This is a genomic window from Allobosea sp. P4_E12, from assembly GCF_056401655.1.
On the sequence record NZ_JBFUIY010000017.1, the window covers coordinates 1 to 50967 of the forward strand.

Sequence of the window (50967 nt, forward strand, 5' to 3'; positions counted from 1 at the left end):
GTGCAGACGCGAACGTATTCGACCGGAGCGGCCTTCCGCGAGGGAAGATCGGCGGCCTGAGCCCCGGCAACCGCGGCGAAGCCGGCGGCAGAACCGAGGAGGAGGCTCTTAACGAGCTTCATTGGTAACCTCCAAAAGAGTTTCGAGACCCTCGGGCTTCGGCGTGTTCTTGACGATCGGCCCCAGGAGACCAAACCGGCGAACCCGCCTATCCCGGTCTTTCGCCCACGTCCCTGAACCATTCAGAGGCGAAGACGAAAAACAGCGACCGGGAACGTCCCGACGCACCTTCACAATACGAAAGGCGGGTGGCCGATCAACCTCAATCACCGCGCCGGGGCCAATTGTCGACCCCCTGTGGCTATCAAGCCACATCTACGTTACCTGCGGGCCGAAGAATTATAGAGATAAACAGACACGGTACATGCCGCAGTCCGGCATCATCAGTGAATATAATTGGTATATAAAAGATTAATATTCCAATTAATGCTCGGATTTCGCCCAGTTAATTCAGTAATCAGCTAGAATCGAACCTCAAAGCCGGCAGGCCTAGGCGGCTCTAGAGCCACTATTTGAATCAAGTACTTATTTATTCGGGCGGCGTATCATTGGCGCCAGAACAATAATGTTTCTTGTCAAAATCCTGTTAAATCTGATGCTTTAACAAGCCTGCGGTTGGTTCACGCAATAGACAATAACGTTATCGCTGGCCGCACGTCCGAATCATGCAGTAAGCCGATCGGCAAACCTCGGTCGGCGAGTTGAAGAAGGCGCTGCGAACGGGGTTCTGTCAGCGGAGCTGGACACGGTGAGGCTGCTGCCGGGAAGCCTCCTCGCCGCAACGCTTCGAAGGAGACGGGTCGGGGCGGCAGCTCGAAGGTGGAGTTGCGGATACCGCGTGACCGGGAAGACACCTTTGATCCGAAGCTGATCGCGAAGTATCAGCGCCGCTTCCCACATCACATTCCCCCCGACGGCTCCTTCGGGATCGGAACATAGTTTGGATCGGATTGGAGAGCGTAGGCAGCGTGCTATCGCTGTCCGTTGTCGACGCGAAGATTGAGCCATGCTCTGCCCGTCAGCTCTGGGCTGAGCGCGGCGTCGAATCAACGGTCAAGAATGCGAGCTTAATGCGCGACCACATCGGGAGAGCCGTCGAACGCTTCAGAAGCGCCGGCTCGCCATTGTACCTGTCGAATCATTGACACTGGCGCTTTCGAGTTTTCCTCAGGAGGATAATCAACTTCCGGATGGTCGATGGGCTTGCGGTTCGCAGGTTTGAACCGAAATTCCGCGCCCGACACGATTCGAACGTGCGGCTTTAACTCGAGGACAGTCTACCCAAATGCAGAAGGCCTGAAGGTCGGCTAACGGCCTGGCTAACAACCGATTTTTCATGAACCAAGACGCCCGAATGCGGGACGCTGTCAAAGTCCCGAACGGGCCAGCCCAGTATCATCGCGGAGCCGATTTCTCCGCACAGGCCGCCAGGCCTCCGTCGGCCCAGCGCTTGCAGTAATCGCAGCGAAAGCGAAGCACGATCCACGGATCGTGCCGGAGATCCGTCTCCAGGGTCGGCGGAATGGTGGGCCTGATCGACATCGGAAGATGACATTTGACTCGCGCTCGAATGAGAACAAAATTAGAACATCCAAGCACCCCAAGGAGTCAAGCTATGCTGCCGTCGCCTACCCCCGCAGGAACTGCCCTGTCTGGCCGCGAGGCCGAGCAGATCATCGCCCGCGGCGGGAATTTCGAGTTGAGCCGGGTCCAATTGAACATCGGCGAGGTGCAGAAGCTGGTTGTTTTCGATCCGCCCTATCGCCTGGCGAATGGCGAGGACTACGCCTTCTTCCTGCCGGGCGACGGCAAGCCGCAGCTCTGGCTGGTCGAGCAATCCGCTGGCGACCCTTGGCACTGGCTCCGCGAGGCAAGGTGCGTCGGGGTCAATGACAACGAGGCGACCCGTCACTGATGAGGCGGGGCGCGATGATCATCACCGACACCCTGGAATGGTTGGCGGCCCGGCAGCGAATGGCCGAGATCGAGAACGCGCGCCCTGGCAGCCCCGAGGCCGACGAATGGGCGGAGCTCGACTATGCGGCCTACTGCTGGGAGGAGGACCACATGCCGCCGCTCATATTTGAACTCTGTCCCGTACTATCGCCGATCAACCGCCTCCACATCCCGTTCTGAAAATGCCCATGCCGCCCGACGAATGCTCGACCAAACTTGACGCTCCAGAGACTTAACGACTTTGCTGCGGGGGCTGGCCAACATCTCCATCTCGGGCGTTGCTGCGGGCAAGACGAGCGCGGGCGATCGAAACGTCAGCGAGTGCGCAACCGGAGTGGAGGGTCACTAGCCTTTGATCCGCAAGTTGTAGTTACCTCTACCTCGCGGTATAGCGAGCCACTACATCTCGGAGATTAATGATGCGCTTCCTGCCCGGCGTCGCCATCGCGGCGGCGCTTTTTTCTATGCCGGCTCTTGCCGGAACAGGCTGTCTCCCAGCGACCAACCCTGTCAGCCTGGCTGGGGCGCCGTACTTCGAGTTCACCGATAAGGACGCGGCCAATCGCTTCCTGAATGTACCGGCTGTGGCGCCGGTCTCGGGAACGAAGCTGCTGCTCGGGAACTTCGTCGACATCCTGCTCTTCGACACGGAAGCGAAGACGATCGGCCGCCTAGAGACGCGAGGACTGCCGGGGAAGATCCAGCCCGCCGGCGTGGCCTATGAGGCGAAGGAGAAGCTTGTCTTCTCCGCAGATTATCTGCTCAACAAGGTGTCGATCTTCCGCTTCGACGGGAGCTCGCTCGACTTCCTGTTCGAGATCCCCGGCATCGTCTCCCCCGAAGGCGTCGCCTTTGACGAGGAGGCCCGCATCCTATCTGTCGCCGAATACGACGGGCACGGAGCTTCCGCGTGGGTGATCGACATCGAGGCCAAGAGCTATCGCCGGCTCTGGCGCCATGAGGTGGGATACGCCCACGGCGTCACGACCATGGGTGGACGGGTCTATGTGACCGGGCTGCTTGACCGTCAGATTCACGTCTTCGACCAGGCCAGCGGCGCGAAGATCGAAACCTACGGGTCGCAGGGCTGGAATCCGAAGAAGCTTCAGTTCCTCTGGCCGACGTCAATCGCGCCGGACGGCCAAGGCAACCTGATCGTGGCGGATGCCGAGAGCGGTTATGTTTCAGTGATCGACCCCAAGACGAAGGAGGTCCGCGCCGTGATTGGTGGTGCCGGTCCCGGGAGGGGCGGGCTCTCGCAGCCGTACAATGCTGTCGTGGCAGACGGGAAGCTGACCATCGTCTCGACGAAGGATGAGCGCTTTGTGTCGATCGACTATCCGAGCTTATGCGTAACTGCGTCTTATGTTCGTCACGACAATGATTGGGCCCATTTCGACCGGGTAAATCCGCCAATGCAGGCGGATGAAGGCGACTATATGTGGTCGTCGGGCCCCGAGATCACGTTCTTCGGAAACACCTTTGTATTCTACAACGCGACGCTGAGGAATAAAGCCACTGGCAACATATTGCGTGTAGGCAGCTCGATCGGACCGAATGGTTACGTCCAGTATAAGCAGATGCAGTATATCTCTGAGAACGGGTATGAATATCTATTTTCGCCGTACGCATACAACGGGCCTTCGGTGATGGCTCGAAGAGGAGGACGTGTATTCGTCGCGAATTTTCGGGCAGACCTTGGCAGAGACGGGATGATCAAGAATTGTTGGGCGGCGAACGGCATCGTCTGTGCAGAAAGAGACGGCTACGATCTGCCTCGTATGCGCGAGATCCTTGGCGGGTGGATCGACGATATTGAAGTGGGCCGCTGCGCGAATGGCTTCGTGCCAGCTTCAGTGCTCGATGAATCGCTGCGCAAGCTCGCAAAAATTTCAGGGATGGAGGTCACGACAGCGAAGGACATCTTTATGACGGACCAAGGGAAAGCATTCTACGAAGCCTACGCTTCGGCACCGACATGTGACGTCGACCTCAAGCGTGTCACTGCGCTCGGCAAGCAAATCATGACAGACCCTCGCTGGGCGTCGATCTACGAGTTGTCGATCGTGTCGGCGATTTTGCCTTCCGAGAGTGGGACCGCCAGGCGCTCTAGCGACGGCGATCACGGGTTGCCGGGTAACGATCAACCGCGCGGTGCCGGCATGATTTCGGGCGCTCGCCGCGGCATCTTGCTCGCCGCGCTCTTGGGCGCCTTAGCGCTTTTCGGCGGCGCATACATGAAGGGCAGAGCAGACGGCGAACGGCGGGGAACTGCGAGCCAGAGTTCCAAGTGATGTTTATCGAGGAGAAGGGTCGGCCATCATGCGCGCTCACGGTTGAGATCGAGCGGCCGCGCCAGATCAAGGCGCAGGGCTAAAGCGCGAAAAGGCCCGCCACCCATTTCGGAGCGCCGGGCCAAGTTCAACAGGGAGGCGTCAAACAGAGCGGCAGGAGCCACTCGACGGCCGCTTACGAGGGCCAGGCGATGGCCAGGCGAGCGTGCCCGGCAATTGTCACGTTCTTCGGCGGCGTGGCGGTACCGTGCGCCCGACATCCTGCAGGCTTCGCTCGAGGTCGCGAATGCGATCGCGCAGTTCGTCCTCTTCGGCCGCGGCTTCGGCCTCTTGCCGATCGCGCATGATCCGGAGAACGCCCTCCAGAGCTTCCGCGATGCGCTTCAGATCCAGTTCGATTTCTCGCACCGGCCGCATGTCAGCGATCGTGCCGCCCGCCAGGATAACGTCTGATGTGCTCGCGGTCGGGCCCGACTTTCGCTCCTTCAGATACTTCGCGGCGGCGAGCCACGCGGCGACCAGCCCCACGCCAACCATTGCACCAATGTTCTCGATGGTGAGGGAGCTAGCATCCATCTTTCTGGGCCCTGTCCATCTGGCCGGCATCCGATGCGGCCGCGACCACGTTCATCAGGTCGAGCACCAGAAGGCCGGGATAGACAGCAAGGCCAGTCGTCGTCGCAGAGCCGGCCCATAAGCCGAAACTGATCTGAAGCCACAGGAAGCAGCTTAGGAACGAAGCCAGCGATCTGACGTGCGGCGACCAGCGGCCGTACCATGTTGAAGAGAATGTGCCGTTGACGATCAGAGCTGCGAGTCTGAATAGGCCAATCGCTATCGCCGTGACCGCCCAGGTGCGCTCGCTCGCCATCACCGCCATCTGAGCCCAGACCAGCGACTCCTCGAACGCCGGACTCGGCGGCAGCAGGATCAGCCCCCAAGCGACCAGAATGCCCGCCAGCACCCATTCCGAGCGCCTGGCGGGGAAGTGGTCGTGGATGCCGCGATAGATGCGCAGGATGATCATGACAGCCACGGCCTATCGCGCCGTCACCGACGGATCGTCGAGCTTTCGCGCAATCTCCGGAGTAGCGACGATACGCGTCACCTCGGGCAGTGCCGCCGCCGACGCGACAAGACCGGCCTTCCGGCGCACATAGAGCCCCCAGACGGTGGGGATTAGCCACATGACAAAGGCGATGACGACCTGCTCGCCGGATGCATCAAGCCACCCCTTGGCGGCAAGCATCGCGGCCACGGACTGGACCAGCGTGCGGATGAAGCTCAGGATCTGCTCGTTCATGGCGATTTCCTTTGTCAGGCGCCGTCGCGCACGGCGATCGCTGCCGCATAGGCGTCGGCTGCGAATTTCAAGGCTGAGGCGACGTCCGCAGGCGGAGCGTCACAGATCTTGTTCACCGCGACGGCTGCCTGCTGGGCGGCCAGGCGATTGCGCTCGGGGGCAAACAGCGTCGCGCTGAGCGCGACGGCTCGGAGCCCCGCGCAATATTGCTCGAGCTTTGCAGAGGCCTTGGCGACTTGACCGTCGGCCTTCGTGCTCCCGATCACCTGGCCTGCGCCGGCCGCGATCTGCCCCCAGCCCGCGGCGGAGGTGGAAGTCTGGCAGCCGGCAAGCGCCAGCGCGCACGCGACGGCGACCGCCGCGAGGATCCGGTTCATGACGATGCTCCGATGTTGGAATGCGGCGTGCCCCGCCGCTACGGGGTCAGTCTCAGACCAAGTGGCCGAGTTCATCCTTGCGGACGTCGAAGGACGGGCAAGCTTTGGCCGAATGAAGGTAGCCAGCGTGCCCGCAAACACTTATGTTCGTCAGATAGATGGAGGCGAACATGCTGCCTACAAAGTTTGAGCTTCAGTCGTATTTGCTGTACGAGCGGGAGACCGGCCGGAGTGACCGGCGTCTCTTATCGTTCCGACCGTGGGGTCTGGCGCGCTTACATCCATGTTGGCGGTCGCATCAGGTCGCTCGGTAATTTCCCGACGATTGAAGAGGCCAGCGCCGCGCGACGCCGGGCAGATGAAGACGCTGGCTATCATGCAAACCATGGCCGCTAGACCAGCTTTCCCAGGTCATCTTTCGTAACATCAAACGAAGGGCAGGCCTTGTTTGCATAGGCCCGGTGCCCGGTGACTTTCTTGACGGTGGGGTAGCGGGCAATCAGCGCTTTCACATGCGCGAGCAACGCCGCCTCCTGGGCGGGGGTGCGGGTATCCTTCGGCGTCTTTCCATCAGCCGCGAGGCCGCCGACATAGACGACGCCGAGCGTGCCGGTGTTGTGGCCGGCGACATGCGACCCGATCTCGGCTTCAGGCCGGCCCGGCGCAACGGTGCCGTCGAGCAGAACGACCCAGTGATATCCGATGTCTTTCCAGCCTTGGGCTTTATGCCAACCCCGGATCGTCTCGACCGAGACCGGCCTGCCCTCAGGCGTCGCCGTGCAGTGGATGATGATCTCGTTGATCACGCGCCTGGTCGGCGGCAGAGCAAAGACCGAACCGGCCGGCGGTGCGCGGGGGTCACCCTTGGCCGCGATCGCAGCCTGGAGAGCTCTGATGGTCTGCGGTCCGACAATTCCGTCCGCGGCCAAACCGCGACCGCGCTGGAACGCCTGGATCGCTGTTCTCGTCTTCGGCCCGGCGATGCCGTCGGCCGTCAGCGAATAGCCAAGCGAAAGCAGCGCGGCTTGCACCTCGCGAGCGTTCATATCGATGATCCAGAAATGAGGAAGCCGCCCGGAGATGGCGGCCGTTGCGGCGTGACGCCAAGTTTGGCTTGCTGTATAGGTTCGGCCGTTCCGCCGAAGTGAAGGGTTATGGCCCGCAGGATCGACGGTTATCAGATCGGAGCATTAATTTGACTGAACCCAGCCGCCCGGCTTTCCTAGACCAAAGGCGAAGGCTCGTTCTAGAAAGCCAATCGGAGCGAGTTTATGTTGTCGCGCGATCTAAGAAGACTTCCTTAGTTGAGATTTGGGACGGGCCATTCCTCACGGGAGTCTGTTGCCTGAGGCCCAGTGAATCCATTCTTTCAATGCTCCGTGCAGTCAAAATAACACGTCATAGGTGTCGAACGGCCAAGGGACGCTATAGAGAACCTTACCCCAAGCACGCGGCAGAAGCTTCTTTAGTCTACTTACGATCAGTTAGATAGTGATCGAACACGGAAGTTCAGCGCGCGGCCAGCATATCATACTTGAATTTTACTTGGGTAAACGCTCAAAAAAGAAATGGGCAATAAATGACAACTACCGTCGCTATTCATCAACCAAATTATTTGCCTTGGCTTGGTTATTTCGAGAAAGCTATGGCGGCGGATACTTTTATCCTCCTCGACCATGTGCAGCATATACGCCAAAGCCTTACGCGGCGCACCTATGTAAGAAAGCACGCTGGGTCCGCAGATCGCTCTTTAATAACGGTCCCGCTTCGCGATCACGATCGCTTTACTCCGATTAGCGAATTGAGAATTAAGGGCGCCGATTGGATCAAAGATCATCGCAACAAGCTGAACGAAGTGTACAGAAACGCACCATATTACGAATCCGTATGCCATAACGTATTGTCGAAACTCGACCTCTTCAAGGATGGAGACTTACTCTCGGAGTTCAACTTCGAACTGCTTCGTACTTGCTGCGTCTATATCGGAATCACTGCATATTTTCGAATTTCATCTAGGATGTCACACTCAACTTCGGGCTCCAAGCTGATGGCTGAGCTAACCGAAGCTGAAGGCGGCTCAGCATACTACAGTGGCGGCGGAGCAAGCGAATACACAGATGAGTGCGACTTTGGAGCGAAAGGCCTTGCTATCTCATATCAGCGGTTCTCCGAGTATACCCGCGAGAAACCTTACGAGCAGTTACAGGGGGAATGGCTTCCCGGCCTTTCGGTAATCGACGCACTTTTCAATATAGGCCCCCTCGCTACAAGAGAATATATTCTCGGATACTCTACTTGGCTTAGATCTAAACCATTAGAGCAGGACTACGATCCTCTTCTAACCTCTAATTCGGCACCGATCTATTAACCAAGGAGCAGAACAATGAGGAACGGCACTGATCTGCAGTTCGCCGAAATGGGGCTCATCGACGACACCGACACAGCGTCGGGCAGTTCGTCGGGCGCCAGCATCGTCCCGGTCGCGCCAGCCCCGCGCAGGCGGCTGGAAGCCACAGACGGCTGTCGAAACGTCAACCAATGCACAACTCTCATTGGGTTTGCCCCTAGCGGTGTCGAACACCGACCCAGCGCAGCCATTCTTGCCAGCCTGCCTCTGCCGCAGCGCGAGCCGACGTCAAATCGTCCGCAAATCCCAAGCGATTACGCTCCACTGGATGGTCGCCCACGCTCCAGCGATAGACATCCTGCTTGACCCCAGCTTGGCCAGCGCGAATGACGAGTATATCGCCAACCTGCCGGCCGTTCCTGGCGAGCCAGAAGTTATCTCCTACAATATGTTCGAGTTCCAGCTCCGCGCGAAGAGTCGGCTCTCCAGTCTCGAGACCGAGAGCGAGGAGCGCCTCATTCCAACTGTCGGCGAGCGCCCGCTCGGCACCGTGCTTACTATCGATCTCGCCAATCAGCGAGATAGGAAGCCCATCGGGATTAAGAAGCCAGCACCAGCCGCCGCGATACTCGTCACCCTCGGCAATCAATCCGACGCGATAGGTCCTAGATAGAACGGAGAACGCGTTTTTGCGAATTGGGTGGGGGACAATGTGCAGCATGCGCCCCACGAACATACTTTTGCGCAGATCGTCAACCTGGAGGGCTCGAAGAGCCCGGATTTTGGGTCGATCGGACGACCTGCCCGGCCATGCGGTGTATGCCACGTCATGCGCGCCCCGGCTACGTCCCGCACCTCAGCCCACTCGCCTCAAGAATCACGAAACATCTCAAATATCGAGGTACTTCGACCCTCCACCTTCCCGCCCTCCGGCAAATAGGATACTGGCAACCCTCTTACAAAAGGGGCCCCAACCTTGCCTTACAACAAGTTCGACGAGCTGTTTTTCTCCTTGCTGCGCTCACCCGCGGGCGATGTACTCTCAGCGAACGGCCAAACCCTGACTTGCGCCAAGTCGGGCGCCGCCTTCCCGATCGTGAATGGAATCCCGCGCTTCGTCGGCGCTTTGGAGGCCGGGCAAGAGCAGGTCCAGGGGACTTTCGCGTATAAGTGGAACAGAAACCCTAATTTCGGGATCGCCGGCGAAACCGCGAAGATCATGACCGAATGGATGATGCCCGTCCTCGGGTGGAAGGACGAGAGAGAGTACGCTTCCTATCTGCGCGGTCGAAAAGTGATCCTCGACGCTGGATGCGGTAATGGCCGCGAGACAATCCGGCTTGCTCGCCTCAACCCCGATGCGCTGGTCATTGGGCTCGACATTTCTGACGCCGTCGATCAAGCCATCAAGAATGCGGAGGGTATCCCGAACATCCGCTTCATCCAAGGCGATCTATGCCAGCCACCACTTGCCCGTGGCGCTTTCGATTACGTCCATTCGTTCGGCGTTCTTCATCACACCCCCGATACCAAAGCGGCCTTCAGTGCGCTGGCACCGCTCCTCTCCGCAGAGGGCGAGTTCGCTTTCTACGTGTATGCAAAGAAGGCTCCCATTCGCGAATTCTCTGACGATTATGTCCGGGAAGAAATCCGCAAAATGTCCCCAGCTGACGCGTGGGATGAGATGGAGCGGCTGACACTTGTCGGGAAGGCGCTTTCGGACCTGAAAGCAGAGATCGAAATCCCGGCCGTTCCTACGCTCGGCATCACTGCCGGAAAGCACGACGTACAGCGCTTACTCTACTACACGGTCATCAAATGCTACTGGCGCGACGGATGGTCCCTCGAGGAGAACACACACATCAATTTCGATTGGTTCTATCCGCAGTACGCTTTCCGTCACACCGCGGGAGAGGTTCGGGGGTGGCTCGATGAGGCAGGACTTGTCGAGCGCGACTATGTCTCAATCCCAGCGGGCATGACGTTTCGCGCCGGACGCGTTTCCTAAGGGTAGAATTGAGCGAGCCATTCGGCCTGCGATTTCACCCGATAGTTCGCCTGCAGACTCAGCACCCAAGCTGATCGTCCTTCCATTCCAGGCGGCAAATACCACCAGACCTCTCCGTTGGTCGGGTGGTCGATCCCTGGGATCTGAAGGACGCGGTCGAGCTCGGCGTTGAAGTCGGCCGGATCCTGCATCGTCATTTCCTGCCAGGCAGTGACATCGAACTGCCCGGCAGCAGATGGCTCGATCGAGTAGCCATCGAGCGCAAGCGCAGCGCGCGACATAGCGCCATTCAGAGGGACGACGTCCTTCAAAGCGGAGCCGGCGGCTGCCTGATATCGAAGGTTGTTGGCCAAGTCGAAAGTGACCCAGGCCCCCCCGACCTTGGCCTCCAGCAGTACATGACCATCATAGTAGCCATTCGGCGCCCCCGCCGTCAGCGTGCGAACCGTCCGACTCTGAATGCCAATGCTCGGGCTGTCACAGATTGCTTTCGCCCATTCGACTGTTTTCCCACACAGCATCCTAAGCTTCGAGGTCGTCGCCCTGGTGGTCTTGTCGCCGATGGTTAGACCCTCGTCGGCCCTTCCGTTGACGACGCACCAGGCCAGAGCCGACATCATCGCAGCCACGTCGGACTGAAACACGATCCTCTGCTGCGTGTTCTGCATTCCGGCGGCGAAGAGGTAACGCCCCTCGGCCGCGCAGTCGTAAGTTTCTCCGCCATAGACATAAAGACCGGGCGGTATCACGAGGCCCGCGGGGAGCGGCACGCTGGCCGGGATCTTTCCAACCGGGAACGACGAAGCCCCCAAAAACCGTTTCGCAAGAGCCATGTGCCGAAACCTATTTGCCGAGGAATGCGGCGGAGAAGTTGACTGGGAAGCTTAGGTTGACGCCAGCCGAATGCCCGGCAGTCACGCGGATCTTGTTTCCGGCCGCCAGCTTGATGCTGGCGCAGTTCGTATTCGGCTGCGGACCGAAGATCTGGGATGGCGCGCCAGCGCTGTCCTGATTGGAGGCGATCGAGGCCCAGGTCGTTCCGCCATCGGTCGAGATGTCAATCGTCAAGACCCAGGGGTATGGATTGGCAGTCCCCCCCGTCCCCGCCCTGGGCAGATTCGTATTCACGTAGGCCGCCAAGCTGAAGAATCCGTCTTCGCCGGCACCGATAGTCAGAACTCCGCCTGTGAAGGTCGAATTTGGTCCAAGCTGGTTGGTGACAGTCCCATAGCTGGAAATCAGCGTCGTCGGCACGCCGCCCGATGCGATGCTATTGCTTCCCGGCGCAGCATTGATGCCGTAGAACGGCGCTGAGTTGATCGTTGACCTGACTTGGCTAGGCGACAGAGGGGTCTGCAAGCGGAACCCTACACCATCGTACCTGACGATGATCATCACTGTGCTTTGGATGTCGTTGGCCACCATGGCCGAGCCGTCGGGCCAGGTGACGGCCTTGGTCCCCAGGGTGTCTACGTTGATGGTCACAGCCCCCGTGCTGGTCGCCTCCGCAATGAAGACAACCGGAACGCCGACCATCTGCGCATAATCGGTGAATGCCGGATCGAACGCGAGGGTGATCGCATTGGCGCTGCCCGCCACATTTGCCGCAGCGATGAAGTTCAACCCCTGAGATCGAACCGCCTTCGTCAGTCGCAGCAGGTCCGTGTCGTCGACCGTCTGACCTGATTTGGTGATGGCGCTCGCAATCTGTCCGGTCTCCCACCAAGCGAGCCAGTCGAACAGCGCACGATCGGCGTCACCGCACCCGAATCCGTTGGCGAGTTCGTCAGCGTCGGGCGCGCGTCGCGTCGCGCTCGCCGCAAACGGCAAGTTGATGGCGGCCATGGAGGCTCCTTAAGCGCAGGTGTAGGTGAGCGGATCGGTCGGGCAGATGAACTCGGCACTCTCGCAGAAGCCGCCCCATCCCTCTCCGAAGCCAAAGATCGGGCCGGTTCCGTAGTGGATCATGCCCTTGATGCCCGGCGCGATGGGGAGCGTCCTGAATACGACAGGAACGATCATCGTCTCGAAAGCGGTCAAGGCGCGACCTGGAGCGAGTGTGACCTGCCCCACGCTGCTCGACACCACTGACGCCGTAGAACCCCAGACGTGCCGCGCCGCGGCCTGCAGGGAGGCAATGTCGTAGAGGCCCAGCACTTGATAGCGACGAGCCTTCAGCATGCCACGATAGATCTCATCATCGGTGATGCAGACCTCGCCATTTCCCAGCGAAGGGCAATCGGACCAGGTCGTTCCGTGCTCGCAGAACCCCGCGATGCGGTCGGACGAGGAAAACGGGCCGCATTTGAAGCCGAAGACCTTCGGTGCCTCGCAGACGCAATGGCACCGCGGTAAACCCAGCCACTTGCCGACAATGGTGAGCTGATCACCGACGGCCGAATCGATATCGAAGAAGTCCGGAACCGCGCACAGCTTGATCGCTGCCGCCTCGCCTTCAGATAGGATGGCGCGGATCAGGCCGAGGAATTTCACCGCCTCGCGATACTGGGTCGCGATCTTATTGACTTCTTCCTCGACCAATTCGCCCGCGACCGGGCATGCACGCTCAGCCATCGGCTACACCGGAATGATGGTGATACGATCAGCCGAAACGGCCATGATCTGGAAGAAAGAGATTGCGATCGGGACGGCACCAACTGCGGCCGGCGTCACACTCGCACGGACCGCAACAACCCGAGCATTCGGATATCGACTCTCGATCGCCTGGCGGATCAGAAACTCCGTCACGTCCTGACCATTGCGTGGGCGATTGACCCCGGTCAGCGACTGCCCAAGCCCGGCTGCAATGGCGAGCGCTGAGGGCGGCGGACAACCGCTGCGATCAGGTTCTGCGTCGACATCGACCTCAATCGTGACGTTCACCTCAGTCGGACGGATGATCTTGATCGACCTGCAGAAGCCTTCGATTGTGGTTTCGAGTGTCGTATTCCCATAGGTGCCGATGCCGGGAACTACGTAAGCGCGGATAGTCCGCGCGATCTCATCATCATCGCCACCGAGGATTGCAACGGCGACGCTGTGAGCACTGATCCCGTCCGCATCCGCAATGTCGCCATCGTTCACATAGGTCTGAACCCATGCGACTCCGGAAAGAGCGGACAGAGCCTGCGACAGGTCCGACATGTCGATGCGGGCCCGCCCAGCATTTGTGATTGCCTGTCGGAAATCGATGTCGCTCTCGCCTGCAGAACGGGAGAGGAGCCGGAGCTTTCCGACCTGATCCAGCCGAGCCCCCTCCGCCTGATCTGGATCCATGCTCTGGTAGACCGAGAGAGCGAGCTCCCACAGCTTGGCGGCCAAGTCGGCATGCAGGCCGTTCAACTCTCCCAGCGGAGACGCCGCAGTCTGGATCACCCCCGGCCCGAAAGTCGGGACGTTGTCCGCCTCAATGTCGGCAAGGATCTCCGGCAGCCGCTTCAGCTCGAAGCCGCTTGGGATGACGCCATAGACCATCGGGACCTCAGAATTGAATGTCGATGACGTCGTCGAAGACGGTAGCGACCTGGCATCGCTCGATGCGCAGGCCACGCGATGCCCGGTCATAGACCGCGCTGAATTCGAGAATTTCGGAGACGCCGGGCGTGGCCGCGATCTCTGCCTTGATGATGCTCTCGGCGAGCGGGAGCTCAGAAGGCGGGCGCCCGAGCACGTAGCGGGTCCACTCGACGCCCGCGTCGAGGTTCAAGAACCATTCCGCCCGCCAAAGCATCAGGCGCTGGCGGATATGCTCGCCGATCGCCTCCGCATCGAATACGAGGATGGGCGAGCCGGTTTCGTCCAACCGCAGATCATTGTGCGGTTGGATCGACAGGCCAACAAAGTCTGCCATGGCTCAGGCCTTCATCCCGTCGATCTTGGCGATAAGAGCCGTTGCGGCGGCCTGCGACGGTGCGTCAGTCGCGGCGCCACCGTTCAGGTGATCTTTGATCAGCACCAGCGCGGCGCGGACAACGTCGAGGAGGCTGTCGCCGCTCTCACTCTTAAGGTCGATCCTGCCGGCGGCGTTGACGACAAGCTTGTCGGAGCCGTTGGGGCCTCCGACGATGGCCGATGATCCGTCCGAACGCGATTGCAGCCCGCTCTTGCCATCCGACTTGCCGAAATGGGCGCCGCCCGCCGGCATGTTGGTTTGGACCTGCGAATCTGAGCCGCCGCCGGGGAAGGCGACCGCATCGGACAAGTCATTCATTCGCCCCGGCGACCCGTCGGCGTCCCCGCCTTCGGTCTGGCTGGTATCGGTGTTGCGCTGGCGGAAGTGGATCGTAACAGGATCGCCGGCCGCCAGGTCGACGTGGACGCCGTGACCGCCGCCCTTCGCCTGGACGACCTTGATGTTCTGCAGCTGCGGCGCCGCCAATTCCTTGTCGCCGAACTTGCGCTTCAGCTTTGGCTGGATCGTCGCCTGCTGGGTCGCCCTGTCGTAGCTGACGATCGTGCCGTCCAGGACCGTGTTGATCTCCCGGCGCTCGGCTTCGATCACGGCCGCGAGCGCCTCATGGCCGCTGCGGCGGGTCGATGTCCCTTGGTAGCCGGCCATTCACTTCACCACCTTGCCGCCCTCGACCCGATTGCCCTCGGCATCGACATAAAATTCCTCGCCGCGGTTGGTCCCGCTGAAGATCACCTCTGAGACGCGGAAGATGCCGCCCCCGTCGTCGCTCTTGCGCTTGTCCTGGCCGCTGGCTTCGTCGAGAAAATCCGAACGGACATCGATCATGCGGCCCGGCGCAATGCTGGGGTTCAACAGAGCCTTGACCTTGCAGCCCTTGTCCGTGACCTCGGGAATCCCGACCATGCCGGTCTCCTTCGAGACGACAGTGGTGCCGTTCAACGTCCGGTCGTTCTTGACCGCCTGGAACTCACCGTTCTGGATCGACCAATAGAAGCCATGCTCGCGACCGAGCTTGTCGAGCTCGCGAAAGCCCCATCCGTAAATCGAGACGGGTCGCTTGTAGGCAGGAAGATCGTCGATCCCCTTCATCTCGCCTTTCGTCGTCCCGGGCATTTCGCCGATGATGTGCTCGATGATGGCCTTGGGCTTGGTGCCGGCAGGGAAGGTCTTGGACACCGCCCCCTTGCCGATTCCCTCGTCGCCGTCGCCGCACTCCATCTCCGACTTCACGTCGGCTGTTTCCTTCGTGTGAGTGACGTCGCGGATCGACCCCTTGAAGATCGTCGAAACCGGCCCCTCGGCATATCCGGCTTTGAGCTCGACCTTGTCGAATTCCTCGCCGAGCTGCCGGCGGTGGCTCTTGGTCAGGTTCCAGACAGAGATCGTCGCGGTGTTCTGCTTCGACCCGATGCTCTTGGAGACGCTGAAATCGATCTTGAGGTCGCGTACGGTGATCGAACCGGCCTTGCCGGAGATCGTCACCTCGACGACGCGCTTCCACTGGCGATAGCTCACGCGGCGGCCTCGGCAGGATCGTAATGGAAGAGCCGGACCCGGCCAGACGGCAGTTCGGTACGACCCGGCTCGACGTCGTCCTCGCCCCAAGGCGCCGCGACGATGCTGCCGATGCCGAGATTGAACGGTGCGAGGAGATCGACGCCCAACACAATGCGACGTCCTGACAAGGCGCGAGCGCCGTCAATATCGAGATCGAACGACCATCGGTTCGCCCAGGTCGAGTAATTCACCCGGAAATCGCAGCGCCGGCCGGCAAGGGTCGTCGTGAACGCCTGCGACGGGGCGTCGATGATGGGCAACTCGCGAAATGCCATGGCTCAGTCGACTGCGATCGCGTTGGAAAGGATCGAGTTAGTGTTCGAGGGGATGCTCTGGCTCGTTCGCGCAGAGACCTGACCGCGATTGGTCGTCTTCTTGGCCGCGTCACTGTCGGTCGTCCCATCATTACCGTTCGCGCCGCCGCTCTCGGTGTTGACGATGATGACTTCCTGACACTCTGCCTCGAACTTCAGGACGCGGCCGTGTTCCTTGTCCCGCGTCGCGCTGATCCGTTTGATCAGCATGTTCGGATAGACCCTCAGCCCAGTCACGAGGCTGAAAGGCTCGGCGGTCTCCTGGACCGCAAGGATCTGCTGGAACGCGGCAACGGCGCGGGTGCCGTCAACGACGGATTCCAACGTCACCCGATATGGAGTGCGCCAGGCGTGATCGCTGATCTTCGCTCCGCTCTCGACGGGATGCTCGGCGATTTCCATCTCCGCCTCGTGCTCTTCCCAGAGCACGACGTCGACGAACACGCCGCCTATCGCGCGGCCAACGAGAATGCAGCTCATGGCGCTGTCAGCGCTCCAGTCGAGGTGTTGGCGCCCTTGGTCGAGATCGCCCCAAGGACCGCGTTGCGCGCGGCCGCAGCGACGGCAGCCGCATCCTGCTGAAGCGTCTGGTTGACCGTGACGTTCTGCGTCCGGTGATCGTTTCCTATGTCGCTATAGGTGCGGCTGTCGGTCTTGGCCTCCGCAGACTTCTGCATCTTCGCCGCGTTGGTCTCGGGCGAGATTTGGCGGCTGATCCACTTGAGCCAGGACTCAGGCTGGGGGAGAGACGTGTCCTTGTCGCGCGCTGGAAGAGCGTTGCGGCGTTTGTATTCCTCGAACTGCTTGCGCTCAGCGTCTACGATTGTGCGGCGCCTGACCTCGCTGGCGGTCTCGTCACGCGTCCCGCCGAAGCCAGAAGCCCGCCGTGCTTCGCGCTCCGTCTCGGTGCGCGCGTCGTACTCGCCCTTGGTCTCCTTGATGAGACCAGTCGCCTTGCCGAATTTGAGGATGGAGTCGAGGAAGGAATTGAGCGGCGGCAGAACGTGCGTGGCGAGCGCGACTCCGAGATCGGTCAACCGGTCGGTCGTGCCCTTCAATAGAGCATCCACTTTGAGGCCCGCTTCGATGGCCTGCTTGGCGACCTCGCTTTGCTGCCCCTCCGACTTGTTCGACGTCGTCGGGAAGAGGCTCGCCGCCTTAGCGATGATGGCCGGAAGATCCTTCAGCGCGATGCTGTCGAGCAGCACCTTAAGCTTGCCGCTGATGCCGGCATCCTCGGCAAACTGTTCGTTCTTCCTGTCCTGCTCGATCGCCTTCTTACGCAGAGCGGCGGCCTTCTTCGGCGCCTTGCTACCAAGCGCGTCAGCTTGCTTGCGGAGGTTGGCAGCCTGCTCGGTCGCGCGCTTGTAAGCCTGAAACACATCCAGGGCGATGGCGGCGCTGTCTCGGCTCTGCCCGGTCTTCGGGTCGACGTTCAAGCTCTGGTCGATGCCAAAGCCCTGGAACTTCTTCTTGGCTTCGACCGCGTCGTCACCGCCCTTCCGGATGGTCCTGGCGACTTCATCCATCGCCCCGACGACCTTCTTGGCCTCATCCTCAAACCCATCACCGAAGCCGGCGACGCGGAGAACATTGCCAACGGTCTCGAGGTTTTGCGCGCTGGTGCCGATCTCCTTTGCGGCGAGCGAGAACTCACGGCGTGCCATGGCCGCTTTCGACCCTGCCCGGGCAAACGCAAGAGCGACTGCGGCTAGACCCGCGACAATACCCAAAACGGCAGGAGCGAGGCGGAGGGCAACCAAGAGGACGCCGCGAAGGATACTGACGGCAACTCGGCCGGCTCGGCGGAGGCCCGACATGGCCGTTGTCAGCAACAGCACACCGCGGCTCGACTTCTTCGACTCGGCGCCGAGCTTACCAACGCCAACAGCAGCGATCCCGGCGGACGCGCCGGCTTGCTTCAATGGGTTGGCGGACGCAATGACGCTGCTCTTCGTCGCGTCGAACTGCTTGGCGGCTGCCTTGAGTTTGGCGAGGCCCTCGACCTCAAAGCCCAGCTTGGAGACGAGTTCCTCGATTACGGCCATAGCTGTTCCTATTCAGGGATGAACTCGGCCTCCCTCACGGTGAAGCCGCCGCGGTATTCTTCGCGGATTGTGACCTTGAAGATCAGCGAGCCCCGACACTCTTTCGGGTGTCCTGAAGCAGGAGCGCGGCTACAGAACCGCTCCAAGTGGTAGATTGTGCGCGGCGTCATGCCCGCGTCGTCCAGTTTCGCACCGGACGTCCCGTCGCGAACGACGCCGCCGCTGTATTGGGCGAAGCCAAAAACCATGACGCCGTCAATGCGCACGGTGTCGCCGGCCCATGCTGGGCGGTTTCGCGCTAGCTCCGCGAATGTGACAACCCGAGGCGTCGCTTGTGCCCCCGCTTCCCCCGCGACCAGCATTATCCCGACCGCGACAAGCGCGCGCATGTGCAACCTCCATCGAAAGCGACGAATGATTGCGGGAGCCGGCGGCGGAGTCGACGGGATCACCGCCCAGGTCGTCCCGCCTCCTCAATCGCCTTCGCCGCCATGTGCTCCTCGATGTCGAGCAGCTCGTTCATGTCGAAGAGGTCGTCGAGAGTGTAGACCGTCCGAAGCTCATGTCGGGTTGCGAGCGGCGGGTCGCAGCGCGTCGGCCGCCAAAGGAAGAGGGCATCTGCAATATTGGGAGCGATGGCGCGGACCTGCGACGCGGACAGGCTTACGCCGCCGGTCGCATTCTCTGGAGGACCGAGCCCGCGCCGTCGGCGAAAAAACTGCCAAACTCCGTCTGCAGCGCAAACATCGCGACCGCGAGGAGCTCCTGAAGATCCATGATGCCGGGAACGGCCTGGTCGCCGTCAATGTGGCAGTGGCGGACCATATCCATGATCAGGGTGAACACCGCTTCGTTGTCCATCTGGCCGACGAATGATGCGATGGCGCTCATGGCAAGCAAGTCGCGCTGGCTGTCGTCCTCAGCGGCGATTGCCTCGATCAGACCGGAGGCCGGGCCGAGCACCTTAAGGACGCGCAAAAGCATCTTCAGCCCATCGTCAGCCGGCAGCCGGTCATAACGAACCGTCCGCCCGTTGATTTTCTTCTCGGCCATCCCTCACCTCTTGCGCGTGATCGCGCGAATGCGATCGCTTTCGGCGACCTTGGATTTGATTTCGTCGATGGCCTGGCGCGCGGCGCTGGCGGCTTCGTTCATCCTGCCAGCGGCCAAGGAGCGAACCGCGTGGGATGCCGCCTGGCGCGCGGCTGTGCAGCGGGAGCAGGTCATGGGATGAATCGGCATAAAGTCCCGTTGCGGAAGCCAATCTAATCCGCTTCGGTGAGGGAGGCCCTGGCTTATCGAAGGGCCTGGGGGGCTACGCATTGAAGACCGGCTTATTGATAGGACTCGCCACGCTCGTCGCATGGCTCGTCTGGGCATTCTTTGGATTCAAACTCGGCCTGTGGATTTCCAACTCGACAGCATTCGAAACGGCCGGCCAATGGGGCGATACATTCGGCGCATTCAATGCGCTTATCAGTGGCTTCGGTTTTGTGGCGGTCATCCTGACCCTGCGATCACAGGGACAAGCACTGAAACTTCAGCAAAAGGCGCTGCAGCAGCAGCAGGACGACCTCCACCGCCAAAGATTTGAAAGCACGTTCTTTGAACTGCTCCGTCTACTGCGGGATTGTAGGGCGCAAGTCTCTACAAAGAACATCGAAGGGAATTCCTTCAATGGGATTGAAGCATTCGGTAACGCCCTCAAAAGAATCCTAACTCACGAGAATCTAGGATTTCGCCTTCCCGCAGGGAATAATCCATATACACAGGTGTACAGTAAGGAAATACACGTCAACTATGAGGTAACGTTGAGCCCTTATTTTCGGGTGATCTACCGAATTTTGGATCGATTGCGTAAGGATAATGTTCTGTCGCGTCAAGAAAAACTTTCTTACGCCAAACTCCTTCGCGGTCAACTCAACAGCTCAGAGCTGGCTTTGATTGGCCTGAATGGGAAACTCCCGCTGGCCAAGGATTTTTCAACGCTGGTAACGGAGTATCGACTACTAAAATACCTGCCTGCGGGGGCGATTAGGAACGAACTGGAGCGGCTTTATCCTTCAGAGGCATTTTTGGGCCATGAGGACTGAGCGATGAGTGATGCACAAAACGAGAAATTCGACCGGCTTCAGGCCGAAGTTTCTCAACTCCGCGAGCTCGCGATGATGCAGACAGCCTTGCTGCAGATCATCGCGATCAAGCTCGGCATCGGTCCCAAGGAATTCCAAGGGCTATCACCGAAGCCGATTCCGACCCCGTTCGACCTCATGGACGAACTGAAGAAGCGGGATCAGGCCGCCGGGTTGTAGGTGATGTCGTTCTCCTGCCAGCAATTGCAGAAGATGACCCATTCCCGCTCGGTCGCGTTGGCGCCGTAACTCTTGCTTGGCTCCTTCGTGATGACGGCCGAGGAGCAGCCGCCGCCCTCCCCTGTGCTGGTGTCGCGGATGCCGATCGTGATCAGGCGCTGGCTGCCCATCCGCATCGCCTTCACGCGCTGCTCGAGATAGGCGTTCATCGCCGAGTTCGGCATCAGCTTGATGGTGACGGTCGCGGACTGGTCAGCCGAGATCGACACGACCGAAGCGCCGTCGGCGCCGGTTAGCGGCGTGCCGAGATCCGTCGGACGCTCGACGACGACCGCGTCATCGCCTTCCCAAAGCCCAATGACCTGCCGCCCGTCGAGCGTGACGGCGACATTTTGCATCGAGTAGAGCGTGAGCGGCGGGCAATTCACAGCCATGGAAGGTGCTCCTGGTCAGAAGGGCTGCCGGATCAGAACCGGAGCGTGATCGAGGTGCTGGCGTAGTGGATGGCGCCGGCGTAGCGGAAATCGACCTTGATATCGGGCGCGATGCGGTTGCGGCGCTGTGAGGCCGGGATGTTCTCCACCCGATCGACGCTGATCTTGTACTCGGGCGTGACCTCGGAAGCATCGTCAGTGAACTCGGCCGCGACCACGCCGGCGGCGACGCCGCGCCTCATCACCCCATCGACCGTGTTGGTCAGGATCGCGACCCCGGGGTTGGTGAAGGGGATGCGGTCATTGTTGGCGAGGGTCGAGAGAAGCGCCTCCCGCATCCGGGCGACGATCCAGTCGGACGCGTGGATCTCGTCGATGAAGGCTCCGGAGCCGACCGACCCCTCGACCACCATCGGCAGGCCGCCAATGTCGACGTAGGTGTTGGCCCGGTGACCCTGCGCGGCATCGATCCCGAGCCCCGGGACGAAGCCAGTGATCGCCTGGACGACGGCAGAGCCCTTGTTCAGGGTGGTGATGCCAGCGAGCTTCTTGAACTTCGCCGTGTATGCATTGCCGCTGTTGATATCGCCGCGCTGTGCCGCCAGCTGGTTACCGCGGTCGAGGTCGCGCGTGGCGCAATAGGCCAGCAGCGCCAACGCCGGATAGAGCGTCGCGTCGGTGTGGTAGAACACGAACGAGCGGTCGTAGCCCTTGCTCTCGATGTATTCCGCGATCGAACCGCCATACTGCGGGTTCGTCGCCGTATGCACGCCGGTCTGAGAACCGGTCGTGTTGATCGCGGAGCCGCCGGCCGTCGCAGCGAGCTGGAACGTGTTCGTCGCCTGGCTGACGACGTAATAGGTCGTGCCGGCGATCAGCCCAGTGGGCAGCGTGCCCGTGGTCGTGAGAACGACCGGATCGCCATTGACCAGCGTGTGGCCGGTCCAGGTGACGACGCCCGGCGTCGCGATCGTGATCGTAACGGTCGAGGTCTTGTCGGGAACGGCCGCGGCAGTCTCGGTGCTGACGTCGTTCGATTCCAGACCCTGCAGCACGGACTTCGACTGAGCCCAGTCGGCCGCAAGCTGCTGGTTGATGGTGTCGCGGATCTCGGCGGTGAAGCCAAGCCAGTAGAAGTCGGGGTCCGCCGCATAGATCGCGTCAAGTTCGTCGGTGATCGGGTTCGCGCTGTTGCGGTAGCCGATCTTGATCTGACGCGGACGCGGGTTCTGCGCGAACATCGCCGAGGCCGCCTTATAGGCCGCGTCTCCGCTGTCGAAATCGACCCCGACCTCGGTCATATCGCTGTAGAGCTTGGTGCGGTGGGTGGCGTCCAGGACGCCGGCGATCGTGTCAGGCTGCACGATCAGCGCGACAGAGAAGCCGGTCGCCGTGGCGAAGCGGTCCTGGCGCGTCAGGGGGACATCCACGACGCGGCTATAGGGAAGGCGGGCCATGCGCGGCTCCTCAGGGTTTTGCGTAGGAGAAGGACGTCGTGACGGTCGAACCGCCCGCGCCTTCGGTGATGACGGTGCCCCTCTCGATCACGTCGACGAGCAGCTGTTCGGAGACGACCGCGCCGAGCGAGACCTCGAACGCCGCCCTGCCCTCCCATTCCTGCTGGATGAGCTCGGGCGCACGCTTGATCTCGCGGACGTCTCGGACGACCAGAGGAGCCATCCAAACCGATGCTTCGCCAGCGCGCAGGCCAGCCCGGAAAAGCCTGGCCCAATCCATGGGGCGCTTGGCGAAGATATTGACCTGAAACAGCCACTCGACGCCGCGTGCCTTGCACATCACGACGCGGTCATCGCCGCCAATGTTGACGTCGCCGAAGCTCTCGCCGTCGACCTCATCGAGATCGCGGTCGGTGATGAAGTCGATCATCGCGTAAGCGCCAACGGGGCGCGGAGCCCCCTGGGCGTCTCGAATGACGTCGACCAGCACCTCTCGCGCCGGAGCGATCAGGACGGCGTCGGCGGCGACCTTAACTAGGTAGGCGCGCAGAAGATCAAACGCGTCGTCCTCGGTCATATTCGAGCCTCGCGATGGCGCGGTAGAAGCCGGCCTCGGTTCGGGCCGAAGCCCGCGTGATCTTGAATGTCTGGCCGTCTTCGCTGGTGACGCGATCGGCCTCTGTTTTGGCGGTCTCGTCTGATGTGCGAAGTTCGGAGCGCGACCAGATCACCATGAAGGCCTCGGTCCGCTCGCCTTCAGGCAATTGGCGGATGTCCGACTCCTTCGGGTCCTGGATGACGGCGCGAATGGCTGTGGAAGACGGAGCGCCAGGCGTCCACTTGCCATTCACGTAGGAACCGGCACCGGCACGAACGAGCGTGGCCGGCCGCGCCATTGCATCCACGGCGAGCCCGGCCAGTCCACCGAACAGCGTCATTTCTTGCTGCCTGCACTGGGAACGCTGGTTCCGGCGTCAAGTGCCCAGGTCACGCTCTGGCGCATCCGCCCGGTGTCGATCAGCGTCCCCGACGAACCCTTCTGCCGAATGGTCGACGGCGCGTTGGGAGGCGGTGTGTTCGACGCGATCTGATCCTGGATCTTGCCGGCACCATAAGCGCCCAGCTTCGGAAGCTGTCGGCTGACCGGGATGCCTTTCACGACCGTGGCCTCGGCGATCTTGCGCAAGTTCATGCGAACCTCGGCCCGAGCCTTGAACATCGCGATGGTGATGAAGGGGCGCGGCGGGATGCCCCGCGACGTCCCGAAATGGTTCCAGATCGCGATCGAGACGACATCCTTGTCCGCCTTGCCGGCGGGGAAACCGACTTTGACCTTGCGCGGGCCCTCAAGCCCCTTCGTGATCTTGGCGATGTGCTTCGCCAGGTCGCCGCGATGGCGATGCGTGACCTTTGTCCGGATGACAGCCATGGATCAGACCAGAGCGACGGCGGGATGGTTGCGACGGAGCAATTCGAGGTAGCGGCGGCCGTACGGCGTCGTAGCGTATCCCGAAGAGGATTCGGGACCGCTTCCGCCGCTCGCCGATCCGGCCATCTTCACGCTGACGTCGCCAACCTTCATGTCGGAGACGAGCCCCGCACCGACGATGCCACCGGCGCCACCGAGGTCCGACGCGGCGATAAGCGCACCGTCGATCGTGAGGATGTGAGCCGCCAGGTAGAGGATCGCCGGCTGATAGTCCGCCTCGATCCAGGTCGTATCGACCGAGGATCGCGCCTCATCGATCGCGGCGTTGATCGTGGCATCCGCGACGCCCGAGAAGGTCGGGAACTTCGTCCGGAACTGCTCGAGCGTCGGGGTGGTGTACGGCATCAGCCCTTCGCCTTCGGCTCGCGCTTGGCGGTGACAGGCTTCCCGTCAGGATCGATCACCTTGAAGCCCTGGCCGGCGACTGCGACCGCGTGGTCATCCGACAACGCGAGCGCCTTTTCCCTGCCGGCGTCGATCGGCTCCTTGCGCCCGCCGAACACCGCGAACTGCGGCTCCTTCGACGGGTTCAGGACGGTGTAGAGCGGGGCCTTGGCCATCGGCCTCAGTCCTTCTTCACGAAGGCAGCCTTCTCCTCATCGGAGAGAGCGTTGAAGGCCTCGGCGTCCTCCTTCGTCATGACATCGGAGACTTTCTCGCCTCCGTCCACGACGAAGTACCGGCCGCCGCCGGAGTGCTTGGCGATGAGCGCCCCGGGAGCATCGCCCCCCTGCTCACCTTCCGCCTTCTTGGGTTCGGCCCTCGGCTTGCCTTCGAAGTCGAACCAGCCGGTCGCCTTCGCAACCTTGTGTTCGGCCGCGGACAGTTCAGCCTCGACGGTCTGCCCCGGCTCGATCAGCACAGTGCCGGCCAGCGTGTTCACGCCGCGCGGGCCCTTCTGGATGTTGGTGATCTTCACGGTCGATCCTCCTCAGATGCCGTCGAGATAGCGGACGGACTTCGGACGGCGGATGTCGACGCCGCCCAGGCGGAAGATCCCCGGCACGTCGAAACGCATCGGGCCCGTCTGCCAGACCGGCAGGAACCGGAACGGCATGGGGATGTGCATCTTCAGCACCTCGGGCGAGCGGCGATAGGCGACCATGCGCTTGGTCGACGAGGCGCCGGCGGTGTCGAGGTAGCCGAACACGCCGCGGATGGTCAGGGGCTGACCGGTCGTGCGGGTGTAGATGTTGTTCTTCTCGATCCATTCGAGAATCGTGGTCTGGTTGACCGCGTCGATCCGACGGGTCGAGAGGTCGAGCAGGACCGAGTACGGCAGCAAAAGCGTGTCCGCCATCTCGACACCGAGCGTGCCGACGAAGATGCCGGTGAGCTGGCCATTGATGTCGCGCAGGATCTGGTCCGGCGTCTTGCTGGCGAAGGTCGTCGCCGAGCCGGTGCCGTCGGCCGGCGCCGTGGTGGCGGTCGGACCGGTGGCATTGACCAGGCCGGTAAAGCCCTTCGCGGCATCGCCGACAAAGGCGACCCCGTCGATCTTCTCCTCCGCGACGCGGCGAGCGGCCGAAGCCTTGTCCGACGTGAGGTTCATTCCGAACAGCTGGGCGGTGCCGAGCTCCTCGAGCGTGTAACCGTAGCCGATCGCGGCCATCGAGACGGAGGTCTCGAACTTCTCGCGGGTCAGTTCGACCTTCGGGACGTCGTGGGCGTTGCCGTGGAACCATTCGGCGCGGCCGACCGAGTCCATCGAGAAGTACGTGACGGACTGAATCCATTCCGGTGCCGAGGTGTCGACCGGGATCAGGGACTGATACTGAATGTCCTGGTACCGGATCGAATAGACGTTCGGCTCGATGAGCGAGGCCTGACGGATCAGGAAGCTCAGGGCAACCTGCTGAGCGTCCTGCATGATGTGCTTGTTCATTAGGATCGCTCCGCGTTAGCCGAGGCGCAGCGCGGCGAGGCCAGCACCGGAAGTGCTGGTGTCCCACTGCGCGCCTGCGATGAGGGTGTTGGAGGTCGAGACGTTCGTCAGAACGCCGGTGGCCGGCACGTAATAGACGGGGTCACCGACGGCGACCGCGACCGACGCTTGCACGACGATGAAGCCCTTCTTCATCAGGGCGACGTTGTCGAACTGCTCGTACTTGCCGGTGGGGCGGGTGATGTCGAGCACCGCGATGCCGACAAATTTCACCGTCGCCTCGGAGTCGACGACCTGGTTGTCCGCAGTGCCCTGGACGCCAACCTTGCCGAAGCCGATGCCCTCGGCATCTTCCGCGACGCGGCTGACGATGACGCACGGCTCCATGTTGAGCTGCATGCCCTCGACCCAGCGAGCATGGGTCGCGGCGTAGGTGGTCTGGATCGCAGGCATCAGGCCGCTCCCTTGTTCTTCCAGGCGTCCTGGAGGCTGGTGACCATCGCGGCGTGGGCGCTATCGACCGTAGAGTGGTCGACAGGCTTGATGCCGTCCTTGATGACGCCGCGCACCGGATCAGCATCGCTGACGGAGGCGCGGAGGGCCTTGAAGGCACCGGAGATGGCGGCGTCGTCCATGCCCTTGGCGGCGTCGCCGAGTTTGGCGTCGACAGCGGCGCGGCGGATGTCAGCATCGGTCTTGCCGTCGGCGGTGATCTCGGCACCGGTGATGGCCTTGGCGTCGGAGATGACCGCCGAGCGAGCCTGAACGGCTGCGTCGATCTGGGCCGGGGTCAGCTTGGCGTCGGCGACCTGCTGCTTCAGGACAGCGATCTCGCCATCCTTGGTCGAGACAGCGGCGGTGAGCTCGCCGATCTTCGTGTTGGCATCAGTCAGCGCGGTCTTGGCGTCGGCGAACTGGCCGAGCACCTTCTGCACGACCTGAATGGCCGTATCCGACATCTCGACCGAGATGCCGTCGACGGTGAACGTCTTCATGTTGGACTCCTGGTGGGAAGGGGTGGCCGCCCAGGAGTCCCCGATGCGGCACTGAGGGCCGGCGCGGCCGGCGTCGACAATCGCGAGGTGGTTCCCGCGAATGTTGGTCTGAATGGCGTCGTAGCGTTCGCCCGCAGGCGTTTTGCCGGGCGTCCAGTCGAGGTCGCAGGCGTAGCCCATCGAGAGCTCGCGCTTGCCGCCTTCGACCGCATCGATCGCGACCTGATCCATGACGACCAGCGGGATGCGGACGAATTCACCGTCGCGGGCGATATCGCCGCCGGTGGAGCCGACCGCATGCTGCTTCCAATTGCGGGCACCGACGGCTTCGGCCGGATGATCGTTCGTGACCGGGCGGTGAGCGAACGAAGCGAGCGCGTCGGTGCTGAACACCTCGGACTCGGGCCGATAGACGCGGACCTGCTCCTGTTCAGGCTTTCCGACCTCACGGCCGAGATAGATCTGGATGCCGGTCCGCGCGACCCGGGCGTCGGCCACAAGGTAGCCATCCCCAGTCCGGCGCGTGCCAGACAAGGTGATCTTGTCGGTGAAGAGCATCGTGAGCCTGTGAATTACGCGGAAAACGCGAGTGGCCAGGTTTCGAATCGATCAGGACGTGCTCTCGTTGGGGAGTCGCAACGGAAGGAAATGGACAAATGGCCAATATCAAAGGACCAAAAGACCACTCCCCTCGTATTGAGAGCCTCGCCGGCAAGACATTGAGCAATCCGAACGCGGGCAAGGTTGCAAAGAGCCTTGCAGCTGCTGTCATTGCTCACGGCGATGGAAAGCCGAATGCTAAGCCTGGCGGCAAGAAGAAATAGTTCAAAACTCGATGACTGCCCGCGCAGTGCAACGGCAGTTGATCGGCTGGCCCGGGTGCCCATCACTGGGGGGGGCCGACCACTTGAACCTCTTGCCCTCCCGATCCCAATGGGATGGGCGGGCATTCGGATAGCGGCCGTCAGGGTTTCCGCGGACTCGCTCGTCCCTGCTCGTCGACCAGACGTATTCGGTGACGCCCATAGCCTGCTGACGAATCCGGTTCAGGTCACCGTTGAAGCTGGCGGCCTGGTCGCGGGCGATCAGTTTGGCGCGGCGCCGGGCGATCCCGAACTCGTCGGACAGGATCTTCTCGATCTCGCGGTTGGCGAGCCCCTTCGTCAGGGCGTCGAGAAGCCTGGTCTCAATCCTCTTGGCGACGTCACCGGTCAGGCCGCGGATCAGCGAAACATTCCGCTGCAGGGCGGCCTCGATCGTATTCTGGATGCCCTCGCCGACGATGACCTGCCCGAGATCAATCCCGATCGCCGACCGCATCGCCTCGTTGAAGCGGCGCGAATGCCGGTCCTCTTCCGTCTCGAACGCCCGCCGATACTCGCTCTTGGCACCTTCAAGGGCTCCGTCGATGAACCCACGGAACGCCCGCATGGCGCGCTCGAACCAGTTCAGGTCGTCACGCATCAACTGGGCCTTGGCCGACACAGCCGCCGGAAGGACATCGGCCGCTACCCTCGCGACGGCTTCCCGCAGGATCTTGTTCGTGGCCAGCCTGAGCGCTTCCTGAAACGCGACACTGGCGCTGATCGGCCGCAGAACGACGCGCTGGCGCTTCGTCTGGCGAGCCCCACGCATCCACTCGCGGATGTCCATGATCAGGCCTCGTCGAGCTCTTCGAATATCTCCGGCCCGAACTCCAGCTTACCGCGGTACGGCTCGACCTTGCTGAGGTCGATGTCGCCGGGCTGATAGGTAATCGTGACGTGCGGCTGGTAGTCCGGCCACTCCGATTCCGCTCCGGCCTCGCGCATCGCCATGTGGCGCCAAGCGAGTTCCGATGAGTTGAACAGGAGAACGACCGCGCCCTTGTCTCCGAGAGGCTCGACGATGCGAGCGCCGCCCGGAGCAATGGTCATCCGCCCCTTCTCGTCGCCGCCCCACGGCGATCCGACCTTCATCCAGTCGAGCGCGGTGCGGGAATATATGATCGTGACGTGCAGGTCGTCCGCCTCAAGGGTGGACGCAAAACCCTGCTCGTTCGCCCAGGTGAGGAACTCGGTGCCATTCAGTAGCTTGCGGCTGACATACAGCGAGCGCGGCCTCGCATCGCCAGTCTGCTGGCGCTGCTGCTCCGCATTGAGGCGCGCCGCCTCTTCCTCGGCAGCCCTGTCCTCAGGCTCGTCGCCGAACTCCTCGAGCGCCGCGTCGAGGCCGGGCATGATGCCGTCCTCAACCAGCATGTTCTGCACACCTCGGGCGAGAGCGAGGTCGGGCACGAGGCCAGTGTCGGACAGATCCTTGATGCCCTTCGTCTTCTTGCTGAAGACCTCGGCCTTCTCGACCTCGGTCATCTGCCAGAGTGGGGCCCAGGTGTAGTGAACGTCGGGCGGGCGGCTGCCGAGCGCGGAGCGGATGGTCACCTCGTCGAGGCGCGACAGAGCGGGCCTCAGATCGAGGTTCTGCCCCGCGCTGATGCGGTCGTAATAGTTCCGGATGTCACTCTGGCCGGTCGACTGAAGCCCGCCGGGCGTCTGGCCCAGCAAGCGTGTCGCAGGAATGTCAGCGGCGCCCGATGCGATCTGAAGGTAGGTGTTCAGCACCTCCGGCAACTGGGCGAAGCTGATCTGCTTGTGGTCCCACTCCTCCTCGGCGTCGATCATCAGGGAGTTGGTGATCGACTTGCCGAGATTGGCGAGCGAATAGCGCTCGATGATGCGAGCCCGGTACTCGGCGGCGCCCAGGCTCTCCATGAAGCCTGGCACCTTGATGATGTCGACCTTGGCCTCTTGCAGCAGCGCGGCGATCGTGCCGGCGGCTGAGCCAGCGTGCATTACCGCGTCGTTTACTGCCTGCAGGACGCTATCGCCCCAGCCGTCGAATGCGAGCACGCGATCGGCGATCTCGGCACCGATGAAGCGCACCACCCGCGACGGATGGATGTCGACCATCGTGCCGGCACCGGCCAGGGAGTATTTCACCGGTTCGCCGTAGAAGGGCGAGAGCGGATCCTGATCAAGCTCACCGGCGATCATCTCGTGCCGGCTGAAGACGTTGAGGTATTTCAGCCCGGCCTTCTTGACCTGATCCGGAACCAGCGGCTCCATCGGGTTGGCATCGCCGGTACCGATGAAGATGACCGAGCCGCCATAGAGCCTCGCCAGCTTCCGAGCCAGCGCCACCTTCCGCTGGAGGGAGTGCCTGGCCTCTTCCGCCTCGATCGCCTCGATCTGGGGCTTATCGGCCTGCCAGTCGCGCCACTCGCGAGTCTCATCGAACGCCGGAACGTCGACGATCTTCCGAGCGATCCAGTCGCCGCGATAGGCGTTGTCGAGCGCCATCTTGTCGAGAAAGGTCAGCGCGTACGCCGCGCCCGTCGACTTGTCCCTGACCGTCCCCAGCCCGGAAATCAGATTCACGAGCGTGTCGGACGTCAGCATGCATTCAGCTCACATTGGCGAGGGTAAACCTCGAGGGCGGGTCGACGAACGTGAGCATCAGCGCGTCCGCATAGTCTGGGCTGGCGATGCCTCGGCGTCGCAGCTCTTCCTTCTTCTCGATCACGATCTTGCCGCGGTCGTTACGCCCCCATTTCACCAGGGACAGTTGCAAGCAGAGTTGGTCGCTCTCGACCTCGCCCGATGGAAGAGCAAGCAGCTCAGTGACGGGATGTTCTCGGCCCCCTTCCTTCCGCTCAAGGAAGAGGACGTGTTCGTGCGTCCGCTGAAGTGCTGTGCGGCATAGCCACCACACCTCGGCCTTAAGGTTTGCGAAGATCTCGTCGGACGTGCGCCCATCGGGCCATTTCCGCTCGGAGGGGGGCACCCCCGTGTTGACCGCGCCAACCTTTAGGCCGGCGACTCGATTCTTCATCAGCGTCGACGAGACGCCAGCACCCACGCCAGGGGCGTCGAAGTTGAGGCGGGTTGCCCCGACCTCCTTGGCAATATCTAGGCCCCAGAAGGCTGTGTCGGTTGTGTCGGGTGCTCCGCGCGACTGCGGTCGTTCGACAATCGCGCCGGCGCGTGGGATCGCCACCGACTTCGCCTTACCAGCGCCGACATCGAGCCCAACGGTCGCGACATTCGAGCGAGTGACCCTGCGGTCTACGCGCAGCAGACGCTTCGCGCTCTCGACCCACAGTGCGGGGATGCAAATTCCCTCGACCGAAGCCGAATAGTCGATGTCGTATTCGCTGGCCCAGGTTGTCGGATCAGAGAAGCTCGCCTGCTTTGCGAGCGCCCATTCCTCGGTCTTTCGCGGATCGTCGCGCCAGTGAAGGCGCATGATCTGCTCGGCACGCAGGATCGAATGGCGCTTCCGGGCAAACAGGTTGCCCATGCCATTGACGGACGAAACCCAGATCACGCAGTCGGTGTTGCCGGACAGCGCCTTCTCGACCGTCTCCGCGTTCGGAACGAAGGCGGCCTCGTCAACGACATAGATCGACGATCGACCGCCACGGCCCATGTCCTCGCCGCCCTCGCCCGATATGACCGCTCCGGTCGCCGGGTTGACGATGCGCATGTAATTGTCGTGCTGGGACCAGACGAACCCCTCGGGCATCATCTCAGCGGGCAGGCGACGAAGCATAATGCGCAACTTGGCGAAGATGCTGTCCGGATTGTCCTTTTTATCGACGTAATCGACTTTGCGCGATCCGAAGGTGGCTTTGAAACCAGGATTGAATAGCCATTGGTGGAGCGCGAATCCGGCCGTCAGGTATGTCGCGCCGGTGTCGCGGCTCTTCTCGATTAAGCCTTCTTCAGCAGCGTCGAGCCTGGCCTTCAGCCACTTGATAACATCGTGCTGGCGCGGCCAGAGCTTGAACTGCACATATGCGCCGCCGGGCTTTCCAACCAGACGCGGGTCGTAGGTCCAAACCCACCGGTCGAACCAGTACCCGACGTCCGCGGCGCACTTGCGCTTTTCAACTTCCCAGCCGCCGCGCTCATCGTCGACTTCACGCCGGCGCCTCCTGGCCTCCAAGAGGTGGGAGAATTCCGAGCTTGCGAAGGACTGGCTGAGCGCGGTCGAGAGCATCTATCTCTTCATCCGTCAGACCGTCGATCTGATCTTGGGTAATGCTGACGATCTGCAGCGTGCCCTTCACGTTCCGGTTCTCGACACCGAGGCCGAAGAGCTTTGCCTTGCCCATCGAGGCGGACACGGCAGCAGCACTCTGCTTTTCAGCAATCGCAATGGTTCGGGCTTCCTCGAGCTCCACAGCCAGGGACTCGACAGTGACCACAACCCGCGCTGCGGCCTTGTCCTTGATTTCTGCGACGCGCGTCGAAACGTCATCATTTGTCATCAGCCGATGGGCGTTCTGGCGGGCCGGCTTAAAGCCAGCATCGCGGTACGCGTCCTCAGGGGTCCGCCCCTTCGCGAGAGCCTGAGCGAACAGCTCGTGCCGCGCGTTCTTCAACGCGCCCATATTCTCTTCTCCACCGATGTGAGGCTTACGAAAGAGGCTCCGGCAGCGCGTTCAACGCGCGATGCATGTCGTAGAGCTCTATTCTGAATCGTTGGCGGGTTTGTCTCGACCTGTTTCGTCGAGGCTCGGATGCACCGTTGCTGCGTGTCGGTCGCCCTCCCGCTGGTCGGGGCGCCCTTGCCATTCACCCAGTCCCCGTGAAGGGTTGGCTTCGCGAGTTGAACCGCGAATTCGTGCGCCCGGCAAGAGGCGTCGTCGCTGGGCCGATCGGAGCGTCAACAACCCCATGGAGGTGTTAACAGCGACGAATTTGCGGATGGTCAAATCCGCAGGCCGGAGGGTGGTTTCTGCTTGACGGGATTTGGGAGGGGAAGCCCGGAAGCGCCACGTTTCGCGACGATGCCGAAGAGATGCCCGCGATTCGGGGGTCTGACAACCACCCCATTTCGGGACCAGATCTTGCGCGTTAACAAGATCATGAAGCTGTTAACGGCGGAGATTTTGCGGAATCGCAATTATGCCTGTGGACACTGATAACAAGCATTCGACGGCGGCGCGGAGTCGATCTGCGTTCGATATCGTGCTCGCTGGGTTGAGCGAAACCGAGGGAACAATGAACCTGAAGATAGAAGCGGCTCGCCGGCAGCTTGGCATGTCGCTGCATCTCCACCTCCTCGGTCAGGATCCGGTCTCGGTGCACTGCCTTGCCAGTGGTGGGTCGGAATTGATCGAGCGGTTTGTCGACCTAGAGCGGGCCGTCCCAATCATCGCGTTCCTCGTCCAGCAGGATCCGGGCCTGACCATCACGGAGGCTCGTCGTCTTCAAAGGCAGCATTGGAATGCGTTCAAGCATGCGACCGGGAAGAAGGAAGGAAGCCCGTTGCGCGATGATGACGAGCTACTGGCCGGCTTCTGCGACGAGCACAACGACGCCCCGCTTTTTATCGGCTGGACCGACTATGGCAATGCTGTCGGCAAGATGCCGATCGAGGCCCAGGCCTATGTCGCCTGGTATCTGGCAAAGAACCCCGCGAAGGTCGCAACCGACGAGGGGCGATGGGAACTGGACCGGCTATTTCCCGGACTAGCCGGGAAGTCCCCCGCGAGGCAGAAAGCGGCGCTGGTAAGGGCAATCGAACGCGTCGGAAAAAATAAAACGGTGATGCGAGACCCGAGAACCGAGCACCGCCCGCTAGTCCTTGGCTGGCCGCCCGCCTAACGGGCGTCGTGGTCATCCTCGGGCCACTCCTTCGGATACCGCGCCTTGTTCTCGGGGCGGATTGGCATCTCTCACCTTACCGCGTCGCCATGGCGATCTTGCGGGCCCGCTCCACATCGCTACGGTCATGCCCGCGCCATGCGGATGTTCATCTGACGGGCCAAGCTGACAACGTGCGTTGAGGATTGATTATGCGCCTACCGACCATGACCATTGTGGCCCTGCTCATGGCGCAGCCTGTCCTATCGCAGCCTCTCACCGAAATTCAGGTCGATGGTAAGATGAAGGAAGCCCTGCATTCCTTCGGCGCCGCCGCCACTGCAAAGGCCTGCGAGAAGGGCACGGACCTTGATGACCTCCTGCAACTGAAGGTTCTCGTAGACAAAGCCGAGGAGCACTTCGGCATGAGCCGGAGCTCGGCGGTGGGCTACTATAAGAACGGGCAGGAAATGGTCAGGGACTTGAACAGCCAGAACAACGGCAAGTGCCTCGACGCCGGCATGTGGATTATGGGCTGGGTCGACGCACTTACCGAGGCCTATAGGCTACGCGGGCTGCTCCACGCGCAGCGGTGACACTGCCGCATCGTCGACCGGCACGAGCAAAACTCACCTCACCGCGACGCCTGCCCGCCGGAGCCCGTCGGCGACGGCGGCCATGGCGATCTTGCGTTGCCGATCGAGGTTGGTCCTCGACAGGACGCGTCCGGGCACGGCGTCGTGGGGCTTGAAGCGGTACGGTAGGCAGTTCGCTTCCTCGACGCGCTCGCGCAGAGTGGCCTGGGCGATGCGGTTGACGCGCTCTGCGCCGAGGCCCGCGGCCAGCGCCTCGTTCGCCTCTGCTGCCACTTCGCGCGCGATCTGCCTGCGCAGCGCAGCGCGCCACTGGTCTGCGATACTGCGACAGTCCCCCTCCCCGTTGTCGCCGGTCCCATATGGCAAGCGGTTCGCGCGCCGCGCCATCTCCTCCGCGAGAGCTGTCGCCCGCTTCTTCCTGTGGTGGAGCATGCCGGCCATGTCGCGCCCGGTCGCAGAGGCGTAGGCCCAGAGCATCAGGGAGTCGGACGCGAGCGCGCGCCCGTCGAGATAGGCCATCGGCCAGGCGAGCGCCTCGTTCATCCTGGAGAGCTCGTCGGCGGTCGGCCGGGCGGCCCTGGCCTGCTGCTTCTCCTTCTCGGCCAGCGCGCGGGCCTGTGCGTCGATCATGTCCGCGAACTCATGGACCATGGCGGGCCAGCCGTTGGCGTGCGTGCGCGGACCGACGCGGGCGCCGGAGCGCTGCAGGATGTCGAAGGCCTCGATCATGCGGACGCCGACATGCTCGGGCGTCCAGTGGCTGGGGATCTCGCCCTCGCCGACGGCATCAACGCGGGCACGCATCTCGCTGACCATGCCGACATAGCCGGGGATGATGGTGGCGATATCGGGCAGCTTTTCCATGCTCTCTCCAGAGGGACAATCGCCCTTCTCAGGGACAAGTCGTAATTGGACGGGGACGTTCTCACCGCTCACGGAGACACATCACCACTTGAACTCGTCGTCGGTTCGCAACTGGTCCAGGTCCTCGGACATGGGTTGCGGCTTGTTCACGATGCGCGGCGGATCGACGCCGATGACAGGCTTGCCGGTGCGCCAGACCCAGTCGCCGTCCTTGCCGATGAAGCCCGACAGAGCGAGGCGCTCGGCTGCCCGATCGCGCGCCTTCTTCACCCGCTCTTTGAGCTTCTCCGGATCCTCGTCCTCGCCGGCGGCCAGACGCTCGTATTCGTCGCGCCAATCGGAGAGCGTGACGCACAGCGTCCCGGGCTTGATGCGGACGTGCGCTGGCGGTGGCCTGCCCTTCTCGCCGAGTGCGGTGGTCAGCGCCCGGAAGGCGACGGCCAGGTTCGGCTTCAGGATGAAGCGGCCGTCCTCGGTCTTTGCGGGCCCGTTCGCCACTGAGCTGTCGCGCTGCTCGGCGACGAGCCCTGCCGGAAGTGTCGAGACGCAGGACGTGATCGGATCGCCGTCGCCGTCCTGGCCGATCTTCACCTGGCGGAGGACGAACTTCCACGACAGGCCCTGCTCGCCCTCGCGCTGCTTGGTGACGGTGGCGGCGCGCAATGGCCGGCGATCGCCATCCTTCACCGCGTTCTGGGGACCACGCGGCGCATCGGCGCGCGTGCCGGACTCCGTCACCCAGTCGATGTCGATTGTCGTTTCGAAGTCGCCGGTCAGCGAACCATGGCCTCGGGGGCGGCCGCCGCCGGCCGGCTTGTGGTGCACAACGATCACCGCGGTGTTCAGCTCTGCGACGATGCGCATGACCCGCGCCTTCACGCGCGAGACGTCCTTGCCTGCGTTCTCGTCGGCGCCGGGCGTCGCGGCGCTGAAAGTATCGAGCACGACCAATCCGAGCGGATCGCTGAAGGTCTCGGACCAGTGCCGGATCTCTTCGATCAGGGCGTTGATGTCGGTGTCGTCGGCGAAGAGGTCGGCCCGGCGCGTCAGCACGACCATATCGACGTCAGCATCAGCGCCGATCTCGTTATGGGTCGCATAGGCGATCTGGCGCCCGCGGAATCCCTTCCCGCCCTCAAACGCGCAATAGACCACGCCGGCCTTCTTGGTGCGGCGCCCCTGAAAATCGAGCCCGCGCGCGACGTGCATGGCGAGGTTCTGGGTTTCGAAGCTCTTCCCCGTCTGCGGCGCCCCGTAGATCAGGACGGCCTCGCGCGCCGGAATGATGCCCTTCACCAGCCACTCGTACTCGCGGCCGGAGGGCTTGAACGTCTCGCGCCACGGCAGCGCGCCGAACCGGCTCTTGAACTCTGGCGTGATCAGCGCGAGGGCGCGGGCCTCGAATTCCTCGAAGCTCTCGATAGGCGAGATGTGGATCACGAGGTCACCGCCCTTGCTTCGAATTGCGGGGCAGGCTTCGCTCTCGCATCTGGGCAACGGAAACGAAGCCCCATCGGACCTATGGAGGATCGCGAATGCCCGCCGAGCTCTCTGCTTATTGGGCAACGGCTGAGGCTTGGTTGAGCAACAGCGCTCTCGCGCCATACTACCCGTTGGCTGCTTTGATCATTTCGATCTGGTCGATCGGAGCGGCGAGAGCCGCGAAGCGATCTGCCAGCGCCGCCGAAACCCAAGCGTTTGCGGCCGTGAAGCAAGTTGAGCATGCCGAGCAGCAAGCGGCATCTGCCACGCTGCAGGCGCGCGCGGCCGAACAGCAAGTGCAGATAATGCGGTCCACCATGACCGTCGACCATATTGGCTCGGCTCTCAAAACTCGTCGCGGGGTTGTGCGAGCAAGAGCAGCTGTTCGCGCGCTCGCTGATGCAGAGACGAGGTTTCGGCAGAGGCCGGAGGGTCGAAAGGCGTTGGAGGCGGTTCGCGACTGCACGGCCGATCTGGAGGACGGGCCTCCTGTTTTCCCCGCGAACGTTCGCCACATCCTGTTTGGATACATCCAGGATCTCAATGCGATCGACGACGGAGTCGTCGAAATGACCCAGAAGAGCCTCCCGAGCCAGGAGCTGGACATGGCGGCGGGGATCGTGATCGCAGCTATGGACGTCGCCATCACGGAAAAGGTCGCAGCACTGCAGAGTTAAGGGCGATGGGGCTTCGTTCATGCCCAATCCACCCTATGCACGGTGACACCGGCCTTCTCGGCCAAGCCGCACATGTTCCTGGTGCCCTTGGATCCGGGGAATGCGATCACAAAGTCGGGCTTCGCTTCGTCCAGCATCAGCTGGTTGCGGGCCGGGCCGGCTGCGTTGCCGAGCGCGTCCCAGTCAGCTGCCCAAACCTTGAACGGCATTCCGCGGCGCTCGGCCCACTCCGCTGCCAAAGCATCGGCGCCGGTGGCGTCCCCTATCGCCAAATATCGAAGGTCGAGCCGAGACACCGCCGCATCGAGGATCTGACGCAGCCGATCACGTTCCCGCTGGGCCGCGTTCTCGTAGGTCTGGCGCAGGCCGCCCGGCACATCATGCGGCACGCCCCCGTAGCTCCGACCGCCGCAGACGATGATCGTCGTCATGCCGACCTCTTCAGGTTGTGGACGGCAAATGCCGGCAGCTTGCTTTGAAGTTCGTGCAAGGTGAGCGTCGAGCCATGGACTGGAAAAACCCACCACGGCTGCTCTGGCAGTTTCTTGCTCGTTATCGCGCCTGGGTTCTGTGGACCCTCGGCACTATGTTCGCACTTCGGCTTCTGAGCCTGGCGGCAAGCTGCTACCTCGACACATCCCAAACTTGTGCCGACTGGTTTCGATACGGACTGCTGGGCCCGCTGAGATTCCAATGGATATTCAAGTACAAGGAGCTGCTTGCCGGCCTGTTCGCGGCAGCGGCTGCAGCAATTGTCATTTTCCCGGCGATGCGGCAAATCCGCGAAATGGCGCGACAATCTGCCATCGGGGCGAAGACTATTGTCGAAACCACCGCTCGCTCTCTCGAAAATGAGCGCGAAGCAATCAACCACATATTGAGAATGACCTTTTTTCTTCAAAGCTCCTTGGATCGGCGCGAGTCGCCGGGCTTGCCGGATTGGCCGGAATTCGAAGAGCCCCGGGAGAGGCTGAAGGGGCTGGAACCACAGCTCGCCATCGTTCGCTCCGCGCGCGACCGTGTGTCCGGACCGGAGCGTTTGAACTCGTTTAGAGTAGCCTATCTGTCCGAGTTTGACCTTTTCAACCATCAGGTCATGGTCGCAGAGCAGATGCGTGCCACGGACAAGCGAATGGGAGGACCTGAGAATCCCCCGCCAAACTACGATCGTCTCAAAGAAATCTGGGCGGCGTGGGGCAAATTTGCCGAGCGCCACAATCAACTCGGTGCGGAGCTGACCGAAGCAATAAATTCGAGTTGGGCGAAGGCGAATAGCCTTGGTGCCGTTGCCGCCGGGGATTGATCGGATCACGCCGCCCTCCTGTTGTTATCGAGGAGCACGTCGTTCCAGTCGGCCTTGGCCGGCGCCATGTGGAGCGAGACGGTGACGCGCTGGGCCTGGAAGCGGCGGGCGGCGGTCAGAAGGCGAGCGTGAGTAGCGATTGAATCACTGTCGCCGTCGCCGAGCAGGATCACCTCCTCGACTCCGTCAGGCAGGATGATGCCTGGACGAGCCAGGTCCGGAAGGCCGTTTGGGATCGTGCCCTTGCCGTTGGGATGGCGGACTGTCCCGGTCGCTGCGCCGGAGAGGTTGCCAAGTGAAACCGCCGACATGATGCCGATGTCGTCGGGCCCATAGCCCAGCTGATACCAGGACGCGCAGGTCTCGATGCCCTCCCCGGCCGCCATGATGCGGCGAACCGGGCCGAGCCGGATCGCGCCGCCCATGACGGTGCCGAACGACTTCTTGGCCTTGTTCTGCTTGGCGTCGCCGGGCGGCCTCAGCTTCACCGGTTCAACGGGGTCGAGGTAGGTGCGATGGATGCCGATGATCTCGCCCACGGCGTTCCGGATCGCTGCGACCATGCAGGGGAAGACACCGAGCGCGGTCTCTTCGTTCGCGTCTGGATCGGCATAGCCGCGGTATTCGAGGCCGGCCGCGAAGCGGAGGTCTGACGACATCTCGGGCGAGAGGAAGATGCAGCGGCGGCGGAGATAGGCATCGGCCTGGGTGCCGGCGATCGGCGTCGAGTCGTTGAAGATCCTGGCCGCGCGATCGGCGCCGCGCTCCTGCTTCTTCGCCTCGACCTCGGCCCGGGCGAGTTCCTGGTCCCGACGCTCTTCGCGACGCTCCCGGGCGATCTCGGGGTCGACCGGCTTGACCTGGCTCTCTCGGCGCGGCGGCGGCTCGCCAATGATGATCTCGCAGGCGGCCATGAACTCGACCTCGCGGACGTGCTCGACCAGCTTGATGACGTCGCCTCCGACGGAGCCGCGGCAGTTGAAGACCTGTTCCGACGGCTTCACGGCGAACCGGTCGGTGCCGTTGCAGAGCGGGCATGGCCCGACCCATTCCGAGCCGGAGCGCTTGAGAACGGCGCCCATCAGCGTCGCTATCTCAAGGATGTCGGCCGATCGCGCTTGGTCGATCCAGGCTTCAACGTTGGGATCGTCGCTCATGCGTGAGCGCTCCCTTGTTTGTATGTGCTGGCCTCGACCGCGAGTTTCCCGAGCCGCTTCCGGGCAGGATCGATCCCGTCATCGAGCACGACCCGCGTGATGCGTTCGATCATGGTGGCGGGGCTGACCTTGGCCTCGCGGGCGAGCTCCCGGATCAGCCGGGCGCGGCGGTCGGAGATGTAGCAGCCGAAGCGCCGAGAGCCGGGACGGGACAGCGGGATGCTGAACCGGTCCGCTATCGCGCAGACTCGGACATGGCTGATCCCCATCTCCTTCGCGACCTCGCGGCTGGTGAGCCCGTTCGCGGTCAGCGCGGCGATGTCCTTGGCCCGCTCGCGCGCGCTCACGTGCTTGGTTCGATCGCTCATGGCTTCGCTTTCTCCACCGCGATGAACGCGTGCTTGCCGGCTATCACCGCGTTCTTGACGGTTCGGTTGGGCCAATCGGGGGTCATTGCCGCGCCGTCCGCCTTGATCTGCTCGAGCATCGACGCGACGGCGGTCAGTAGGGCTGCCTCGCGGATTGCGTCGGTGCTGATGACCTTGTTCTCGCGCCGGTACCGCTCTTCCCGAGCGCGCAGCGCCCGGGCTCGGCTTTCGACGACGTCGATGCAGGCGGTGACGAACTCGCCTCCGGGCAGGGACTTCACATCGCTGAGGGGATCGGACGCGACGCTCATGCCCTCCTCCGCCGTTCTTGCTTCGCTGCGGCGCGGGCGAACCGCTCATTGTCGGCCTGCTCGGCAACCTTGGCCTGAAGCATGGGCGAGACGTATTGAGCGTGCTTGGCGGCGACCTGCAGAGAGCCCCAGTAGAAGATCGCGGCGGCGTCGGCCTCGTCGAGATTGTTCGGCGCCCATTCCATCGCCGCGCACATCAGTCGCGCGTGCTGCTTAGGATCTTCGGGCCGACCCTGCCCCAGGAAGGACTTCCGAACGGTTTGGACATGCGCCTTGCGAGCCGCGATGCCCTTCATGCCGGTGATGAATTCGACGGTGCCGACCATCTTGGCCAGCACGATGGTGGTGTGCGCCGAGGAGAGAACGCGATCGATCGCCGCCTCATAGAAGATGTGATCGGGCTTGCTCACCCGGATCCATTCGATCAGCCAGCGACCCAGCTTCATCATGGCCGCCGTCTCGTCGATGTCGTTGCCCTTGATGGAAAGGAAGGTCGGCCGCTCCCCGACGCGCCCGAAGGCGACGCCGGTGCAGGTCTTGCTGATGTCGAGCGCGAGGATCACTGGCGCGGTCACAGGCTGGCCCTCCCCGCGAGGAAGGCAAGCGCCAGGGACCCGACGATCAGGAGCGCTCCCGCGGTGGAGTTACGGCCGAATACGTCATCGCGCTCGCTCGCACCGCCCATGCTGGTGACGATCGCCCCGGCCAAGGCGACCAGAACGGCGAGCACGGAGAGCGTGAACGCGTTCATGACGCGCTCCGCAGGCGGACGTTGATCTTGTCGAGGTAGAGGTCGAGCCCATGCTCGGCGAGGCGCGGACGCTCGAACCCGAGCGCGGTCTTCGCGACGTCTGCGTTCGGCCACCCGGCGACGCGGGCGACCACATCGAGGCCGAACATCTGGCCGCCCTTCAGCCGATCCAGTGCCCGCGCCAGGTTCGCGCCGGCGACCTCATATGCGCCCTGGCGCGTCTGGACCTTCCGGAACTTGACGTCGACGGCGATCAGGTCGCCGGGCTCGATCGAAAACCGGGCGGGAGAGGCGGCGTCGCCCGCTCCCGCTACTGCCGTCCGCCCGGCAGCGAGCCTACCGGCTGGCTCCGCATTGGCCGGCGGGATCGCCCCTGTCGTGGCCTTTGCTTCATCGTCAGCTTTCGCGAGGGAACTAGTGCGTTCGTCCACCACCGGCGCGGGATCGGCAGGCTCTGGACAGCCTTCCCCCGCGCCGGTCGGCGTGACGAATTGATCGGAATGCGCGGAACTAGCAGAAACGCCGTCCCCGGCCGCGCATGCTTCCGATCCTTCTTGCGGCCTTGCACCGCCCGCTCCTTCGTTCTGGACTGCGGGGAGTCTACCCGGGGGGGCGATCTCTGAAGGGATTGCGAGGCGGTACCGAGCCGCCCGGCGCGACGGATGAGCCCGATCGGACACCAGCCGGAAGGGCGAGCCCGACCGCTCGAGGTCGAGGTTGATGTCGCGCAGCTGCGAGGATGCGGCCTTGGTGTTCGGGACCGCCCGGCGGCGCACCAGGTCGGTGAGGCCCAACGTCTCGCTCTTGAGCAAGGTGATGATCTTCGCGCGGCGCTCGGTCGTCCTGATCTCAACGCCGTCGAGATCGACCAGCACCGGCGGACGGCCGGCGTCGCCAACGGCGCGGCGATGCGGGCGATCGGCCGCGACTGGCAGGATGCTCAGAGCCGTGCTCATGATCGGATCGGGCGCGCTCTTGTCGAGCAGGCCGACGAGGATCTGAACCAGGCGGTCGGTGGCGCGCTGCTGGTCCTGGATTGCTCGGATGATCTCGTAGGGAGAAGGCTGGATCGTCATGCCGCCATCCCCTTCCGCATCTCGCCGTCTTTGTACCGGGCGAAACCGGCAGGCACCGCGACGATGGTCAGGCAGTGCGCGCACCAGGAGGTGGCTCCGACCACCGGACGTCCGCAGACCATCTTTTCGTCGATCGGTGCATCATCCCAGCCCGGCTGGGGCATCGAGCATTCGAAGCGGCTGCGATCGAGGAACCGCACCGGGGTGGAGGTATCCTGCGCCGCGGCGACGATGCGCTCGAACTTGTCGAGAGCCTTGTCGGCGACCGCCTGGAACATCTCCTGACGCTCCTTCCCCTTGGCAGTGATGCCGATGACCTTGGCGGACAGCGTCGGCGCTGACGGCTTCTGCCGCTTGATCGAAGCCTTCTTCGGCGTCAGCTGCTTGATGCGCTGCAGGCCGAGGCGCCTCATTTTTCCGATCACGGTGTTTCGGGTCGGGGCGCCGATGCTGACCGCGATCTCTTTGCTCGAGCATCCTTGCGCGTGCAGGGCGCGCACGGCATCAACGCGCTCGTCTGTCCAGGCGAAGGCCGTCATCAGAACGACCTCCGGCGGGCTTCGTCCTCTAGCGTGAGGCGCGGCGCGTCGATGCAGTCGTCCTGATCTGCGGCCGGACTCCGATAGGTGACCATCTTGAACAGGCCCCAGAAGATCAACCCTGCAAGCACGAGGAAGATCGCGGAACCTGGATCGGGGATGAAGCGGCCCATGGCGTCCCCCTCAGTTCAGCTGCTTCACGCCGGCGCGCAGCGCCTTGGCGTTAGCTTTGCCGGCCGCAACTTCGGCGGCTCCGGCGCCCTCCCCGTCGTCATCGGTCAGGCTGTCGACCGCGTCGGAGTTCCTCAGAGCGACCTCGCCGAGCGGCAGGTCCGAGAGCATTCCAAGCGCGTGCTTGATCTGATCGAAGGTCTCGGCCTGGTCCTCCTCGAGCTCCTCGCGGAGGTTCTCGATCTGAACGAGGAGCCGGCGCTCCTTGATGACCGCCTTGAGTTCCTTTCGAGGAATTCCGGCGTCCTTTGCGCGGTCGAAGACCTCGCCGATCAGCTCCTGCACGCTCTTCACGCGCTGGGCGTGTTCGCCCTTGTAGGAGGCGATCGTGTCGTGGTGCCGCTCGATGTCGGTCACGAACCGCTGCAGGACGACCGCGTCGAATCCGTTGCTCATGTCAGGCGTTCCTCTTGGTGCGGATGGCTGCGCAGGCCTGGCGCGCCTGCTCGATGGCCTTGGCGGCCTGTTGCAGTTCTCGATCGATCAGGGTGGCGTCGGCGGGACTGAGGCCGTCGGTGACCAGTTCGGCGTAGATCTTGCCGAGGTCGGCAACCTCGCCCATCACGGCGCCGACGGAGCTGTGAATGCAGGTCTTGCCAACCGGGCCTTCTTCCTGGGCGACCAGATCGAACCCCATCATCGCCGCCATGGCCTGCGTGACGATCGGCTGACCAACGAACGCCTCAAGCTTCGACAGCTGGAAGACGTTCATGAAGGCTTCGGGCGGATCGACATGCATGCGGCCCAGCTGCGCCTTCTTCAGGCTCAAGGGCTTCGCCGCGTCGCCGCATCCGCCAGCTTCGGCGATGAGTTCCCTCATCGCTGCGTGGATCCGTTTCTCCCGGGGCGTCATCTCGTACATCGGTCGACTCTTCGATTGGGGAGACGGAGGCGGTGAAAATCTCGGTGCTTGACGCCGGCTGGAGCCCTATCTCTGGACCGTGAGCAGCGTGGCGTTGCGTCAGGAGGGCTTGGGGAGTGGAGCGTTCATCAGGCGGCCACCTCGCGGGCGGCTGGCGCGAATTTCTCAGCCCGGAGCCGTCGAAACAGCGCGAAGTCGAGGTCAATGACGCCGTGGTTTGAGGCCGCCTCGATGAGAAGCCCCCAATACTCGGCGGGGATCGAGCCGCGCGCCTTCATCACGCGCACATGGCTCTCTTTCACCCCGAGGATCTCGGCGACGGCCTTTACGCCGAAGGCGTCGATAACTGATGAGAAGCTGTCCATGGATGAATCGCTACAACAAGTAGCGATGCGCGTCAACACAGCGCGTAGCGATCAGGCCGCTACAATGCGTAGCATGGCCGACGATAAGATCAGGAAGCAGCAGGGAGAGCGCCTGGCGCAAGCGCGGGCGCGCGCCGGGTGGCGATCAGCACGATCGGCTGCGCTGGACAATCAGTGGGCTGAGTCCACCTACCGCGCTCACGAGAACGGCTCGCGCACAATCGGGCAGGACGACGCGGAAACCYACGCTCGCCGGTTTAAGGCGGCAGGCGTCGATGTGACCGCGCAAGGAATTCTATTCGGCTTCGAAGCCCCGATCGCACCTGAAGCGCAGGAAGGTAATTCTCCGTCGCCTGGAGGCTATGTCGAAGAGCCTAACGCTATTCTTGAGGGCCCCGCGATGCAGCGGTGGACGCCTCCGGTACGCGACATCGAAGAGCTCGGCGTTGGGGTGGCGAGCATCGACGATGACGACAGCGCCTTCGAGTTCAATGGGCAAGTGGTCGACCGAGTCGTTCGCCCCCCGGGACTGCTGAATCGGCCTGGGGTGTTCGCCCTCCGTGTAGCCAATCTGTCGATGTGGCCCAGGTTTCGCGACGGAGAGCGCGTTTACGTCGACCTGAAGAAGCCAGCGATCGAGGACTTCGTCGTCGTCGAGCTCAAGCCCACCGAGGAAGGGCGGCCCGGCAAGGCATTTGTGAAGATGCTGGTAGCGCGCGATGCGCGAAAGGTCGTGGTGGAGCAGTTCAATCCGCCAGGTCGCCTCGAGTTCGGCAATCAGGAGATCCTTCGTATCTTCCGCGTAATCCCGACCGAAGAGCTCTGGGGCTAGCTCTCTCGCGAGCCAAATACGTGCGCGCAGGATTCGCGCGACGCGCCTACGCGGGACAGAGATATAAACCTATAACCAGTATAGCTCCTCACCTCGACGGTTCAGGGCTATTGCGACGTTGCCGAGAGGGGGCGCCCAGAGCGCCCCACCGACCGTCGAGCCAGACTCACCGCTTACGAACTACGGCCTGCTCTACGTCGCGCGAATTTCGCGTGCGCCGACGATTGTTCGCTTGAAAACTGGGATCAGCGAGAGCCGATGACGCTCTCCGCAGGCTGCACAGACCAGCTTGCCGCGCACATCTTCCATTCGCTGGTAGCCCCGCTCCGCAAGGCCCGAAAGCGCTTCTTCCTCCAGTCGCCTGCCTCTGCCGCAGGGGTCGCACGCCACTTCCAGTGCCTGCAATTGATCCAACTGTGGGACCGGAATTCTGCGCTCCGACCAAGCCATACTCATCACGCTCGCCCTGTCATTCGTTCTCGTTAGGTTCTCATTTACGACTCAGCTCGCGTCAAGAGTCCAGACCCGATTCGCAGAGCCGACGCGCTCGCGACATTCCGCCACCCGAAGACCCCGAAGGGCCGCCTCCGGAGAAGTCGCTACATGGCGTGTTGACATTAGTCGCTACAGTATGTAGCGATACGTCCCGTCAGCCACCCGCCGATGGGGGAAGAAATGCGAACCGTCACCTACCAGGCCGAAGAACTGAACCTCCTTCCCGCCGTGAAGAATGCGCAGGTCGTGTTCAACGGCGATCTCGACCTCAACGCCCGCCCCGACGGGGCTTGGACGATCGAGGGCGTCTGGATCGACGTCGCGACGCCGGGACCTCGCTTCAGCACGATCCACACGATGCACAAGCTGCTCGCCGGCGACGTCCTCCACACGATGATCGTCAAGGCGGCCGAGGCGCACGACCGCACGACCGGCGCTATCAGCGACTTCGTTCGAGACGAGCTGGAAGCCGCCGCCAAGGCCGACGCCGACGATCGCCGCTGGCAGGAACACCGCGACGCCAAGGCCGGCGTCGGCGTGGAAGCACGCTGATGCCCCGCACCGCACTCGACGACTTCCACAACCGCCTGCGGATCATGATCGGCATCGACGCGCACGAGTTCGTCGCGGCCGGCCTAACCCGCGAGCAGTGGCAGTCCTTCGACACCAATCCGTATCGCTTCTTCATCCGCGCCGACGTCCGGACCGCACTGGCGATCTGGTCGATCCTCGAAGCGCGAACCAACAAGCAGGTGGCGGCATGACTGCGGTCACCTACTTCGTGCCGGCCGTCGACCTGAACGAGGCGCGTGACATCGCCTATGCGGTCGACGCCGGTCGGCTGCAGCACGCCGAGCACTATCGCAGCGAAGAAGCCGCAGAGCGCATCTGCGAGCACTTCCAGCGGCTCGGCTGCACTGCCCGCCGGGTGTTCCCGATCATCATCGATCGCACCACGACGCACGACGGGAGAATCCCGGTCGCGTGGTCGGTCGACCGCGTCGGCGACACCGCCGCCGCGCTGCTCCTGTTCGCCGCCATCCCTTCCCTGCTCGCTCGTTACTGGGGGCTTTTCGCATGAACGCACCTGTGAAGCTTTCTCCTGAGGCGCTTGCCCTCACCCTGTTGCCCTCGGGCGTCCAGCGCATCGCGATCGAGAACCGCGACCAGTGGATGGGCCTTCGCGGGCAGGACATCACCGCCTCGGTCGCCGGCGCGCTCTTCCAGGAGCACCAGTACGCGACGAGGTATGGCCTCTACCTCGAGAAGGCCGGCCTCGCCCCGCCGCAGGAGGAGGTCACTCCGACCGTGACGGAGGACTCGATCGTCCTCCCGCCGATCCTGCGCGGCACTCTGTTCGAGAAGACTGCCATCGAGATGGTTCGGCTGCTTAAGCCAGACTGGACCGTGTTCGCGGCGAACAATGCCTATTACCGGATTACGGCCGCGCGGATCGGCGCCACGCCCGATGTCTTTGCGACGCGCCCTGACATCCCTGGGCTCGGGATCATCCAGGTTAAGACCACTGACGGCCTGATCTTCCGCAAGAAGTGGGTCAACGAGGATGGCGAAGTCGAGATCCCGGCTTGGATTGCCATTCAGGCAATCGTCGAGGCGAAGCTCACCGGGGCGTCGTGGGCCTGCGTCGCCCTGATGATCGGCGGGATCAACACCGAGCTGAAGCTGTTCGACATTCCGATCCACGACGGCGTCTGGTCGCGCCTCGTCGAGGAGGTCGCCGAATTCTGGCGCCGGGTGGAGGAGCGTGACCCGCCCGATCCCGACTATGCGCGGGACGGTGATCTCGTGCGCAGCACCTATGCCGGCGACGAGGGCATGGAAGTGGACTGGACCACAGACAACCGCGTGCCGGCCATCCTCGACGAAAGGGCGGAACTCAAGGTCGTCGAGAAGGCGGGCGCCGATGCGGAGAAGAAGCGTAAGGCGCTCGAGGTCGAGTTGCTCGCCAAGCTCGGCAATGCCGCGGCGGGAAGAGCCGCCGACGGCCGCGTCGTCAGGGTCAAGACGATCCGCGTCAACCGCAAGCCGCAGGCGGCGAGCTCCTACACCTATCCTAAATTCAGCATCGAAGGAGAGGCCGCGTGAACGCCGTCGCCCAGCAGACCCAGTCAGCCCCGGCCAACCCGCTCGCCCGCGCGCGCGGCGACATCGACAAGATGGAAGGCCAGTTCAAGATGGCCCTCCCCGCCCATATCCCGGTCGAGCGCTTCGCCCGCGTCGTCATGACCGCGGTCGGCTCAAACCCGGATCTGCTGCGGGCTGATCGCACCAGCCTGCTTGAGGCCTCTCTCAAGGCTGCGCAGGACGGGCTGCTTCCGGACGGCCGCGACGGCGCGCTCGTGATTTACGGGCAGAAGGTCCAGTGGATGCCGATGATCGCCGGCATCCTGAAGAAGGTCCGCAACAGCGGTGAACTCCTCAGCATCTCGGCCTATGTCGCCCACGAGAAGGACAAGTTCTTCTACCGGCTCGGCGACGACGAGACGATCGAGCATGAGCCCTTCCTTGACGGTGATCCGGGCAAGCCGCGCATCGTCTATGCCGTCGCCAAGACGAAGGATGGCGGCACCTATCGCGAGGTGATGACCGTCACTGAGGTCGAGAAGGTGCGCTCGGTCAGCAAGGCGAAGAACTCAGGGCCTTGGACGACCTGGTGGGGAGAGATGGCGCGCAAGACGGTGCTCCGGCGCCTCGCCAAGCGGCTGCCGATGAGCACTGACCTGGACGACGTCATCCGCCGCGATGACGCGCTCTATGACTTCGAAGGCGCCCGCCAAGACGCCCAGCGCAATGCACCGCGGTCACTCGCTGGCAAACTCGACGCTCTCGCCAATCCCTCGCGGGCGACGCCGGCGATCGAGCACAATGCTGGCAACGGTGAAGTGCTCGAGAACCAGCCGGTGAAGGTGACGAGCGGCCGCATCGATGCTGACGACCAGCAGACCGAGCAGCGCGGCGATGGCGACGACCAGGGCGACCCGATCGCCGACGCTCATCAGCGCGGCCGTGAAGCTAAGGAGTCCGGCCTCGGCACCCGCGCCATGCCGGGCGAATACCGAGCCGAGGGCCGCGAGGCCGAAGCTGCAGCCTGGGTGGAAGGGCACAAGTCCGCCCAGATGGCGGAGGCCTGATCCATGCTGATCCGCGTCATCGACTTTGAAACGACCGGGCTGCCGCCGAGCGCGGCGGTCTGCGAGGCGGGCTGGACCGACGTAATCGTCGAAAGTGGGTCGGTCACAATCACCCCGACCATCTCGCGCTTGATCAATCCCGGCCGGCCGATCCCGGCCGAGGTCACGGCCATCCACGGCATCACCGACGCCATGGTGTTCGGGGCGCCCGTGCCCGAGACCGTCTTCGCCGAGATGATGCGCGGCGCGGACGCCTTCTGCGCCCACAACTGCGAGTTCGAGCAGAACTTCTTCGGTGGCGGCGGGAAACCCTGGTGCTGCACGTATAAGGTCGCGCTCGTCCATTTGCCTGACGCCCCGTCGCACAAGAACTCGCTCTTGCCTGAATACCTCGGGCTGAAGCTCGACGAGGCTCTGGCGACCCCCGCCCATCGCGCCGGGCCGGATACCTATGTCACCGCCCACATCCTCGCGACGTTGATCGGCCGCGGCCATGCGGTCGAGGAGATGCTCGCCATCACGAAGCGGCCGCGCCAGATCAGCCGCATGCCGTTTGGCAAGCACAAAGGCGCCTACATGGCCGATCTCCCCGACGGCTATCTCCGCTGGGGCATCGAGAACATGGACGCGAGAGACGTCGTCTCGGCGATGAAGCGCGAAGTTGAGCGCCGGAGGGTGCCGGCGTGACTGACGCAGCCGTCCGCGAGCGCAAGAGCCACGTCTGGGATCGTCACCCTGACGACCACTATGTGGAAGATTACTGGGTCTCTGAGCGGCTCTTCGCCTCCAGCGCCCTCTCAGGCTGCCGCACCGTCCTCGACCCGGCTTGCGGCTTCGGCCGTATCGTCCACAGCGCGGACATGGCCGGCTTCACTGCTGCGGGCTCCGATATCGCGCCGCGTTGGCGCGACCAGCCGCACCGCGGCGTTTACTGCGTGGCTGACTTCGTCGTCGGCACCTGGCCGGCGGTAAAGCATCGGCCCTCATGGTCGAAGCCCGACGCGATCGTTTCGAATCCACCCTTCAAGCATGCCGAGGCCTTCGCGCGGCTGGCGCTGGAGCGGGCCGCGAAGGTTGTCGCGCTTCTCCTGCCCACGACATGGCGGCACGGGGACGAGCGTTCACGCTGGCTCGAGAGCACGCCTCTTGCCGAAGTGCTGGACCTCACCCCTCGCCCCTCGATGCCGCCCGGGCCGGTGATCGCCGCCGGCGAGACGCCGGGTGGCGGCACGAAGGACTTCTCGTGGTTCGTCTGGCGGCACGGGCACGAGGGCCGCCACCTGGGCGGCTGGCTCAGAAAGGGCGACCGATGAGCGAAGAAACCCTCCTCACCGCGTCGCGCCGGGTCGCCCGGTTCCTGCGAATCGACGAGCAGCATGGCGGCCTCATGTCGATCGAGACGCTCCAGGCGCTCAACACGCTCGATATCCAGATCCGCAAGGCAGACGAGCGCGAGAAGGCCAAGGCTCTGCAGAAGGCGGAGGGATGAGCATGACGCGCGCGCCCGTCAGCCAGGCATCGATCACGCGCACGGTGAAGGCGGTGACGAGCGCTGGCGTGCGTGTCGGGCGGGTCGAGATCAAGCCGGACGGGACAATCGTCGTACACGCCATTGACGGCGAATCGGCACCGGTCATTCTCCCCGAGCAGTCAGGGGAGGCCAACGAATGGGACGAGGTTCTTCAGCCGGCGGGGGCGTCACAGTGACGATCAAGCATGTCCATCGCTTCAAGGACCGCCACGGCAAGGTGCGCCACTATCTGCGGCTGCCGGGCGTGAAAGCGATTGCCCTGCCAGATGCCCCCGGCTCACCGGCCTTCATGCGCGCCTATCACGAAGCAATTGAGCAACATGCAGCGCCGGCAGCCGACAGTAAGTCCAAGGCGATTCCGGGCTCTATGCGCGACCTCGCCGAGCGCTACTATGCAACCGGACGCTTCAAGGACAAGAGCGAGCGCACGCGCTACGTCGAGCGCCAGATATTCGACCGGTTCATGGTCAAGCACGGCGACAAGCGAGCCGCGGCCGTCGAGACACGGCATCTGGATGCCATCTTCACCGACATGGCCGACCGGCCGGCCGCTGCCATGGATCTGCGCAAGCGCCTCCGGAACCTCTTTCGGCTAGCGATCAAGCTGGGCTGGCGCAAGGATGACCCGATCGCCGCCACTGATACCTACAAGCTCGGCACCTGGCACACCTGGACCGACGACGAGATCGAGAAGTTCGAAACGCGCTGGGCCATTGGGACGCGTCAGCGTTTGGCGTTCGACCTGCTGATATTCACCGGCCAGCGTTCGGGAGACGTTCGCAAGATGCTGTGGACCGACGTTCGGCACGGCAAAGTCAAGGTCGTTCAGGGGAAGACGGGCGCCGAGCTGACGATCGCCCAGCATCCGAGCCTGGCGCCGTCGCTGGACGCCTTCCGCAAGGATGTCGGCTGCATCGTGGTGACGGAGTTCGGCAAGCCCTTCAGCGAGCATGGATTCGGCAACTGGATGGCCGACGCCATCGGTTCTGCGAAT

Annotated in this window: 71 protein-coding genes and 1 pseudogene (1 of these 72 only partly in view); 24 read left to right on the forward strand and 48 right to left on the reverse strand. The window is 63.0% G+C overall.

Annotated features, from left to right (window positions below):
* Positions 1–834: 834 nt before the first annotated feature.
* From AC1DW9_RS21020 to AC1DW9_RS21035, 4 genes and pseudogenes are all read left to right on the forward strand, one after another.
* Positions 835–957, forward strand: a pseudogene (locus AC1DW9_RS21020) (transposase); the annotation flags it as partial.
* Between the two features lie 718 nt (positions 958–1675).
* Positions 1676–1975, forward strand: a complete 300-nt coding sequence (locus AC1DW9_RS21025; RefSeq protein WP_476855171.1) for a hypothetical protein — start codon at positions 1676–1678, stop codon at positions 1973–1975.
* Between the two features lie 14 nt (positions 1976–1989).
* On the forward strand, positions 1990–2196 hold the full coding sequence (locus tag AC1DW9_RS21030) for a hypothetical protein (protein ID WP_476775733.1): 207 nt from the start codon (positions 1990–1992) through the stop codon (positions 2194–2196).
* A 239-nt stretch (positions 2197–2435) separates the two neighbouring features.
* The gene (locus AC1DW9_RS21035) at positions 2436–4310 is read left to right on the forward strand and encodes an NHL repeat-containing protein (RefSeq protein ID WP_476775732.1); all 1875 of its coding nucleotides are present in this window, start codon (positions 2436–2438) and stop codon (positions 4308–4310) included.
* Between the two features lie 219 nt (positions 4311–4529).
* On the opposite strand, the gene AC1DW9_RS21040 is transcribed toward AC1DW9_RS21035, so the two are convergent.
* The 5 genes from AC1DW9_RS21040 to AC1DW9_RS21060 all read right to left on the reverse strand — a co-directional run bounded on the left by AC1DW9_RS21040 (position 4530) and on the right by AC1DW9_RS21060 (position 7036).
* Positions 4530–4847, reverse strand: coding sequence for a hypothetical protein (locus AC1DW9_RS21040; RefSeq protein WP_476775731.1), 318 nt, complete (start codon positions 4845–4847; stop codon positions 4530–4532).
* A 28-nt stretch (positions 4848–4875) separates the two neighbouring features.
* Positions 4876–5346 (reverse strand): hypothetical protein, encoded by a 471-nt coding sequence (locus AC1DW9_RS21045; RefSeq protein ID WP_476775730.1) that lies wholly within the window; start codon positions 5344–5346, stop codon positions 4876–4878.
* Positions 5347–5349: 3 nt separating this feature from the next.
* Positions 5350–5613, reverse strand: coding sequence for a Pam3-gp28 family putative phage holin (locus AC1DW9_RS21050; RefSeq protein ID WP_441505461.1), 264 nt, complete (start codon positions 5611–5613; stop codon positions 5350–5352).
* A 14-nt stretch (positions 5614–5627) separates the two neighbouring features.
* On the reverse strand, positions 5628–5990 hold the full coding sequence (locus tag AC1DW9_RS21055; protein WP_476775729.1) for a hypothetical protein: 363 nt from the start codon (positions 5988–5990) through the stop codon (positions 5628–5630).
* A gap of 392 nt (positions 5991–6382) precedes the next feature.
* Positions 6383–7036, reverse strand: coding sequence for a peptidoglycan-binding protein (locus AC1DW9_RS21060; RefSeq protein ID WP_476775728.1), 654 nt, complete (start codon positions 7034–7036; stop codon positions 6383–6385).
* A 533-nt stretch (positions 7037–7569) separates the two neighbouring features.
* Here AC1DW9_RS21060 and AC1DW9_RS21065 point away from each other — a divergent pair.
* On the forward strand, positions 7570–8358 hold the full coding sequence (locus tag AC1DW9_RS21065; RefSeq protein WP_476775727.1) for a WbqC family protein: 789 nt from the start codon (positions 7570–7572) through the stop codon (positions 8356–8358).
* Positions 8359–8554: 196 nt separating this feature from the next.
* Here the strand turns inward: AC1DW9_RS21065 and AC1DW9_RS21070 are convergent, their stop codons facing one another.
* Positions 8555–9058, reverse strand: coding sequence for a hypothetical protein (locus AC1DW9_RS21070; RefSeq protein WP_476775726.1), 504 nt, complete (start codon positions 9056–9058; stop codon positions 8555–8557).
* Positions 9059–9313: 255 nt separating this feature from the next.
* Here AC1DW9_RS21070 and AC1DW9_RS21075 point away from each other — a divergent pair, with 255 nt between their 5' ends.
* On the forward strand, positions 9314–10345 hold the full coding sequence (locus tag AC1DW9_RS21075; RefSeq protein ID WP_476775725.1) for a methyltransferase domain-containing protein: 1032 nt from the start codon (positions 9314–9316) through the stop codon (positions 10343–10345).
* On the opposite strand, the gene AC1DW9_RS21080 is transcribed toward AC1DW9_RS21075, so the two are convergent.
* The 12 genes from AC1DW9_RS21080 to AC1DW9_RS21135 form a co-directional block, all read right to left on the reverse strand.
* Positions 10342–11178 (reverse strand): hypothetical protein, encoded by an 837-nt coding sequence (locus AC1DW9_RS21080; RefSeq protein WP_476775724.1) that lies wholly within the window; start codon positions 11176–11178, stop codon positions 10342–10344. The two genes, AC1DW9_RS21075 and AC1DW9_RS21080, sit on opposite strands and share 4 nt — an antisense overlap.
* Positions 11179–11188: 10 nt before the next feature.
* Complete coding sequence (locus AC1DW9_RS21085; RefSeq protein ID WP_476775723.1) at positions 11189–12190, reverse strand: hypothetical protein; 1002 nt, start codon at positions 12188–12190, stop codon at positions 11189–11191.
* A 9-nt stretch (positions 12191–12199) separates the two neighbouring features.
* Positions 12200–12919, reverse strand: coding sequence for a baseplate wedge 1 family protein (locus tag AC1DW9_RS21090; RefSeq protein ID WP_476775722.1), 720 nt, complete (start codon positions 12917–12919; stop codon positions 12200–12202).
* A gap of 3 nt (positions 12920–12922) precedes the next feature.
* Positions 12923–13819 carry a hypothetical protein gene (locus AC1DW9_RS21095; protein ID WP_476775721.1) on the reverse strand — a complete coding sequence of 299 codons (897 nt, stop codon included), beginning with the start codon at positions 13817–13819 and terminating at the stop codon, positions 12923–12925.
* 7 nt (positions 13820–13826) lie between these two features.
* Positions 13827–14195, reverse strand: a complete 369-nt coding sequence (locus tag AC1DW9_RS21100) for a contractile injection system sheath initiator (protein ID WP_476775720.1) — start codon at positions 14193–14195, stop codon at positions 13827–13829.
* A 3-nt stretch (positions 14196–14198) separates the two neighbouring features.
* Positions 14199–14903 (reverse strand): Gp138 family membrane-puncturing spike protein, encoded by a 705-nt coding sequence (locus AC1DW9_RS21105; RefSeq protein WP_476775719.1) that lies wholly within the window; start codon positions 14901–14903, stop codon positions 14199–14201.
* On the reverse strand, positions 14904–15773 hold the full coding sequence (locus AC1DW9_RS21110; RefSeq protein WP_476775718.1) for a phage protein: 870 nt from the start codon (positions 15771–15773) through the stop codon (positions 14904–14906).
* A complete protein-coding gene (locus AC1DW9_RS21115; RefSeq protein WP_476775717.1) occupies positions 15770–16090 on the reverse strand; it encodes a phage baseplate plug family protein in 321 nt (106 codons plus the stop codon). Before AC1DW9_RS21115 ends, AC1DW9_RS21110 begins: the two co-directional genes overlap by 4 nt.
* Before the next feature lie 3 nt (positions 16091–16093).
* On the reverse strand, positions 16094–16609 hold the full coding sequence (locus tag AC1DW9_RS21120) for a phage baseplate protein (RefSeq protein WP_476775716.1): 516 nt from the start codon (positions 16607–16609) through the stop codon (positions 16094–16096).
* Positions 16606–18177, reverse strand: coding sequence for a hypothetical protein (locus AC1DW9_RS21125; protein WP_476775715.1), 1572 nt, complete (start codon positions 18175–18177; stop codon positions 16606–16608). Before AC1DW9_RS21125 ends, AC1DW9_RS21120 begins: the two co-directional genes overlap by 4 nt.
* Before the next feature lie 8 nt (positions 18178–18185).
* Positions 18186–18566: a hypothetical protein gene (locus AC1DW9_RS21130; RefSeq protein ID WP_476775714.1), complete on the reverse strand. Its 381-nt coding sequence runs from the start codon at positions 18564–18566 to the stop codon at positions 18186–18188.
* Positions 18567–18840: 274 nt separating this feature from the next.
* Positions 18841–19230, reverse strand: a complete 390-nt coding sequence (locus AC1DW9_RS21135; protein WP_476775713.1) for a phage tail assembly chaperone — start codon at positions 19228–19230, stop codon at positions 18841–18843.
* A gap of 269 nt (positions 19231–19499) precedes the next feature.
* Here AC1DW9_RS21135 and AC1DW9_RS21140 point away from each other — a divergent pair, with 269 nt between their 5' ends.
* Together AC1DW9_RS21140 and AC1DW9_RS21145 are read left to right on the forward strand one after the other, a co-directional pair.
* Positions 19500–20270, forward strand: a complete 771-nt coding sequence (locus AC1DW9_RS21140; RefSeq protein ID WP_476775712.1) for a putative phage abortive infection protein — start codon at positions 19500–19502, stop codon at positions 20268–20270.
* A gap of 3 nt (positions 20271–20273) precedes the next feature.
* The gene (locus AC1DW9_RS21145) at positions 20274–20489 is read left to right on the forward strand and encodes a hypothetical protein (RefSeq protein WP_476775711.1); all 216 of its coding nucleotides are present in this window, start codon (positions 20274–20276) and stop codon (positions 20487–20489) included.
* On the opposite strand, the gene AC1DW9_RS21150 is transcribed toward AC1DW9_RS21145, so the two are convergent.
* From AC1DW9_RS21150 to AC1DW9_RS21200, 11 genes are read right to left on the reverse strand one after another with little or no spacing between them, the layout of a single operon-like run.
* Positions 20471–20923 carry a phage structural protein gene (locus tag AC1DW9_RS21150; RefSeq protein ID WP_476775710.1) on the reverse strand — a complete coding sequence of 151 codons (453 nt, stop codon included), beginning with the start codon at positions 20921–20923 and terminating at the stop codon, positions 20471–20473. The two genes, AC1DW9_RS21145 and AC1DW9_RS21150, sit on opposite strands and share 19 nt — an antisense overlap.
* Before the next feature lie 32 nt (positions 20924–20955).
* Positions 20956–22380 (reverse strand): DUF3383 family protein, encoded by a 1425-nt coding sequence (locus AC1DW9_RS21155; RefSeq protein WP_476775709.1) that lies wholly within the window; start codon positions 22378–22380, stop codon positions 20956–20958.
* Between the two features lie 10 nt (positions 22381–22390).
* Entirely contained in the window at positions 22391–22957 is a 567-nt protein-coding gene (locus tag AC1DW9_RS21160; protein ID WP_476775708.1) for a phage neck terminator protein, read from the reverse strand.
* The gene (locus AC1DW9_RS21165; protein WP_476775707.1) at positions 22935–23318 is read right to left on the reverse strand and encodes a hypothetical protein; all 384 of its coding nucleotides are present in this window, start codon (positions 23316–23318) and stop codon (positions 22935–22937) included. The genes AC1DW9_RS21160 and AC1DW9_RS21165 overlap by 23 nt, the downstream gene beginning before the upstream one ends.
* Positions 23315–23809 carry a hypothetical protein gene (locus tag AC1DW9_RS21170; RefSeq protein WP_476775706.1) on the reverse strand — a complete coding sequence of 165 codons (495 nt, stop codon included), beginning with the start codon at positions 23807–23809 and terminating at the stop codon, positions 23315–23317. Before AC1DW9_RS21170 ends, AC1DW9_RS21165 begins: the two co-directional genes overlap by 4 nt.
* Positions 23810–23812: 3 nt before the next feature.
* Positions 23813–24214, reverse strand: a complete 402-nt coding sequence (locus tag AC1DW9_RS21175) for a DUF4054 domain-containing protein (protein WP_476775705.1) — start codon at positions 24212–24214, stop codon at positions 23813–23815.
* Positions 24214–24429 (reverse strand): hypothetical protein, encoded by a 216-nt coding sequence (locus AC1DW9_RS21180; protein ID WP_476775704.1) that lies wholly within the window; start codon positions 24427–24429, stop codon positions 24214–24216. Before AC1DW9_RS21180 ends, AC1DW9_RS21175 begins: the two co-directional genes overlap by 1 nt.
* Positions 24430–24434: 5 nt before the next feature.
* Positions 24435–24788, reverse strand: coding sequence for a hypothetical protein (locus tag AC1DW9_RS21185; protein ID WP_476775703.1), 354 nt, complete (start codon positions 24786–24788; stop codon positions 24435–24437).
* A gap of 12 nt (positions 24789–24800) precedes the next feature.
* Positions 24801–25754, reverse strand: coding sequence for a DUF2184 domain-containing protein (locus AC1DW9_RS21190; RefSeq protein ID WP_476775702.1), 954 nt, complete (start codon positions 25752–25754; stop codon positions 24801–24803).
* A 15-nt stretch (positions 25755–25769) separates the two neighbouring features.
* Positions 25770–26207, reverse strand: coding sequence for a structural cement protein Gp24 (locus AC1DW9_RS21195; RefSeq protein WP_476775701.1), 438 nt, complete (start codon positions 26205–26207; stop codon positions 25770–25772).
* Positions 26207–27307 carry a DUF2213 domain-containing protein gene (locus AC1DW9_RS21200; RefSeq protein ID WP_476775700.1) on the reverse strand — a complete coding sequence of 367 codons (1101 nt, stop codon included), beginning with the start codon at positions 27305–27307 and terminating at the stop codon, positions 26207–26209. Before AC1DW9_RS21200 ends, AC1DW9_RS21195 begins: the two co-directional genes overlap by 1 nt.
* 98 nt (positions 27308–27405) lie before the next feature.
* Here AC1DW9_RS21200 and AC1DW9_RS21205 point away from each other — a divergent pair, with 98 nt between their 5' ends.
* On the forward strand, positions 27406–27573 hold the full coding sequence (locus AC1DW9_RS21205; protein ID WP_476775699.1) for a hypothetical protein: 168 nt from the start codon (positions 27406–27408) through the stop codon (positions 27571–27573).
* A 1-nt stretch (position 27574) separates the two neighbouring features.
* On the opposite strand, the gene AC1DW9_RS21210 is transcribed toward AC1DW9_RS21205, so the two are convergent.
* From AC1DW9_RS21210 to AC1DW9_RS21225, 4 genes are all read right to left on the reverse strand, one after another.
* Positions 27575–28234 (reverse strand): phage head morphogenesis protein, encoded by a 660-nt coding sequence (locus AC1DW9_RS21210; RefSeq protein ID WP_476855172.1) that lies wholly within the window; start codon positions 28232–28234, stop codon positions 27575–27577.
* A 170-nt stretch (positions 28235–28404) separates the two neighbouring features.
* Positions 28405–30186, reverse strand: coding sequence for an anti-CBASS protein Acb1 family protein (locus AC1DW9_RS21215; RefSeq protein WP_476775697.1), 1782 nt, complete (start codon positions 30184–30186; stop codon positions 28405–28407).
* A 4-nt stretch (positions 30187–30190) separates the two neighbouring features.
* Entirely contained in the window at positions 30191–31789 is a 1599-nt protein-coding gene (locus AC1DW9_RS21220; RefSeq protein WP_476775696.1) for a hypothetical protein, read from the reverse strand.
* Positions 31710–32183, reverse strand: a complete 474-nt coding sequence (locus AC1DW9_RS21225) for a terminase small subunit (RefSeq protein ID WP_476775695.1) — start codon at positions 32181–32183, stop codon at positions 31710–31712. Before AC1DW9_RS21225 ends, AC1DW9_RS21220 begins: the two co-directional genes overlap by 80 nt.
* Positions 32184–32700: 517 nt before the next feature.
* On the opposite strand from AC1DW9_RS21225, the gene AC1DW9_RS21230 reads away from it, so the two are divergent.
* Entirely contained in the window at positions 32701–33402 is a 702-nt protein-coding gene (locus AC1DW9_RS21230) for a hypothetical protein (RefSeq protein ID WP_476775694.1), read from the forward strand.
* A gap of 206 nt (positions 33403–33608) precedes the next feature.
* Positions 33609–33977 (forward strand): hypothetical protein, encoded by a 369-nt coding sequence (locus AC1DW9_RS21235; protein WP_441505430.1) that lies wholly within the window; start codon positions 33609–33611, stop codon positions 33975–33977.
* A gap of 33 nt (positions 33978–34010) precedes the next feature.
* Here AC1DW9_RS21235 and AC1DW9_RS21240 read toward each other — a convergent pair whose 3' ends face one another.
* Together AC1DW9_RS21240 and AC1DW9_RS21245 are read right to left on the reverse strand one after the other, a co-directional pair.
* Complete coding sequence (locus AC1DW9_RS21240) at positions 34011–34841, reverse strand: hypothetical protein (RefSeq protein WP_476775693.1); 831 nt, start codon at positions 34839–34841, stop codon at positions 34011–34013.
* A gap of 81 nt (positions 34842–34922) precedes the next feature.
* Positions 34923–36281, reverse strand: a complete 1359-nt coding sequence (locus AC1DW9_RS21245; protein ID WP_476855173.1) for an AAA family ATPase — start codon at positions 36279–36281, stop codon at positions 34923–34925.
* Between the two features lie 95 nt (positions 36282–36376).
* Between AC1DW9_RS21245 and AC1DW9_RS21250 the strand changes: the two genes are divergently transcribed.
* Positions 36377–37000: a hypothetical protein gene (locus AC1DW9_RS21250; RefSeq protein WP_476855174.1), complete on the forward strand. Its 624-nt coding sequence runs from the start codon at positions 36377–36379 to the stop codon at positions 36998–37000.
* 17 nt (positions 37001–37017) lie between these two features.
* Here the strand turns inward: AC1DW9_RS21250 and AC1DW9_RS21255 are convergent, their stop codons facing one another.
* Entirely contained in the window at positions 37018–37431 is a 414-nt protein-coding gene (locus AC1DW9_RS21255) for an SLOG family protein (protein WP_476775690.1), read from the reverse strand.
* 74 nt (positions 37432–37505) lie between these two features.
* Here AC1DW9_RS21255 and AC1DW9_RS21260 point away from each other — a divergent pair, with 74 nt between their 5' ends.
* Entirely contained in the window at positions 37506–38303 is a 798-nt protein-coding gene (locus AC1DW9_RS21260) for a hypothetical protein (protein WP_476775689.1), read from the forward strand.
* A gap of 5 nt (positions 38304–38308) precedes the next feature.
* On the opposite strand, the gene AC1DW9_RS21265 is transcribed toward AC1DW9_RS21260, so the two are convergent.
* The 11 genes from AC1DW9_RS21265 to AC1DW9_RS21315 all read right to left on the reverse strand — a co-directional run bounded on the left by AC1DW9_RS21265 (position 38309) and on the right by AC1DW9_RS21315 (position 43963).
* On the reverse strand, positions 38309–39460 hold the full coding sequence (locus tag AC1DW9_RS21265) for a DUF7146 domain-containing protein (RefSeq protein ID WP_476775688.1): 1152 nt from the start codon (positions 39458–39460) through the stop codon (positions 38309–38311).
* Entirely contained in the window at positions 39457–39828 is a 372-nt protein-coding gene (locus tag AC1DW9_RS21270) for a hypothetical protein (protein ID WP_476775687.1), read from the reverse strand. The genes AC1DW9_RS21265 and AC1DW9_RS21270 overlap by 4 nt, the downstream gene beginning before the upstream one ends.
* Positions 39825–40139, reverse strand: coding sequence for a hypothetical protein (locus AC1DW9_RS21275; protein WP_476775686.1), 315 nt, complete (start codon positions 40137–40139; stop codon positions 39825–39827). Before AC1DW9_RS21275 ends, AC1DW9_RS21270 begins: the two co-directional genes overlap by 4 nt.
* A complete protein-coding gene (locus AC1DW9_RS21280) occupies positions 40136–40714 on the reverse strand; it encodes a hypothetical protein (protein ID WP_476775685.1) in 579 nt (192 codons plus the stop codon). Before AC1DW9_RS21280 ends, AC1DW9_RS21275 begins: the two co-directional genes overlap by 4 nt.
* Positions 40711–40890 carry a hypothetical protein gene (locus AC1DW9_RS21285; RefSeq protein ID WP_476775684.1) on the reverse strand — a complete coding sequence of 60 codons (180 nt, stop codon included), beginning with the start codon at positions 40888–40890 and terminating at the stop codon, positions 40711–40713. The genes AC1DW9_RS21280 and AC1DW9_RS21285 overlap by 4 nt, the downstream gene beginning before the upstream one ends.
* Positions 40887–41966, reverse strand: coding sequence for a hypothetical protein (locus AC1DW9_RS21290; RefSeq protein WP_476775683.1), 1080 nt, complete (start codon positions 41964–41966; stop codon positions 40887–40889). Before AC1DW9_RS21290 ends, AC1DW9_RS21285 begins: the two co-directional genes overlap by 4 nt.
* Positions 41963–42505 (reverse strand): GcrA family cell cycle regulator, encoded by a 543-nt coding sequence (locus AC1DW9_RS21295; RefSeq protein WP_476775682.1) that lies wholly within the window; start codon positions 42503–42505, stop codon positions 41963–41965. The genes AC1DW9_RS21290 and AC1DW9_RS21295 overlap by 4 nt, the downstream gene beginning before the upstream one ends.
* On the reverse strand, positions 42505–42678 hold the full coding sequence (locus tag AC1DW9_RS21300; protein ID WP_476775681.1) for a hypothetical protein: 174 nt from the start codon (positions 42676–42678) through the stop codon (positions 42505–42507). Before AC1DW9_RS21300 ends, AC1DW9_RS21295 begins: the two co-directional genes overlap by 1 nt.
* 10 nt (positions 42679–42688) lie before the next feature.
* Positions 42689–43132 carry a hypothetical protein gene (locus AC1DW9_RS21305; RefSeq protein WP_441505417.1) on the reverse strand — a complete coding sequence of 148 codons (444 nt, stop codon included), beginning with the start codon at positions 43130–43132 and terminating at the stop codon, positions 42689–42691.
* A 1-nt stretch (position 43133) separates the two neighbouring features.
* On the reverse strand, positions 43134–43598 hold the full coding sequence (locus AC1DW9_RS21310) for a hypothetical protein (RefSeq protein WP_476775680.1): 465 nt from the start codon (positions 43596–43598) through the stop codon (positions 43134–43136).
* A 128-nt stretch (positions 43599–43726) separates the two neighbouring features.
* On the reverse strand, positions 43727–43963 hold the full coding sequence (locus AC1DW9_RS21315; protein WP_441505415.1) for a hypothetical protein: 237 nt from the start codon (positions 43961–43963) through the stop codon (positions 43727–43729).
* Here AC1DW9_RS21315 and AC1DW9_RS21320 point away from each other — a divergent pair.
* Complete coding sequence (locus AC1DW9_RS21320; RefSeq protein ID WP_476855175.1) at positions 43962–44795, forward strand: S24 family peptidase; 834 nt, start codon at positions 43962–43964, stop codon at positions 44793–44795. The two genes, AC1DW9_RS21315 and AC1DW9_RS21320, sit on opposite strands and share 2 nt — an antisense overlap.
* A gap of 192 nt (positions 44796–44987) precedes the next feature.
* On the opposite strand, the gene AC1DW9_RS21325 is transcribed toward AC1DW9_RS21320, so the two are convergent.
* Positions 44988–45251 (reverse strand): hypothetical protein, encoded by a 264-nt coding sequence (locus AC1DW9_RS21325; protein WP_476775678.1) that lies wholly within the window; start codon positions 45249–45251, stop codon positions 44988–44990.
* Positions 45252–45470: 219 nt separating this feature from the next.
* On the opposite strand from AC1DW9_RS21325, the gene AC1DW9_RS21330 reads away from it, so the two are divergent.
* The 10 genes in view from AC1DW9_RS21330 to AC1DW9_RS21375 are tightly spaced (at most 3 nt apart) and all read left to right on the forward strand, a layout consistent with a single transcriptional unit that may run on beyond the window.
* On the forward strand, positions 45471–45842 hold the full coding sequence (locus tag AC1DW9_RS21330) for a hypothetical protein (protein WP_476775677.1): 372 nt from the start codon (positions 45471–45473) through the stop codon (positions 45840–45842).
* Positions 45842–46054: a hypothetical protein gene (locus tag AC1DW9_RS21335; RefSeq protein ID WP_476775676.1), complete on the forward strand. Its 213-nt coding sequence runs from the start codon at positions 45842–45844 to the stop codon at positions 46052–46054. The genes AC1DW9_RS21330 and AC1DW9_RS21335 overlap by 1 nt, the downstream gene beginning before the upstream one ends.
* Positions 46051–46371 (forward strand): hypothetical protein, encoded by a 321-nt coding sequence (locus AC1DW9_RS21340; RefSeq protein ID WP_476775675.1) that lies wholly within the window; start codon positions 46051–46053, stop codon positions 46369–46371. The genes AC1DW9_RS21335 and AC1DW9_RS21340 overlap by 4 nt, the downstream gene beginning before the upstream one ends.
* A complete protein-coding gene (locus AC1DW9_RS21345; RefSeq protein WP_476775674.1) occupies positions 46368–47396 on the forward strand; it encodes a YqaJ viral recombinase family protein in 1029 nt (342 codons plus the stop codon). The genes AC1DW9_RS21340 and AC1DW9_RS21345 overlap by 4 nt, the downstream gene beginning before the upstream one ends.
* Positions 47393–48442: a recombinase RecT gene (locus AC1DW9_RS21350; RefSeq protein ID WP_476775673.1), complete on the forward strand. Its 1050-nt coding sequence runs from the start codon at positions 47393–47395 to the stop codon at positions 48440–48442. The genes AC1DW9_RS21345 and AC1DW9_RS21350 overlap by 4 nt, the downstream gene beginning before the upstream one ends.
* Before the next feature lie 3 nt (positions 48443–48445).
* Complete coding sequence (locus AC1DW9_RS21355) at positions 48446–49129, forward strand: putative quorum-sensing-regulated virulence factor (protein ID WP_476775672.1); 684 nt, start codon at positions 48446–48448, stop codon at positions 49127–49129.
* Entirely contained in the window at positions 49126–49755 is a 630-nt protein-coding gene (locus tag AC1DW9_RS21360) for a TRM11 family methyltransferase (RefSeq protein WP_476775671.1), read from the forward strand. Before AC1DW9_RS21355 ends, AC1DW9_RS21360 begins: the two co-directional genes overlap by 4 nt.
* Positions 49752–49931 carry a hypothetical protein gene (locus AC1DW9_RS21365; RefSeq protein ID WP_476775670.1) on the forward strand — a complete coding sequence of 60 codons (180 nt, stop codon included), beginning with the start codon at positions 49752–49754 and terminating at the stop codon, positions 49929–49931. Before AC1DW9_RS21360 ends, AC1DW9_RS21365 begins: the two co-directional genes overlap by 4 nt.
* 2 nt (positions 49932–49933) lie before the next feature.
* On the forward strand, positions 49934–50149 hold the full coding sequence (locus AC1DW9_RS21370) for a hypothetical protein (RefSeq protein WP_476855176.1): 216 nt from the start codon (positions 49934–49936) through the stop codon (positions 50147–50149).
* Positions 50146–50967: the 5' portion of a tyrosine-type recombinase/integrase gene (locus tag AC1DW9_RS21375; protein ID WP_476775668.1), read on the forward strand. Its footprint extends 258 nt past the window's final position; the window shows 822 of its 1080 coding nt (coding positions 1–822); its start codon is at positions 50146–50148; the stop codon falls past the right edge of the window. The genes AC1DW9_RS21370 and AC1DW9_RS21375 overlap by 4 nt, the downstream gene beginning before the upstream one ends.

What these genes read in the sequence shown, in the direction of transcription:
- AC1DW9_RS21025 (WP_476855171.1), top strand. Translation starts at nt 1,676, where the DNA reads ATGCTGCCGTCGCCTACCCCCGCAGGAACTGCCCTGTCTGGCCGCGAG.
- AC1DW9_RS21030 (WP_476775733.1), top strand. Translation starts at nt 1,990, where the DNA reads ATGATCATCACCGACACCCTGGAATGGTTGGCGGCCCGGCAGCGAATG.
- AC1DW9_RS21035 (WP_476775732.1), top strand. Translation starts at nt 2,436, where the DNA reads ATGCGCTTCCTGCCCGGCGTCGCCATCGCGGCGGCGCTTTTTTCTATG.
- AC1DW9_RS21040 (WP_476775731.1), bottom strand. Translation starts at nt 4,847, where the DNA reads ATGGTTGGCGTGGGGCTGGTCGCCGCGTGGCTCGCCGCCGCGAAGTAT.
- AC1DW9_RS21050 (WP_441505461.1), bottom strand. Translation starts at nt 5,613, where the DNA reads ATGAACGAGCAGATCCTGAGCTTCATCCGCACGCTGGTCCAGTCCGTG.
- AC1DW9_RS21055 (WP_476775729.1), bottom strand. Translation starts at nt 5,990, where the DNA reads ATGAACCGGATCCTCGCGGCGGTCGCCGTCGCGTGCGCGCTGGCGCTT.
- AC1DW9_RS21060 (WP_476775728.1), bottom strand. Translation starts at nt 7,036, where the DNA reads ATGAACGCTCGCGAGGTGCAAGCCGCGCTGCTTTCGCTTGGCTATTCG.
- AC1DW9_RS21065 (WP_476775727.1), top strand. Translation starts at nt 7,570, where the DNA reads ATGACAACTACCGTCGCTATTCATCAACCAAATTATTTGCCTTGGCTT.
- AC1DW9_RS21070 (WP_476775726.1), bottom strand. Translation starts at nt 9,058, where the DNA reads ATGCTGCACATTGTCCCCCACCCAATTCGCAAAAACGCGTTCTCCGTT.
- AC1DW9_RS21080 (WP_476775724.1), bottom strand. Translation starts at nt 11,178, where the DNA reads ATGGCTCTTGCGAAACGGTTTTTGGGGGCTTCGTCGTTCCCGGTTGGA.
- AC1DW9_RS21085 (WP_476775723.1), bottom strand. Translation starts at nt 12,190, where the DNA reads ATGGCCGCCATCAACTTGCCGTTTGCGGCGAGCGCGACGCGACGCGCG.
- AC1DW9_RS21090 (WP_476775722.1), bottom strand. Translation starts at nt 12,919, where the DNA reads ATGGCTGAGCGTGCATGCCCGGTCGCGGGCGAATTGGTCGAGGAAGAA.
- AC1DW9_RS21095 (WP_476775721.1), bottom strand. Translation starts at nt 13,819, where the DNA reads ATGGTCTATGGCGTCATCCCAAGCGGCTTCGAGCTGAAGCGGCTGCCG.
- AC1DW9_RS21100 (WP_476775720.1), bottom strand. Translation starts at nt 14,195, where the DNA reads ATGGCAGACTTTGTTGGCCTGTCGATCCAACCGCACAATGATCTGCGG.
- AC1DW9_RS21105 (WP_476775719.1), bottom strand. Translation starts at nt 14,903, where the DNA reads ATGGCCGGCTACCAAGGGACATCGACCCGCCGCAGCGGCCATGAGGCG.
- AC1DW9_RS21115 (WP_476775717.1), bottom strand. Translation starts at nt 16,090, where the DNA reads ATGGCATTTCGCGAGTTGCCCATCATCGACGCCCCGTCGCAGGCGTTC.
- AC1DW9_RS21120 (WP_476775716.1), bottom strand. Translation starts at nt 16,609, where the DNA reads ATGAGCTGCATTCTCGTTGGCCGCGCGATAGGCGGCGTGTTCGTCGAC.
- AC1DW9_RS21125 (WP_476775715.1), bottom strand. Translation starts at nt 18,177, where the DNA reads ATGGCCGTAATCGAGGAACTCGTCTCCAAGCTGGGCTTTGAGGTCGAG.
- AC1DW9_RS21130 (WP_476775714.1), bottom strand. Translation starts at nt 18,566, where the DNA reads ATGCGCGCGCTTGTCGCGGTCGGGATAATGCTGGTCGCGGGGGAAGCG.
- AC1DW9_RS21135 (WP_476775713.1), bottom strand. Translation starts at nt 19,230, where the DNA reads ATGGCCGAGAAGAAAATCAACGGGCGGACGGTTCGTTATGACCGGCTG.
- AC1DW9_RS21145 (WP_476775711.1), top strand. Translation starts at nt 20,274, where the DNA reads ATGAGTGATGCACAAAACGAGAAATTCGACCGGCTTCAGGCCGAAGTT.
- AC1DW9_RS21150 (WP_476775710.1), bottom strand. Translation starts at nt 20,923, where the DNA reads ATGGCTGTGAATTGCCCGCCGCTCACGCTCTACTCGATGCAAAATGTC.
- AC1DW9_RS21155 (WP_476775709.1), bottom strand. Translation starts at nt 22,380, where the DNA reads ATGGCCCGCCTTCCCTATAGCCGCGTCGTGGATGTCCCCCTGACGCGC.
- AC1DW9_RS21160 (WP_476775708.1), bottom strand. Translation starts at nt 22,957, where the DNA reads ATGACCGAGGACGACGCGTTTGATCTTCTGCGCGCCTACCTAGTTAAG.
- AC1DW9_RS21165 (WP_476775707.1), bottom strand. Translation starts at nt 23,318, where the DNA reads ATGACGCTGTTCGGTGGACTGGCCGGGCTCGCCGTGGATGCAATGGCG.
- AC1DW9_RS21170 (WP_476775706.1), bottom strand. Translation starts at nt 23,809, where the DNA reads ATGGCTGTCATCCGGACAAAGGTCACGCATCGCCATCGCGGCGACCTG.
- AC1DW9_RS21175 (WP_476775705.1), bottom strand. Translation starts at nt 24,214, where the DNA reads ATGCCGTACACCACCCCGACGCTCGAGCAGTTCCGGACGAAGTTCCCG.
- AC1DW9_RS21180 (WP_476775704.1), bottom strand. Translation starts at nt 24,429, where the DNA reads ATGGCCAAGGCCCCGCTCTACACCGTCCTGAACCCGTCGAAGGAGCCG.
- AC1DW9_RS21190 (WP_476775702.1), bottom strand. Translation starts at nt 25,754, where the DNA reads ATGAACAAGCACATCATGCAGGACGCTCAGCAGGTTGCCCTGAGCTTC.
- AC1DW9_RS21195 (WP_476775701.1), bottom strand. Translation starts at nt 26,207, where the DNA reads ATGCCTGCGATCCAGACCACCTACGCCGCGACCCATGCTCGCTGGGTC.
- AC1DW9_RS21200 (WP_476775700.1), bottom strand. Translation starts at nt 27,307, where the DNA reads ATGCTCTTCACCGACAAGATCACCTTGTCTGGCACGCGCCGGACTGGG.
- AC1DW9_RS21205 (WP_476775699.1), top strand. Translation starts at nt 27,406, where the DNA reads ATGGCCAATATCAAAGGACCAAAAGACCACTCCCCTCGTATTGAGAGC.
- AC1DW9_RS21215 (WP_476775697.1), bottom strand. Translation starts at nt 30,186, where the DNA reads ATGCTGACGTCCGACACGCTCGTGAATCTGATTTCCGGGCTGGGGACG.
- AC1DW9_RS21220 (WP_476775696.1), bottom strand. Translation starts at nt 31,789, where the DNA reads ATGCTCTCGACCGCGCTCAGCCAGTCCTTCGCAAGCTCGGAATTCTCC.
- AC1DW9_RS21225 (WP_476775695.1), bottom strand. Translation starts at nt 32,183, where the DNA reads ATGGGCGCGTTGAAGAACGCGCGGCACGAGCTGTTCGCTCAGGCTCTC.
- AC1DW9_RS21230 (WP_476775694.1), top strand. Translation starts at nt 32,701, where the DNA reads ATGCCTGTGGACACTGATAACAAGCATTCGACGGCGGCGCGGAGTCGA.
- AC1DW9_RS21235 (WP_441505430.1), top strand. Translation starts at nt 33,609, where the DNA reads ATGACCATTGTGGCCCTGCTCATGGCGCAGCCTGTCCTATCGCAGCCT.
- AC1DW9_RS21240 (WP_476775693.1), bottom strand. Translation starts at nt 34,841, where the DNA reads ATGGAAAAGCTGCCCGATATCGCCACCATCATCCCCGGCTATGTCGGC.
- AC1DW9_RS21250 (WP_476855174.1), top strand. Translation starts at nt 36,377, where the DNA reads ATGCCCGCCGAGCTCTCTGCTTATTGGGCAACGGCTGAGGCTTGGTTG.
- AC1DW9_RS21255 (WP_476775690.1), bottom strand. Translation starts at nt 37,431, where the DNA reads ATGACGACGATCATCGTCTGCGGCGGTCGGAGCTACGGGGGCGTGCCG.
- AC1DW9_RS21260 (WP_476775689.1), top strand. Translation starts at nt 37,506, where the DNA reads ATGGACTGGAAAAACCCACCACGGCTGCTCTGGCAGTTTCTTGCTCGT.
- AC1DW9_RS21265 (WP_476775688.1), bottom strand. Translation starts at nt 39,460, where the DNA reads ATGAGCGACGATCCCAACGTTGAAGCCTGGATCGACCAAGCGCGATCG.
- AC1DW9_RS21270 (WP_476775687.1), bottom strand. Translation starts at nt 39,828, where the DNA reads ATGAGCGATCGAACCAAGCACGTGAGCGCGCGCGAGCGGGCCAAGGAC.
- AC1DW9_RS21275 (WP_476775686.1), bottom strand. Translation starts at nt 40,139, where the DNA reads ATGAGCGTCGCGTCCGATCCCCTCAGCGATGTGAAGTCCCTGCCCGGA.
- AC1DW9_RS21285 (WP_476775684.1), bottom strand. Translation starts at nt 40,890, where the DNA reads ATGAACGCGTTCACGCTCTCCGTGCTCGCCGTTCTGGTCGCCTTGGCC.
- AC1DW9_RS21290 (WP_476775683.1), bottom strand. Translation starts at nt 41,966, where the DNA reads ATGACGATCCAGCCTTCTCCCTACGAGATCATCCGAGCAATCCAGGAC.
- AC1DW9_RS21295 (WP_476775682.1), bottom strand. Translation starts at nt 42,505, where the DNA reads ATGACGGCCTTCGCCTGGACAGACGAGCGCGTTGATGCCGTGCGCGCC.
- AC1DW9_RS21300 (WP_476775681.1), bottom strand. Translation starts at nt 42,678, where the DNA reads ATGGGCCGCTTCATCCCCGATCCAGGTTCCGCGATCTTCCTCGTGCTT.
- AC1DW9_RS21305 (WP_441505417.1), bottom strand. Translation starts at nt 43,132, where the DNA reads ATGAGCAACGGATTCGACGCGGTCGTCCTGCAGCGGTTCGTGACCGAC.
- AC1DW9_RS21310 (WP_476775680.1), bottom strand. Translation starts at nt 43,598, where the DNA reads ATGTACGAGATGACGCCCCGGGAGAAACGGATCCACGCAGCGATGAGG.
- AC1DW9_RS21315 (WP_441505415.1), bottom strand. Translation starts at nt 43,963, where the DNA reads ATGGACAGCTTCTCATCAGTTATCGACGCCTTCGGCGTAAAGGCCGTC.
- AC1DW9_RS21325 (WP_476775678.1), bottom strand. Translation starts at nt 45,251, where the DNA reads ATGAGTATGGCTTGGTCGGAGCGCAGAATTCCGGTCCCACAGTTGGAT.
- AC1DW9_RS21330 (WP_476775677.1), top strand. Translation starts at nt 45,471, where the DNA reads ATGCGAACCGTCACCTACCAGGCCGAAGAACTGAACCTCCTTCCCGCC.
- AC1DW9_RS21335 (WP_476775676.1), top strand. Translation starts at nt 45,842, where the DNA reads ATGCCCCGCACCGCACTCGACGACTTCCACAACCGCCTGCGGATCATG.
- AC1DW9_RS21340 (WP_476775675.1), top strand. Translation starts at nt 46,051, where the DNA reads ATGACTGCGGTCACCTACTTCGTGCCGGCCGTCGACCTGAACGAGGCG.
- AC1DW9_RS21345 (WP_476775674.1), top strand. Translation starts at nt 46,368, where the DNA reads ATGAACGCACCTGTGAAGCTTTCTCCTGAGGCGCTTGCCCTCACCCTG.
- AC1DW9_RS21355 (WP_476775672.1), top strand. Translation starts at nt 48,446, where the DNA reads ATGCTGATCCGCGTCATCGACTTTGAAACGACCGGGCTGCCGCCGAGC.
- AC1DW9_RS21365 (WP_476775670.1), top strand. Translation starts at nt 49,752, where the DNA reads ATGAGCGAAGAAACCCTCCTCACCGCGTCGCGCCGGGTCGCCCGGTTC.
- AC1DW9_RS21370 (WP_476855176.1), top strand. Translation starts at nt 49,934, where the DNA reads ATGACGCGCGCGCCCGTCAGCCAGGCATCGATCACGCGCACGGTGAAG.